This is a genomic window from Peteryoungia aggregata LMG 23059, assembly GCF_030814435.1.
Taxonomy (GTDB): domain Bacteria; phylum Pseudomonadota; class Alphaproteobacteria; order Rhizobiales; family Rhizobiaceae; genus Allorhizobium; species Allorhizobium aggregatum.
Window position 1 is genome coordinate 55,568 of record NZ_JAUSUW010000014.1, and the last position, 54,522, is coordinate 110,089.

Consider the following 54,522-nt stretch of genomic DNA (forward strand, 5'->3'; position numbering starts at 1 on the left):
CCTAGCTCAGGCTAACGAGTGAATGCGCTTTCGCGTTCTTTGTCTGAACTATTTGAAGAAGGCAGCGTGAAGACCGATCGAGATCAGGGATAGCAGACATATCCATGCACCCGTGACAGCGTCCGACGCAGATAGGGGCTGTACTTCCAGATTTCGTCACCCTCACGCTTCAGCCGAGAATTCGCCTCTCCGGGGGTCTCTCCAGAAATTTCAAAAGGGATGGTCTTGCGGCTCAGCTTCAGAAACAGCAGCAAGCCCGCAATCCAGGCGACCATAAAGCCAGATACCATAACGGCGGCAAGGAACAGGCTGAACCATCTTCCGATCTGATCCATGCGACTCCCTTAAAGGTCAAAGCAAGAGCTTCAGACCCTCACCCATTCACCCAGGCCATGTCCTCGCGCGTCAGCTCCACATCGCGCAGCTCGCGATTGACGAGGAAGTGCTCGTTTTCCTCGGTCGTGATCGCGAGTTCCACCTTTGCCTCGAAGCGCTCGCGGAAGGCGTCGATGATTTCGTCGACGATGACCTCAGGCGCCGAGGCGCCAGCGGAGATGCCGAGGGTGCCGATCACGCCGATGTCCGCCCAGTCGATCTCGGAGGCACGCTGGACGAGCAGCGAACGGGTCGCCCCTGCCCTTAGGGCGACTTCGACGAGGCGCTTGGAGTTGGAGGAATTCGGCGCGCCGACGACGATGAAGAGATCGCAGCCGGGGGCCGCCTGCTTCACCGCTTCCTGGCGGTTGGTGGTGGCATAGCAGATACTGTCCGCAGACGGCGCCGTCAGGTTGGGGAAACGCTGCATGAGCCTGGCGATGACACCGGCGGTGTCGTCGACCGAGAGCGTCGTTTGGGTGACATAGCCGAGATTGTCGGGATCGGCAGGCTGATAGGCATCGGCATCTTCGACCGTCTCGACCAGCGACACCGTGCCTTCCGGCAGTTGCCCCATTGTGCCGATCACTTCCGGGTGCCCGGCATGGCCGATCAGGATGACATGGCGACCTAGACGCTCATGGCGCATGGCCTGCTTGTGGACCTTGGAGACCAGTGGACAGGTGGCATCGAGATAGAAGAGATTGCGGCTTGCCGCATCTTCCGGCACGGACTTCGGCACGCCATGGGCGGAGAAGACGACCGGTTGCTGGCGATGCTCGGCGGGGATTTCGTCGAGTTCCTCAACGAAGATTGCGCCCTTGGCCTCCAAGCCTTCCACGACATACCTGTTGTGGACGATCTCGTGGCGCACATAAACCGGGGCCCCATAGCGCTTCAGCGCCAGCACGACGATCTGGATCGCGCGGTCGACACCGGCGCAGAAGCCGCGCGGGCCGCAAAGCCTGATTGTCAGAGGGGGACGGTTCATGGGCATGTTCATCGGGTCAACCGGCAATCAGGACAGCGATAATGGCGATGGCTGCGGGAAGCGCCTGGATGACGAAGATCTTCCGCGAGGCCGTTGCTCCCCCATATAGGCCGGCGACCAGCACACAGCCAAGGAAAAACAACTGAATTTGAGTGCCGAAAGCGACATCGGGGTGCAGCAGGCCCCAGATGAGCCCGGCAGCGAGGAAGCCATTGTAGAGGCCCTGGTTGGCGGCCATGACCTTCGTCGCTTCGGCCTGTTCCGGCTTCATCCCGAAAGCGCGGCGACCGGTTGGCGTCGTCCAGAGAAACATCTCTAGGACGAGGATGTAGATGTGCTCAAGTGCGACGAGCGCGACCAGAGTCGAAGCGACGTATGACATGCAGTTCCCCATCGCGGTCACCGATTCCGACCGCTCGTCCAGCGTGTTTAGCGGAAAAGGCGGAAGAGGACTATTCCGTTCTGCGCCTGACCAGACCCGCAATTGTGACAGCTACAAGCGCAAAGGCGAGGCCGTACCAGGTGATCGCATATTGCAGATGGTTGTTGGGCAGGTCGATCGCGGTCACGCCGCCCTTGGGCAATCCACCGGTGACCGGCGTTGCATCGGCATCGAGGAAGAAGGGCAGCACGCGGTCGGCCGGCAGCCCAACGGAGGCAGTCATCCGGGACAGGTCCTTCCAGTAGAAAATGTTGGCCTTCTCGTCATTGTCGGGCACCAGCGATGACGGCTTCTCCGTCAGTTCCGCACGGGCAAGCCCCGTTACCGTCTGCTCGCCTTCGATCAGGCCCTGCGGGCGGGTCGCCGGGTCCTTGCGGTCATATGGCACGAAGCCCCGGTTGACGAAGAGGTAGCGGCCATCGGCGAGTTCGAGCGGGGTGTAGAGGTAGAAGCCGGACTGTCCTTCGAAGGTGGCGAGGAAATGCCGCTCCCTGTGGTGCATGTAGCGCCCGACGGCGGTCGCATGGCGGTAATCCACCGATTGCCCGACCGCCAACAGACGCTCGACCTCGGCGACATCTGCGGCCGGCCCGGTGCTGCGTTCCTGGATGTCGGCCAGCAGGGCTTCCTTCCACTGCAGCCGGTTGACCTGCCAGGTGCCGAGCGAGAGCAGGATAAGCAGCGCGGCGGGCAGCAGGATCAGGGCAAGCCAGAAGCGCCAGGTGCGGCGTTTCGTTTCGCCGGCCTCAGCCATCGGCGTGTCAGCCACGGTCGATCACCCCTTGCGAGGCGTTATGCCTGTACTGGAGCGCGATCAGAAGCGCCTTGAGGAAGCGCATCAGCCAAAGGGTCAATGCCACGCCAAGCGGCGCGAAGACGAGGATGTGAAGCCAGACAGAGGGCTGATAGGTCAGTTCGACCCAGACCGCGAAACCGACGACCAGCAGGTCGGCCAGCAGGATGACAAAGATCGCCGGACCGTCCCCGGCATCGATCCAGGACAGATCGAGGCCACAGGCATTGCACCGGGTCTTCGGCTTCAGCAGGCCGTCGAACAGCTCGCCGGTTCCGCAACGCGGACAAGAGGCCGAAAGCGCGGTCTTGACCGGATCTGTGGGTGGGAATTTTGCGCTGTCATCAGTCATGGTGTGATCTCGATCGGTGTGCCATCAGGCACGGTATTCCAAATTATATCCATGTCTGCATTGGTAACGGCGATACAGCCATCCGTCCAATCGAAACGCTGCGTCAAAAACGCCAACCAGCCGAGAGCGTTCCTCTGGCCATGGATCATGATCATGCCACCATGATCTTTCCCCTCGGCTTCGGCACGAGCTATGTCGGCGGCATCAGGATAAGAGATGTGCAAGGAGAGGTGATAGCCACTCCTGTCATTGCGCCAGTCGATGACGTAGTGCCCCTCCGGGGTCCGCTGGTCACCCTCCTCGCCCTTGTGTCCCTCAGGCGCGCCACCGAGCGCAATGGCAAAGGTGGCCATCACCGCTTCTCCCTGCATCAGGTCAAGACGTCGGTCAGATTTGTCGACAACGATATGACTGGCGATCCCGGTCGTTGCGGCGGATGGCATGACGAGGCCAAGCCAGATCAAGAGAAGCGAGGCGGCAAGAAGGGACGACAGGCAGAGGATACGGGTAACGGCGCTGGCCATGGCTGCCTCTTCCGTGATGGTCGACACTGCATGGCGTGACGGGCGCTGATGGCAAAACAAAGGCGGCTGGGTTGCAGCCGCCTTTGTCGAAATCAACTTGAAACCCCGTGCATCAATGGGCGAGCGGTGCGCCCCAATCGCCCCAGATATAGATGGCGAAGAAGAGGAAGAGCCAGACGACGTCAACGAAGTGCCAGTACCAGGCAGCAGCCTCAAAACCGAAATGCTGCTGCGCGGTGAAGTGGCCGGCAAGCGCCCGGAACAGGCAGACGATCAGGAAGATCGTGCCGACCAGAACGTGGAAGCCGTGGAAGCCGGTCGCCATGAAGAAGGTCGCGCCATAGATCGAATTCTTGAAATCGAACGGCGAGACTGCGTATTCGTAGGCCTGAACAAAGGAGAACAGGACGCCGAGCAGGACGGTCAGCACGAGGCCGGAGACAAGTCCCTTGCGGTCGTTGTGCAGCAGGGCATGGTGCGCCCAGGTGACACAGGTGCCCGAGAGCAGCAGGATGACCGTGTTGTAAAGCGGCAGGTGCCAGGGATCGACGACCTCGATGCCAACAGGCGGCCACTGCCCACCGGTAAACTCGACGCGGCTTGCCTGGATCGCCTCGTTGGCGAAGAGGCTGGCATCGAAGAAGGCCCAGAACCAGGCGACGAAGAACATCACTTCGGACGCGATGAACATGATCATGCCGTAGCGCAGATGCAGCGACACGACGCGGGTATGATGACCCTCGTGGGCTTCCTTGATGGTGTCGGCCCACCAGGCAAACATCGTGAAGAGCACGATGGCAAGGCCGATATAGAAGAGCCACGGATTGGCGAAGTCGATGCCGAACAGGTTCAGCGAGCCGCCATTCAGGTAGCGCATGTAGCCGACGCCGCCGAAGGTCAGGATGAAAGCGCCGATCGAGGCCAGCAACGGCCAGGGGCTCGGATCGATGATGTGGTAGTCGTGGTTCTTCTGGTGCGCTTCGGCCATTTCAGCAATCCCCGAATGTCAATTTCATTACGAGTTCCGGCGAACCGGAGCCCTCTCACAGTTTCGGCTGTTCCTTGCCTTCTTCGACCGCCAGGGCAGCCACCGGCGCCTGATCATCGCGCGGATAGAAGGTGTAGGACAGGGTAATCGTTCCGATGCCCTTTGTCTCCTCCGCCTCGACAATGGCGGGATCGACAAAGAAGACGACGGGCATTTCGAGTGTCTCGCCCGGCTGCAACGTGGTCTTGGTGAAGCAGAAGCACTGGACCTTGTTGAAGTAGGCACCGGCCTCGCCGGGGGTGACGTTGAAGATCGCCTCCCCGGAAACCGGCTTCGACGAGTTGTTCGTGGCGGTGTAGGTGATCTGAACGGTTTCACCGATCCTCGGCGTCACCTTCTTGTCGACAGCCTTGAAGTCCCAGTTCAAGCCTGGCGAGGCGTTGGCGTCGAAGGTCACCGTGATTGTGCGATCGAGGACGACGTCGGACACCTGCTCGACACGCTGCGTGGTGCCGCCATAGCCGGTTACCTGACAGAAGAGTTGATAGAGCGGGACTGCCGCATAGGCCATGCCGACCATGGCGCCAACGAAGACGACGCAGGCAGTCGCTACGCCGAGATTGCGGCGGTCTGAAACCTTGTCATTGCCGTTCGATACAGTCACGGTCTGATGCCTCGTTAACCCACGTTGCCAATCTTGATGATGGTCACCACGTAAAAGATGATCACCAGCGCCGCGAGCACCACGCCAAGCGCAATGTTGCGGCCCCGGCGCGACTTCTTCTGCTTGTCGTTCAATTCCACGGTTTCCATCAGGCGGCGCCTCCGAGTGTCGCGAACGGCGCGACATAGAGGTCGATCATCAGAGCCGAGAAGATCGCAAAGAGATAGAAGATCGAATAGGCGAACAGCTTCTTGGCCGGCACCATCTTTTCGTCGCCGTCGGCCATGCGCCAGACGGCGATGGAACAGTGGACGAAGACCGCGCCAAGAAGGGCCGCGACAATGCCGTATCCAATCGAGGACAGACCGGTGAAGGTCGGCAGCACGCCGGTCACTGCGGTCAGAACGGCATAGATTGCAATCTGGCGCTTGGTCGAGGGGATGCCCGCGACATTGGGCATCATCGGCACGCCGACCGCACCGTAGTCCTTCATCTTGAACAGGGCGAGCGCCCAGAAATGCGCCGGCGTCCAGAGGAAGATGATCATGAAGAGAATGAAGCTGTCGAGCGACACGCCGCCGGTCACGCAGGCCCAGCCGACCATGGGCGGGAAAGCGCCGGCCGCACCGCCGATGACGATGTTCTGCGGGGTCGAGCGCTTCAGCCACATCGTATAGACGACAGCATAAAAGAAGATGGTGAAGGCGAGCAGAAAGGCCGAGAACCAGTTGACCGCAAGCCCGAGGATGACGACCGAGAAAACCGACAGGACGAGACCGAAGGCCAGCGCCTCATGCGGCGTGACGCGGCCAGCCGGAACCGGGCGGGTCGCCGTGCGCGACATGACAGCGTCGATGTCGGCATCGTACCACATGTTGAGTGCGCCCGATGCGCCTGCGCCCACGGCAATGCAGAGGATGGCGATGAAGCCGATCACCGGATTGATGGAACCGGGCGCCAGAACCAGGCCAGCCAGCGCCGTGAAGACGACGAGCGACATGACACGCGGCTTGAGGAGCGCGAAGAAATCGCGCGGGCCGGCTTCGGACAGGCGTACTTCGCCATCCATGCCGAAAACGTCGCGATTGTCGATGACCGTCATGCTCTTGCTTTCCGTCTTCCGTTTGGTCTTTCGGGCGCCGCGATCGCAATCGACCGCGGCGCCCGAGGATCAGGTGAGGATCAAGTCCTGATCACTTGATCTTCGGGAGCTGTTCCCACTGGTGATACGGCGGCGGCGAAGAGAGCTGCCATTCCAGCGTGGTCGCACCTTCACCCCAGGGATTGTCACCTGCGACGCGCTTCTTGGCGAAGGCTTCGAAGACGCCATAGAGGAAGATGAAGACTGCAAAAGCCGAGATGTAGGAACCGATCGACGAGACATAGTTCCAGCCGGCATAGGCATCCGGATAGTCGATGTAGCGGCGCGGCATGCCAGCGAGGCCGAGGAAGTGCTGCGGGAAGAACACCAGGTTGACGCCGATGAACATGATCCAGAAGTGCAGCTTGCCGACGAACTCGTTGTACATGTAGCCGGTGATCTTCGGGAACCAGTAGTACCAGCCGGCGAAGATCGCGAAGACGGCGCCGAGCGACAGAACGTAGTGGAAGTGGGCCACGACGTAGTAGGTGTCATGCAGCGAACGGTCGAGGCCGGCATTGGCGAGCTGGACGCCCGTGACGCCACCGACGGTGAACAGGAAGATGAAGCCGATTGCCCAGACCATCGGGGTCTTGAAGGTGAGCGAACCGCCCCACATCGTCGCGATCCAGGAGAAGATCTTGATGCCGGTCGGCACCGCGATGACCATGGTTGCGAAGAGGAAGTAGCGCTGCGCCTGGAGCGACAGGCCGACCGTGTACATGTGGTGCGCCCAGACGACGAAGCCGACGGCGCCGATGCCGACCATGGCATAGGCCATGCCGAGATAGCCGAAGACCGGCTTCTTGGAGAAGGTCGACACGATGTGGCTGACGATGCCGAAGCCGGGCAGGATGAGGATGTAGACTTCCGGGTGGCCGAAGAACCAGAACAGGTGCTGGTAGAGAACCGGGTCACCGCCGCCTTCAGGCGAGAAGAAGGTGGTGCCGAAGTTACGGTCGGTCAGAAGCATGGTGATGCCGCCAGCGAGAACCGGAAGCGACAGCAGCAGCAGGAAGGCAGTGACCAGAACGGCCCAAGCAAAAAGCGGCATCTTGTGCAGCGTCATGCCGGGAGCGCGCATGTTCAGGATCGTGGTGATGAAGTTGATCGCGCCGAGGATCGAGGACGCGCCGGACACGTGGAGCGCGAAGATCGCAAGGTCAACCGCCGGACCGGGCTGGCCCGAGGTCGCGAGCGGCGGATAGAGCGTCCAGCCGCCGCCGACACCGTAACCACCGGCCGGGCCTTCGACGAACATCGAGAGCACGAGCAGCAGGAAGGCCGGAACGATCAGCCAGAAGGAGATGTTGTTGAGGCGCGGGAAGGCCATATCAGGAGCGCCGATCATGATCGGGATCATCCAGTTGGCAAAGCCGCCGATGAGCGCCGGCATGACCATGAAGAAGATCATGATCAGCGCGTGCGCCGTCGTGAAGACGTTGTACATGTGCTTGCCGCCATCGATGGCGGAATCGCCTTCGAAGCCATAGACCATGGAGGCCAGACCGTGGAAGATCTGGATGCCGGGGTCCTGCAGCTCCATACGCATGGCGACCGACAAGGCGGCACCGATGATGCCCGCGATGATCGCGAAGATCAGGTAGAGGGTACCAATGTCCTTGTGGTTGGTCGACAGGAACCAGCGGGCAAAGAAGCCCGGCTTATGGTCGTGATGCGCGCCGTGGGCGTGTTCGTCGTGGGCAACAGAGCCAGCCATTGTCCTCACTCCTCTCAGTTCGTGATGTTTTCGGCGGTCTGGACGGCGGCGGGAGCGCCGTCGACAGCAGCCATCAGAGCGCGGTTGGCGCCGGACAGATCGGAGGTCGCAGCCTGCAGCCAGGTCGCATACTGCGCATCGGAGACCACACGGATCGCGATCGGCATGTAGGCGTGGTCCTTACCACAGAGCTCGGAACACTGGCCGTAGTACAGACCTTCGCGGTCGGCACGGAACCAGGTTTCGTTCAGACGACCCGGGATCGCATCGATCTTGATACCGAAAGCCGGCATGGCGAAGGCGTGGATCACGTCCGTCGGAGCCGCGGTGACCAGAAGGCGAACGGTCTTGCCAACGGGCACGACGACTTCGTTGTCGACGGCGAGCAGGCGCGGATAACGGGCGACATCTTCCTTGCCGGCAGCGGCGCGGTCGCCTTCCTTCAGCATGTAGCTGTCGAACGAGACGACCTGCTCACCTTCATACTCATAGGACCAGAGCCACTGGGTCGCCGTCGCCTTGATCGTAACGTCAGGGTTTTCCGGCATCTTCAGCTGATAGGTCAGCAGATTGAAGGACGGGATCGCAATCGCGAAGAGGATGAGGACCGGGATCACCGTCCATGCGATCTCGATGGCCGTGTTGTGGCTCGTCTTCGACGGAACCGGGTTCGCCGATTCGCGGAACTTGACGACCACGACCACCAGAAGCAGCAGCACGAAAATGGTGATCGGAACGATGAACCAGAGGGTGTATTGCTCAAACCAGCTGTTGAACTCCATGATAGAGGTGGCTGGTTCCTGCATACCCATCTGCCAGGGCTTCGGCTGATCGGCGAAGCTGACAGAAGCGAAAAGCAGACAGGCCAGAGCGGCCAGGGCTGCATAGGTTCTCTTCATCACGGTTGGTCTCCCACAAGCGCTTGATCCACATCAAACCATAGCGCAAAAATCATGCTAGTGTCGCCGTTTCAAATCACAGATTGGCCGCAATCGCAATACGCCCGCGCGAAAGCCGGTGCGGCATTTTTGCGCTTCATCAAATAGATGAGCCCTGCATTCACAGGCTTTCGTCCAACGACACCGGAAAGGGCATCCGATTGCCCATCCGCGACGAAATCGCAGTCCCAATTATGCCGCAGTCAGCCTTAAAAAAGGCTTTTGGGCTTTCCATTTCCCCACCCCGGCGACAAGAATGTCGGCACTGATTCGTTTTCCAGAGGTTTTCATGGGTCTGCCAAGACTTGCCTGGTCCAGCCTGACCGCGAGCGCCGTGCTGATGGCCGCGCTCGCCACACCTGCGCAAAGCCAGCAACCGCAACAACAGCCGGGCTCGATCCGTTCCAATCATGGTGCGTGGTCTGTCATCTGCGACAAGCCGGCCGGCGCATCCGAAGAACAATGCGCCCTGATGCAGAACGTCATTGCGGAGGATCGTCCGGAAGTCGGGCTCTCCGTCGTCGTCTTGAAGACCGCTGACCGCAAGGCGCGCATCCTGCGCATCCTCGCCCCGCTTGGCGTCCTCTTGAAGGACGGCATGGAGCTCTTCGTCGACGGCAACAATATCGGTCGCGCCTATTTCACCCGCTGCTTCTCCGAAGGCTGCTATGTGGAAGTGGAGATCGACGAGGAACTGATGAAGATCCTGCGCGCCGGCAAGGCTGCCGTCTTTGCGCTGCGCGAATCCGCCGACCAGGACCGTGTCGGCATTCCGATCGAGCTTGCCGGTTTCGGTGAAGGTTATGACAAGCTGCCCTGAGGGGCCAGTCGCCGGATCGTGATGACTTTAAAAATGAGGGGCAAGTCCGGCGGGCTTGCCCCTTTTTCGTCCCGCGCCTACATGCAGGGACAAGCGCCCCAAGGAGACCCGCATGACCCAGGACCTTCTCTCCCTCTTCGACTGCGACGAAGCCACGCTGACGCGGCGTGTCGCCGATGCACTGAAAGGTTCAGATGACGGGGAGCTCTTCGTCGAGCATGCCCAGGCGGAATCGCTGACCTTCGACAACGGACGCCTGAAGGGCGGCTCGTTCAACACGGACCAGGGCTTCGGGCTTCGCGCTGTGGCCGGCGAGGCTGTCGGCTATGCCCATGCTGGCGAGTTGTCGCTCTCCGCCCTGTCCCGCGCCGCGGATGCCGTCGGCGCCGTGACCCATGGCCATTCCGGCTCCTATGCGGCCGCACCGCAGCGGACCAATTCCAAGCTCTATGGCGACGGCAATCCGATCGGCTCGCCGACCTTTGAGGAAAAGGTGAAGCTGCTTGCGGAAATCGACGCCTATCTGCGCGACAAGGATCCGATGGTGCGGCAGGTGACGGCAACGGTCGGCGCAAGCTGGCAGGTGGTCGAGATCCTGCGCGCCGACGGCCACCGGGTGCGCGACATCAGGCCGATGACGCGCATCAATATCTCCGTCGTGACAGGCGAAGGCGACCGCCAGGAAAGCGGCTCCTTCGGGGTCGGCGGTCGCATGGGCTTCAATGAATTTCTGACCGAGGAAAGCTGGCAGCGCGGCGCCGACGAGGCACTGCGTCAGGCGCTGGTCAATCTGGAAGCGCAGGAAGCGCCTGCTGGTACGATGGACATCGTGCTTGGCAATGGCTGGCCGGGTGTCATGCTGCACGAGGCTGTCGGCCATGGGCTGGAAGGCGATTTCAACCGCAAGAAGACCTCCGCCTTTGCCGGGCTGATGGGCGAGATGGTGGCCGCACCCGGCGTGACCGTCGTCGACGACGGCACGATCACCGATCGGCGTGGCTCGATCACCATCGATGACGAGGGCACACCGTCGGCCTACAACGTGCTGATCGAGAACGGCAGGCTGGTCGGCTATATGCAGGACCGGCAGAATGCCCGCCTGATGGGCATGAAGGCGACCGGCAATGGCCGCCGTCAGGGCTATGCCCACCAGCCGATGCCGCGCATGACCAATACGTATATGCTCTCGGGCGATAAGAGCCCGGAAGAGATCATCGCCTCGGTGAAGAAGGGCATCTATGCCGTCTCCTTCGGCGGCGGCCAGGTCGACATCACCTCCGGCAAATTCGTCTTCGGCTGCACCGAGGCCTATCTGATCGAAAACGGCAAGATCGGCGCGCCGGTCAAGGGCGCCATGCTGATCGGCAACGGTCCCGATGCGATGAAGCGCATCACCATGATCGGCAATGACTCAAAGCTCGACACCGGGATTGGCAATTGCGGCAAGGCCGGCCAGTGGGTGCCCGTCGGTGTCGGCCAGCCGCATCTGCGGATGGACCAGATCACCGTGGGTGGGACGAAGGCTTGAGGACAAACGCCCTCGTTCCCGAACTGGCGGTCAGCGACTGGCGAACGAGTCGGACTTTCTACCGCGACGTCATCGGCTTTCAGGTCGCCTATGAGCGGCCCGAGGAAGGGTTCAGCTTCCTCACGCTCGGCGACGCGCAACTGATGATCGACCAGATCGGAATCGGGCGGACCTTCGGGATAAAGGACGCTCCTCTCGAACGGCCCTTCGGTCGCGGCCTGAACCTGCAGATCCTGGTGCCTGCTGTCTCGATCATTGTCGATCGCCTTGCGGCGGCGGGCGTGACGCTTTATCTGCCGCTCGAAGAGAAGTGGTACCGGCGGGACGACTATGAGGTCGGCAATCAGCAATTCGTCGTCGCCGATCCGGATGGTTATCTGCTGAGACTCTTCGAAGATCTCGGCAAACGGCGGGCGACGCGTTAACACATTCCTCTTTTCAGCAACCGAGACACTCCCCGATGATCCACCTGCCCCGCCCTCCCAAGGCCGTTGTCTTCGACATGGACGGGCTCCTGCTCGATACCGAGATCCATTACCGCGCCTCGGTGATCTCGGCGGCCAGGGAGCGCAGCCTGCCAATCGATGAACGGGTCTATGAGGGCATGATGGGCCAGCCCTGGACCGGCATCTCGGCGCTCTTCAAACGGACCTGGGGTCACGATTTCGACGCCGATGGTTTCCGCGTACTTTGGCTTGAACATTTCCATGCGCTTCTGGAAAAGGATCTGCGGCTCAAGGAGGGTGTGGTCGAACTGCTCGACCTGCTGGATGCGCTTGGCCTGCCGCGCGCGATAGCCACCTCGTCGGCGCATCACCAGGTGGAGCATCACCTGGCAGGCTTCGACCTCATCCGGCGCTTCGATGCAGTGGTGGCCCATGGCGACTATCTCAGGGGCAAGCCGGCGCCCGATCCCTATCTCGTGGCGGCCGAGCGGCTGGGCGTGGCCCCACAGGATTGCCTGGCGCTCGAGGACAGCCACAACGGCATCCGCTCAGCGCATGCCGCCGGGATGATGGCGGTCATGGTGCCAGATCTGCTCGCGCCAACCGACGAGATCGAGGCGCTGTGCGCGCATGTGGCGCGGGACCTGACCGAGTGCATGCGGTTCTTTGCGGTGGCCGAAGCGGGCTGAGCAGCCAAATCATTGGCAAGCGGCTGGCCGCATGGCAGACTGCCACCTTGCCTCGCAAACCACGGAGTGTATCCATCATGGAGCGCCGCCACCTCAACATCATCCTCGATGATGATCTCGCCACGCATCTCGATCGCAGGGTTCAAGGTGATGGCGCGTTCAGGTCAGCCGATGACTATGTCGGTGAGTTGATCCGTAGGGACATGGCGGAAGATAGCGAGGCCGCACAATTTCTAGACAACCTACTGTCGGAGGCCCTTGTGGATGGCGACCAGTCTTTTCGCTCAGTGAGTGCCGCAGACGTGCTACGCCGCAACGCGAAATCGTGACATGGGCGCCGTCCTTTTTCACCCGATCGCAGACGGTGATCAGGACGAAATCTACAGATGGACTGCTGAAAACTGGGGTGAAGGCCAGGCGGTCGCCTACTTGACGGGGCTACACGCTCATCTGCAGCTGCTCGCACAATCGCCAGGCCTCTGGCGACCGCTTTCGAGCAGGCTTACCGTTCTGATCAAGACGGATGAACCGATCTACGTCACACGCTATCGAATGCACTACGTGTTCTTCCGCAGGCTCCCCGAGGACGGGCTGGGTGTGCTCAGGCTGTTCGACGTGCGTCGCGATATGCCAAGGAAGCTCAGAAGAGAACTGATCCAGATGGCAAGGGATCCGCTGCAGTAAATCTGGTCCGGCGTGGTTTGACGTCACGAACGGATACACCTGGCAATGGATCCGCTATACGGCCAATCACCCCCGCGCCGGCATGAGCACGCAGTCGTAGCGCTGGCGCACCAGCTTGTCGCAGGCGATGCGGGCCTCTTCCTTGGTCTCGAAGCCGGTGAAGCGGGCGCGATAGAAGGTGACGCCGTTGCGGGTGACCATTTCGGTGTAGGTGTCGAGATCCTCAAGCGGGGTGCCGACCTTTTGGCGCGCCTGGGAGAGGAGATCCATGGCGGCCTGGGCCGAAGTGGCGGCGGCGATCTGGATCTGCCACTTGCGTTCGGAGGAAGCCTGCGGCGTGCTCGCGGTGTGTTGCTGGTCAACCGGCGCGAAACGTGTGGCGGGGTTGGCGACCAGCTCTTTTGAGTCCGTTTCCGATGGGGCATAGGCGGCGGCAGTTCCCGGGGCCGAGGTGCCGGTAGCACCGGCCATGCCCTGCACGGCTGCGACCGCCGACTGGCGCGAGGCGGGAACCGGAATTTCGTCACCCAGGCGGGCAAGATCCATCTGCACACCCGTTGATCGGCTGACCAGCAGCTGACTTCCCGATGAGGCCTTCCTGATGTTCGCGTCGAGCAGCTTTTCCATGATCCGATCACGGCTGGCGGCCGTGCGGCCACCCATGACGACGCCGATCACGCGGCGACCGTCATGCTCTACGGCGCTGACGAGGTTGAAGCCGGAGGCATTGGTGTAGCCGGTCTTGATGCCGTCCATGCCCTTGTAGCGATACATCAGGTTGTTGTGGCCGTTGATGGTCTTGCCGCGGAACTTGAAGCTCCTCGTGGCGAAGAGTTCGTATTCCTTCGGGAAGTCGCGCATCAGGGCAACACCCAGGGTCGACATGTCGCGGGCGGTGGTGAACTGCTGCGCATGCGGAAGGCCCGAGGCGTTGAAGAAGGTGGTGTTCATCATGCCGAGCGCGCGGGCCTTGCGGGTCATCAAGGCGGCAAAGCCTTCCTCGCTGCCGCCGAGCTTTTCGCCGATCGCGGCAGATGCATCATTGGCCGACTTGACGATCATCGCCAGCACGGCTTCGCGCACGGTGATGCTGTCACCTGCCTTGACGAAGAGCTTGGTCGGCGGGCGGGAGGCGGCATGTTTCGAAATGGGGACGGGGCTTTCCCAGCTGATCTTGCCGGCGCGGATGGCGTCGAAGACCATGTAGACCGACATCATCTTGGTCAGCGAGGCCGGATGGTTCAGTTCATCGGGGTTTTCGGAGGCGAGCACCTCGCCGGTGCGGGCATCGAGGAGAAGCTGGGCACTGCCGGCTTGGGCTGCAGTCGAGAAAGACAGGATCGCTACGCAAAACGACAACGCGATCAGCAACTTGCTCATGAAAACTCCAATGCCGTCCGGATTTCGATGATGACAGCGGCTGGTTCGATTCGAACGATCCGCCATTTCGAAAGCAGCCCCTATGGCAAGAATGGGGCGACAATCAGCCGATCGGAATCAGATGCAACCATCTGTCCACAGAAGGTCGCCCGGCCATGGTTAGCGAAGGGTTAATCCACAGGGCGAATGCTCGCAGTGACGGACACGAAGCCGTCAGCGGGCAAGCGATACTGCGCCTGTGCCTTCGTCTGCGAGACTGTCCGCGGGATTGACGAGCTGGCAGCGCTGAAGAGACAGGCAGCCGCATCCGATGCAGCCGTCAAGATCGGTGCGCAAGCGCTGGAGGACACGGATGCGGGCATCGAGCCTTTCGGCCCACCCTGTCGCGATGCGGCGCCAGTCTTCGGGCGTCGGCGTCCGCCCTGCCGGAAGGGCCGACAAGGCGTCGGCGACCTCCGACAGCGGCAACCCCACCTCCTGAGCAGCGCGGATCAAGGCCAGACGACGCAGGACATCACGGCCATAGCGGCGCTGGTTTCCACCGGTTCGGTCGGCAGAGATCAGGCCCTTGCGCTCGTAGAAATGGATGGCCGAGACCGCCAGTCCGCTGCGGCGGGCGACGTCTCCGACGGTCAAATGCATTTTTTGCTGCGCCATGGCTTTACCTCAACTTGGGTTGAGGTTGTAGCATGGTCGGAAATCGCATTCTACCGCATCCCGCAGAGAGAGTTCCTTCATGACCGATACGACCGAGAGCCTCGACGGTACGCCCGCAACAGCCGTAGAGGGCACCGGGACAGCCCAATCGGCGACCTTTGACGAAGGAGGCTGGCTCGATCTGCTGCAGCCCGCCCATCTCGCCACGACCCTGATGCTGAGCATGGGTGTGGCGCTCTTTGCATTCAACGGCTTCTTCGTCTCGACCGTCTTGCCGAGCGCGATCGCGGAGATCGGCGGCGGGCACCTCATCGCCTGGTCGGTCTCGCTTTATTTGATCGGCTCGATCGTCGCCGGGGTGACGGCTGCCCAGCTCAAGCAGCGCTTCGGCGCGCGCCGGGTGCTGATCGTGGCCACCCTCCTCTTCATCGCCGGCACGGTGGTTGCCGCCATGGCGACCTCCATGGAGCAGGTGCTTGTCGGCCGGGTCGGACAGGGGCTGGGCGAAGGCGTCGTGGCAGCGATCTGCTATGCGTTGATCCCGGCGCTCTTTCCTGCCCGGCTGGTGCCCAAGGTCTTCGGGGTCGAAGCCCTGGTCTGGACCTGCGCCTCCTTCGGCGGCCCGTTTGCGGCCGGCTGGATGGCCGAGAGCTTCTCCTGGCGCATGGCCTTTCTCATCAATGTCCCCTTCGGTCTCACCTTCATCGTGCTTGCCGCTTTTACGGCGACGAGACGCGAAAAGGGTCGCGAGACTTCGGGGCTGCCACTCTCCCCGCTGGTGCTCCTGTCGCTCGGCCTGCTGATGGTCCTTTACTCCGGCATCGTCGGGCATGCCTTGATGTCGGCGACGCTGGTCTTTGCGGGTCTCGTCCTGCTCGGCCTCAGCGTCATCAGGGACCGCCTCTCCCCATCCAGCCTGATGCCGCACAGCGCCTTCGGTCTCAGTTCCACCGTCGGCACAGGTCTCTGGCTGATCCTCCTGATGCCGGTCGCCCAGGCCACGAGCAGCGTCTACTTCGTCTTCGGCCTGCAGCGCGACTTCGGCTTCGGTCCGATGGCGGCGGGCGGTCTCGGTGCAGTCATGGCGATGAGCTGGAGCCTCGTCGCGGTCTTGATCGCCCATATCGGAGCAGGATCGGCCCGGCGGCGAGCCATCGAGGCGGGCCCCGTCCTCCAATGCTGCGGAATGATCCTCGTGGCGCTCGGCTTTCATCAGGGGTCTCTGGCCCTCCTGATTGCCGGGCAGATCGTCGTGGGTGCGGCCTTCGGAGCGAGCTGGGCATTCCTCAGCCAGATGCTGATGGAGGCAAGTGCCGCAGGAGAGCGTGACAAGACCTCGGGCCTGATCCCGACGCTGCAATCGGCCGGTTTCGCGATCGGAGCTGCCTTTGCGGGGCTTGCCGGCAACGGCCTTGGTCTTGCCGAGGCTTCGACCAACGAGACGACGAACATGGCATTTGCTGTCACCTTCCTGATCCCCGTCCTGTGGACAGTCCCGGCCGTACTGCTCGCCAGACGCTCCACCCGGCTTGCCGAGGGCGTTTTGCGGCCTTCAGCATAAATTGAGGCGACCTGTTGAACCTAGTTTAAAGACTTGGAGGCTAGCCTCCCGGCAATTGTGACCAAGGCTATTTCAGGCAGGGCGATGGCGGGACGGATCGGACAGCGGTTGAAACAGGCGGTGATTACCGCCGGGCTGGAGGCGTCCTTTCTGATGTCGCGGCTCGGCGTTGCCCGTAGCCTTAGAGGGCACGGGGTGATCTTCACGCTGCATCATGTCCGGCCGGACGAGGCGGGCGCCTTCCAGCCGAACCGGCATCTGTCGATCACACCGGAGTTTCTCGATTCCGCCATCCGGGCGCTTGCTGCGCGCGGCTATCGGTTCTTGCGGTTACAGGACGTGCCGGCAGCCCTTGCCGAACCTGAAGGCGCCCTACCCTTTGCCGTTTTCACTCTCGATGACGGTTTTCGCGACAACCGCGATCATGCGCTGCCCGTCTTCGAGCGCCACGGCGTTCCCTTTACCATCTTTGTCTGCAAGGGGCTTTCAGAGCGCAGTCACACGATGTGGTGGGATACGGCGGAGGCGCTGATTGCGGCGAAGTCTCGGGTGGCGCTCTGCCTGCCCGCCGGACGGATCGACCTTGATTGCGGTACGGCGCGCGCAAAGTCAGCCGCTTTCGATGCCATCGTGCGTGCGCTGATGGCGGGCGATGAGGCAAAGGGCGTGGCGCAGCTTGATGCGGCAGCCAATGCTGCGGGGATCAATCCGCATGCCCTCGTCGCAGAAGCTGTGATGGACGGGCAGGAGCTCGCGGCGCTGGCCGGCCATCCGCTCGTCTCCTACGGCGCCCATACCGTGAGCCACCGGGGCCTTGCCCAACTCACCGATACCGAGCTTCTGTCCGAATTCAACGAAAGCGCCGAATATGTCAGGGCAATCACCGGGCAGCGACCTGTGACCTTCGCCTATCCCTATGGCGATGCCCGCAGCGCGACGGTTCGAACCGCCGGCTATGCCGACTGGGCGGGCTTCAAGCTCTCGGTGACAACACGGCCGGGCACGCTGACGCCGGCCTCGATGGCGAGCCCGCAGCTCCTGCCGCGGATTTCGCTCAACGGGCTCTACCAGAAGGGTCGGTATGTCGAGGCTCTGGCATCGGGGCTGCCGTCGAAACTCGCCGGCGGCTGAGACCCTCCCCTCTCCTCAAGGATACATGCGGACCTTCGACCAGCCGTCCCCATCACGCCGAAACTCGATGCGGTCGTGCAGACGGAACTTGCGGTCGTGCCAGAACTCGATCGAGCTTGGCATGATGCGGAAGCCCGACCAGTGGGGTGGGCGCGGCACACTTCCGAGCGCGTATTTCGCGGTGTATTCGGCGACCGCCTTTTCCAGCGCGAAGCGGCCTTCAAGCGGGCGGGACTGTTTCGAGGCCCAGGCGCCGATGCGACTGCCGAGCGGGCGGGACTGGTAATATTCGTCGGCTTCCTCGTCGGAAACGACCTCGACATCCCCCCTCAGACGGATCTGACGGCGCAGCGATTTCCAATGAAAACACATGGCCGCCTTTTTCTGGCCGAGAATTTCCTGTCCCTTCTGGCTCTCGAAATTGGTGTAGAACACAAACCCTCTGACATCGAAGCCCTTGAGAAGCACCATACGCACATTCGGCAGACCATCCGCATCCACGGTGGCCAAGGCTACCGCATTGGGATCATTGATCTCCGAGGCTTCGGCATCCTTGAGCCAGGTGGCGAAGAGGGCAAAGGGTTCGCTCTCTTCGGTGAAGTCACCAGTTGTTAACCCGATATCTGACATATTGTGTAAAATGCTCCCGATATGCATATTGGCCGCCGATGACGACGCACTGGATCGCAGGCCCCTTGGCAGACATATCAAAATCGGTCGAGCGTACAAAGGGTTGGTGCATGCGTAGAAGCTCTATCTTGCTCGTCATCGCTGCGACACTTCCGCTCAGCGGTTGCTTTGGCAGCAGCATGGACCTGTTCGGTTCCGAGACTGTCGACAATTCGATCTCCACCTCCACGGTCGCCAAGAACGGCAACACGACCAGCCGTTCCGACGAACTCACGGTGCAGAGCGCCGTTTCCTCCGCCGACCTTTCCAAGAGCGAGGGCAAACCGTTGCCCTGGGCAAATGCGACCACCGGCAGCGCCGGCGTGGTGACGGCGATCCAGGAAGAGAAAGGCGACGGTGTGATCTGCCGCAACTTCTCGACCACGCGCCATTCCTACGAAGGCATCGCCTACTTCTCCGGCAAGACCTGCACGGCAGGCTCCGGCAGCTGGCAGCTGATGAACTTCGATCGCCAATCGTAAACGGCTGGGGCGATTTCTGTCGCATTCGAAAGATTTGCTTAAGCAAACCCGAAGAAATAGGCCACCCTGCCCTGACGCAACGTAACCTTCAATTAGCAACTCGCGTGCAACGCTGTGCGCCAGTCTAACGTCCGCCCCCGCATGAACTCAGCGGGACGGTAATTGAGTGTTTCGGATGGGGCGTCATGACAGGGCCTTTCCGTATGAGGTTTGTTGGTGTCCTCAATGCGTGATTTCTATTCGATCCTGGGCGTGAAGCGCGATGCCGGCGCGGACGAGATCAAGACGGCATGGCGCTCGAAAGCGAAATCCGTGCATCCGGACCAGAACCGCGACGATCCACAGGCGCACAACCGCTTCGCCGAGATCGGGCGCGCCTATGAAGTGCTGAAGGATCCGGCCAAGCGCAGCCGGTATGATCAACAACGCATGAAGGTCGAAGCCTTGGAACGCGAACAGACGATCATGCAGCAGCGCCAGTCGGCGCGCGAGGCGGCCGAAAAGGCCAAGCAGGCCAAGGCGAATGCCGAGAGGGTCCTGGAAGAACTCGCTCGTGCGGAAGCCGAAAAGGCCAAGGCGGACGCGGCCCAGGCTGCCAAGGTGAAGGCCGCGAAGGAACAGGCCGCCGAGGCGAAGGCCAAGGCTCAGGCAGAGGCCCAGGCGACGACGAAGGATGAGGCCTCGAAGGCCGGACCAGCGGCTTCGTCCGGCGCCGAGAAGACAAATTCAGCCGGGTCAACAGCGGGAACGGCAAGCGGTGCCGGCGCCTCCGTTGGCGGCACGACCTCCGGCCCGGAAGAAGCCGCATCCCGCATCTTCGGCGACAGCCCGGAAGCCGCCGCAGCGGCCGAGACCCTGCGCCGCGAACAGGAGGCGGCAGAGCTTTCCGAGGGCATGCCGCTCAAGCCAGCGACCTCCCCCCTGCTCGCGCCCATCGAGCTTTTCAGTTCACTTGTCCGGCGCCTGCGCGGCGCGCCTCCTCCCCTGCCGGAAAAGGCACCCGACATCTTCGCCGAAGCCGTGGTCGCAATCGCCGACCTGCTGGAACAGAAATCCGTACCGATCACACTCAACGACGGGCGTGAGGTGCGCGTGCCGCTTGACGGCGTGACCGAGGGCCATGTGGTGCGCCTGAAGAACCAGGGGCTGAAGTTCCAGGGTTTGCAGCGCGGCGACGTCGCGGTCACCATCCGGGTTCTGCGCGCCGAACGCTTCCTCGTCGATCTATTCGACATCCGTACCGTTTTGCCGATCACGCTGGAAAACGCCGTGCTCGGTTGGGACACCCAGGTCGAGGGGCCGGATGGCACGATGGTACCGGTCAACGTGCCGGCATGGTCGAATTCCGACCAGGTCATCCGGATCGACGATCTCGGCTTGCCGAATGGCGAGGGCGGACGCGGTGCGCTCGTCGTCGAATTGCGGGTGATGCTCTGGGAAAAGCCGGATGAGAAGGTCACCGATCTCATGCGCCTGATGCGCGAGGGGCTCTACATCTGAGCCAGATGGCGGCCTGACTGCTGGCTTTTCAGGGCTCGCCGTCCACGGGCGAGGCCACCGCTCGGCGGCGGCATGTGCCACATGCTTTCAGCGTCGATCATGGAGACGCGCGGCAGCTTTTACCTGATATATGAAGGATTTCTGACGGGCGCACCGAATGTCGGGGCACTGTTCGACCGATCTGGGGCTGCAATCTTGAACGATGGAACGGCCTATGCCATAGGCAACTCCACCGAAAGTCTCAAAGGGTCCCGATATGGTTCAAGGTTCCGGCCTCATGGCAGGCAAGCGCGGCGTCATCATGGGTGTCGCCAACAATCGCTCCATCGCCTGGGGGATCGCGAAGGCCTGTCGCGACCAGGGCGCCGAGATCGCGCTGACCTGGCAAGGCGATGCGCTGAAGAAGCGGGTTGAGCCGCTGGCCGTGGAACTGGACGCTTTCCTCGCCGGCGATTGCGACGTGACGAACCTCGAAAGCATCGATGCCGTCTTCACCAATATCGAGGCACATTGGGGCAAGATCGACTTCGTCGTGCATGCGATCGCCTTCTCCGACAAGGACGAGCTGACCGGCCGCTATATCGAGACGAGCCGTGACAACTTCGCCCGGACGATGGACATCTCCGTCTACTCGTTCACCGCCGTTGCTGCCCGCGCCGAAAAGATCATGAACGATGGCGGCTCGCTGCTGACGCTCACCTATTACGGCGCCGAGAAGGTCATGCCGCATTACAACGTCATGGGTGTGGCGAAGGCCGCACTCGAAGCGTCCGTACGCTATCTCGCCGTCGACATGGGCGGCCGCGGTATCCGCGTCAACGCGATCTCGGCCGGCCCGATCAAGACGCTCGCAGCCTCCGGCATCGGCGACTTCCGCTATATCCTCAAGTGGAACGAGTATCACTCGCCGCTGAAGCGCAACGTCACCACCGACGAGGTGGGCAAGTCGGGCATGTATCTCCTGTCCGACCTTTCGACCGGGGTTTCCGGCGAAGTGCACCACGTTGACTGCGGCTATCACACGGTTGGCATGAAGTCGGTCGACGCGCCCGACATCGTGCTCGGCAAGGACTGACATCGGAGACGGCGCCGTGCTCATCTACATGATCCGCCACGGCCAGACCGACTGGAATGCCGAAGGCCGCATGCAGGGGCAGAAGGATATCGGCCTCAACGATATCGGCCGCCAGCAGGCATCCGAAAACGGGCGCAAGCTCGCGCAAATCCTCGGCAGCCATGCTGGGGATTTTGATTTTGTCAGCTCTCCGCTCGGGCGCACCCGCGACACCATGGAACGGCTGCGGACCGCCATGGGCCTGCCGCCGCAGGACTATCGTCTCGACGAGCGGCTCAAGGAACTGTCCTTCGGAGACTGGGAAGGCTCGACGCTGCCGGAACTGGCGCAGGTCTCGCCGCAACGGGTCGCCGAGCGCTCACGGCAGAAGTGGGGGTTCATTCCCCCCGGCGACGACGCCGAGAGCTATGAAATTCTTTCCTGGCGAATCGGTGCCTGGATGCAGTCTGTCGAGAGGCAGACCGTCTGCGTCAGCCATGGCGGCGTCATTCGCAGCTGCTTCAGGCTGGTCGGCGGGATCGGTGAAGACGAAGCCTGCGAGATGAATATTCCGCAGGATCGAATCCTGAAGATCGACCGCGACGCAAGACAGATCGGCTGGATCTGACCGCCGCTCAGGGCCGCCGCCGGGCAGCGGCCCTCTTTTCCCTCTATTGCAGCACTTCCAGATCGTCGACGACGCGTTTGCCGTCCACTTCCGTGTAAAACACGATGACCTTCTGGCCTGGCTCGAGACCTTCGAAATTGAACTCCGAAGGCACGGCATAGGTCTTTCCGTCATCGAGGACGAGAGACATCCCATCGACATTGACATCACGGATGGTGGCCTCGACATCGGCGCTGCCGGCGAGAACCGTGATGGGCGAAAGGAAGCTTGCCGTGGCAAGAAGAAGAGAGATCACGACACGCATGCAAACCACCCTGGACAAAATCGATGCTGAAAACGACTGCAAACTAGCCTCCCGAATGTGGCGGAATTCGCCCGTGATGATGACATTTCAATGGGATTGTGGACGCGAATGCAAGGGTGGATCGCGCAATCCTCAAGGATTGTTCCTCGGGCAATAGCGGTTGCCGGTTCGGCGCGCGGCGGCGGATGCGGACGTGCTCGGCACCGATCGTGCGAAGCGGGACGACCGCAAAATGCAAACTCCACGAGAAATCCTAAATTAACCGGCCTGTCATACACTTAGCGGACATCGGGATCAGGGGCATCTGCATTGCGTAAAATGACGAGGGATCTGCAGTTCGGAAGCAGATGGGGCACTGGCATGCCCTGGCTGATCGGCGGTGCCTTCCTCAGTGTGCTAATCGTCTCGATAGGGCTGATGATCGACCGACAGACCGCGCTCACCGAGCGCGGGCGGGTGGAACATGCGGTGCTCGACCGACTGCAGCATGCCGCGACCGAAATCCGGACGCAGATGCGCGACGATGTCGATCTCGCGCTCGCGCTCGCCGACGACATCGCCGATGACGCGCTGATCTCGCCGACCGAGCTCAACAGGACGCTCGATCGGGTGCTTGCCGACAACAAGCATTTCCGTTCCGCCTACTTCACGGCCCTGGACGACCCGAACCGCATGGCGTTCACCCCTGTGATCCGCAGCGACGCGCGCAACTTCATCATCGATATTCCGGTTCCGCCGCTGCCCTGGCAGACCGATCCGGCATGGGTTTCGCTTGTCGTCGAAATCGACGCCGATCGCTTTTTCGCCGATCACGCCCTGCTGGCCGAACACACGCTTCCCAACCACGAGCTTCCCGACCACGAGGAGCACGACCACACCCGGATCGCCGCTGTTCTGCCGTCGTCAACCAACGCAGATCAGGCCTTTGGCGACCAGACGATCTTCTCACAACAACCGGTCACCCTGACCATCGACGACATCGGTCTGCCTTTCACGCTGTACGGCACGCCGGTCGAGGGCTGGGACGCGGCAATGAACCGTCTATTGCCCAGCCGTCTGCTGGTGCTTGCCGGCGTCCTTGCCATGATGATCTCGGTCTTGCTTGCGGTCTTCCTGCTGCGCGAGCGCAACATCAACATTTCGCGTCTGCGGGCACGCGAACAGCGACTGCTCGAACTGTCGCAGCGATTCCAGCTGGCGCTGGAAACATCCAATATCGGCATCTGGGAAATCGATGCGGTCACACACGCGCTGATTTGGGACCGCCGGAGCGCAGGGCTGCACGGCTTGCCCGAGAGCCTCTCCGACGACGAAGACAGGATGGCCGACTGGTTCGCATCCCTGCATGCCGACGATGTCGACAAGGCCGAGCAGTTCTATTTCAACTGCGTTATCGCCGCCACCGCCGACAAATGGGATATCAGCTACCGCCTGCCGCTGTCAGACGACAGCTTCCGCTACCTCCGGTCCGTGGGTGCCCGGACCCTTGACGGCAGCATCACCGGTATCGTCTGCGACGTGACGACCGATACGCTGGTTACCCAGTCGCTGAGCATGGCCAAGGAAAACAGCGACATCAAGAATGCCGAACTGGAACTGGCGCTGGAAGAGCTTTCCAGCCGTGAGCACCAGCTGGCCGAAGCCTCGCATCGGCTGGATCTCGCGCTCGGTTCCTATAATTGTGGCACCTGGGAAGGCGACCCGGTCACCCGGACAGCCATATGGGACGAGCGCATGCATCAGCTCTATGGCATCCCGTTCAGCGACAAGCCGGTACAGGAACATGTCTGGCTGTCTCGACTGCATCCCGAAGAGCGCGGAGAAATCCAGCTCGCCACGAAGCGCGCCGTCACCCTCGACCAGGTGCTCAACACCACCCAGAAGGTGCTGCTGCCCAACAACGAGATCCGTTACATCCGCTCGGTCGGCCAGCCGCATATCGGCCGCGACGGGAAGAAGAAGCTGATCGGCATCGCCTTCGACGTCACGGCCGACGCCCTGCTGGCCGAGCAGCTGCGTTCCGCCAAGGCGGAAACCGACATGCGCAACATCGAGCTGGAACTGGCCAAGAACCGCATCGAATTCAATGCCCTGCATGATCCGCTGACCTCGCTCGCCAACCGCCGCAAGCTTGACCTGGAACTCGACACGCTCGGGCGCGGCGGCAAGCAGGCGAGCAAATTCGCCATCCTGCATCTCGACCTCGACCGCTTCAAGGAAATCAACGACACGCTGGGTCATGCCGCCGGCGACGCTATGCTCGTGCATGCCTCACGCATTCTGATGAAACACGTGCCGCGCGGCGACCTCGTGGCGCGCATCGGCGGGGATGAGTTCGTCGTGCTGGCACGCCGTCAGACCTCGGCTGACGAACTGGCGACACTCGCCAACCGCATTATCGAGGAGATGCGCCAGCCGCTCGACTTCGAAGGCTTCGACTGTCGCTGCGGCGTGTCGATCGGCATCGCGCAGGCCCATGGCGCCTCCCCCGATCCGCGCAAGGTTCTGATCAACGCCGACATCGCGCTCTACCAGGCCAAGGAAAAGGGCCGCAACTGCTACGAGTTCTTCACGCCCGACCTGCAGGCCAACATCATCGCCAAGAAGCGCATGGCCGACGACATGCTGGCGGGTCTCGACCGCGACGAATTCATTGTCTGGTATCAGCCGCAGTTCGAGGCTGACAGCATGCAGCTCTGCGGCGCCGAGGCACTGATCCGCTGGCGCCATCCCGATCGCGGCATTCTTGCCTCGGGCAACTTCCTGAAGGTCGCGGAAGACCTGAACGTCATGGCCCGCATCGACGAACTGGTGCTGCAGACGGCTCTCAAGGATCAGATGCGCTGGACGGCGCTTGGCATGGCCGTGCCGCGCATTTCGGTGAACGTGTCCTCGAAGCGCCTGCATGACGACAATCTGATCGATCAACTGAAAGGTCTTGCGATCACCCCCGGCTCGATCTGCTTTGAATTGGTGGAATCGATCTTCCTCGACGAAAGTGACACGCTCGCCTCCGACAATATCGAACGCATCAAGGCGCTCGGCATCGACATCGAGATCGACGATTTCGGCACCGGCCACACCTCGATCGTCAGTCTCCTGAAGCTGAAGCCCAAGCGGCTGAAGATCGATCGTCAGCTGGTCATGCCCGTGACCGTGCAGCCGCAGGAACGCAGCCTCGTGCGCAACATCGTCGAGATCGCCCGTTCGCTCGGCATCGAGACGGTGGCGGAAGGGGTGGAGACACAGGAACATGCCGGCATCCTGCGCCAGCTCGGCTGCGACTACCTGCAGGGCTATGCCTTTGCCAAGCCTCTTTCGTTTGAGGATTTCACCCGTTTCGTCGACCGCCTGCCCCAGCGCAAGGCTTCGTAAGCCTGTACTGCGGTGGATCATGCCGCCTGCGGTGACAGTGTGTTGTCGCAAAACAGCGGAAGCGGGCGCAAAAGCGCTTCACAGAAATTATGGATTTGCTCTATGAGTGACGCCATCCAAGGCAGGGCCCGCCGGAAGACGTTCCGGGAGGCGAGAATGGAACGGTAGCTCACGCATGTCGCACAATACCTTCGGTCACCTCTTCCGCGTCACCACCTGGGGCGAAAGCCACGGGCCGGCGCTTGGCGCGGTCGTCGACGGCTGCCCTCCGGGCGTTCGTTTCCGACAGGAGGACCTGCAGGTCTTCATGGACAAGCGTAAGCCGGGCCAGTCGCGCTTCGTCACTCAGCGACGCGAGGACGACATCGTCAAGGTGCTCTCCGGCGTGATGCCGCAGGAAGACGGGACTATGATCACGACCGGCACGCCGGTCTCGCTGTTCATCGAAAACACCGACCAGCGCTCCAAGGACTACGGCGAGATCGCCAAGCGCTATCGCCCTGGACATGCCGACTATACCTATGATCTGAAATACGGCATCCGCGACTATCGCGGCGGCGGTCGCTCGTCGGCCCGCGAGACGGCAGCCCGCGTGGCGGCCGGTGCGCTGGCGCGCCTCGCCATGCCCGGCGTCACCATTCGTGCGGCGCTGGTGCAGATGGGCACACACAAGATCAACCGCGGCAACTGGGATTGGGCGCAGGTCGACCAGAACCCCTTCTTCTGCCCTGACGCTGACATGGTCCCGGTCTTCGAGGACTATCTAGACGGAATCCGCAAGGCGGGCTCCTCCGTCGGCGCGGTGATTGAGGTGGTGGCCGAAGGCGTGCCTGCCGGGATCGGCGCGCCTGTTTATGGCAAGCTCGATCAGGAGATCGCTGCGGGGCTGATGTCAATCAATGCGGTGAAGGGCGTCGAGATCGGCAACGGCTTCCAGTCGGCCGAAATCACCGGCGAAGAGAATGCCGACGAGATGCGGATCGGCGCTGACGGCAAGCCGGTCTTCCTGTCCAACCATGCCGGCGGCGTGCTGGGCGGGATCTCGACGGGCGAGCCGATCGTCGCGCGCTTCGCCATCAAGCCGACATCGTCGATCCTGACCGAGAAGCGCTCGATCGACTCGGATGGTCAGGAGGTCGATGTGCGCACCAAGGGCCGTCACGATCCCTGTGTCGGCATTCGTGCCGTGCCCGTCGGCGAGGCGATGGTTGCCTGCATCCTTCTCGACCATATCCTGAGAGACCGCGGCCAGAACGGCCGCACCAGATAAGGACCTGTTCCATGAGCTATGATCAGAAGCGCGTCGTTGAGGCACTCCGGGCCTTCGAAGCCGGCGAAATCGTCGTGGTCATGGATGACGACGACCGCGAGAACGAAGGCGACCTGATCGTCGCCGCCGTCCATTGCACGGCCGAGAAGATGGCCTTCATAGTCCGCCACACCTCGGGGATCGTCTGCGCCCCGATGCCGAAGGAGGAGGCCAAGCGGCTGAACCTGTCGGCCATGGTGGCGGAAAACGACAGTGCCCATACCACCGCCTTTACCGTTTCGGTCGACTTCAAGCACGGCACGACAACGGGCATTTCCGCCGACGACCGGACGCTGACAGTCCGCAATCTTGCCAATCCGAATGTCGGGGCGAGTGACTTCCTGCGCCCCGGTCACATCTTCCCGCTGGTCTCCCGCGAGGGTGGCGTGCTGATGCGGTCGGGCCACACGGAAGCGGCCGTTGATCTCTGCAACATGGCGGGCCTGCCGCCGATCGGCGTGATCTCGGAGCTCGTCAATGACGACGGCACCGTCATGCGCGGCCCGCAGGTTTCCGATTTCGCCGTGAAGCACGGCCTGAAGCAGGTGTCCGTCGCCGATCTCATCGCCTATCGCCAGCGCAAGGAAACGCTGATCCAGCTGGTTTCCAAGTTCGACCTGCAGACCCCTTATGGCCCCGCCAAGGCCTATGCCTATTCGCTGCCCTGGGATCCGATGCAGCATCTGGCCGTCGTCTTCGGCGACATCAGGGATGGAGAAGACATTCCGGTGCGGCTGCATCTGGAGGATGTCGGCCGCGACGTGTTCGGCACCGACCGGCAGATCGACGGGATCATGAAGCGCATTTCCGAGAAGGGCCGCGGCGTGATCGTCTATTTGCGCGAAGGCTCCGTTGGCGTCGGTGTCTCGACCACGGCACGCAGCGGCAAACACGACCGTGAGGGGCACCAGGAAGCGCAGGCGCGCGAGAGCGAATGGCTGGAGATCGGGCTTGGCGCACAGATCCTGAAGGATCTCGGCGTCACCTCGATCCGCCTCTATTCGTCGCGTGAGCGGCATTATGTCGGGCTTGAGGGCTTCGGCATCCAGATCTCGGCGACAGAGATCGTTTGAGGGTTAGCGGCCTCTTCTTGATCAATTGATGCCAGTGTGGCGGCTTAGTGCCGCCTGATCACCCCACCCCGGACCTTCGGTCCGACCCTCCCCCTCAAGGGGAGGGTGTCTTGCGGCTGTTGGCTCGCACCTGCACAACGACAGGCGGCAGCCACCCACCTCCCCCTTGAGGGGGGAGGTCGACGCGAAGCGGCGGGTGGGGGTGATCCGAACGAGGCCACCAAACTCAAGCCCCGATCGGCCCCTCGACCATCGGCTCCGGCCTGCCCTTCCAGCTCAACCGCCAGACATCACCCTGGCGGACAGACTGCACCGCAGCCGGGCGCAGAATGGCGAAGCAAGTTCCGCCTTCGTGGCGCACAGAGGGGTAGACGATGCCGTTCAGTCCCGCCCGTCTTGCTTCTAGCGCCAGGTGGTTTCCTTGCGGATAGCCGACCGCCTTGTCCGGCGACAGGGCAACGTGGGCCGGCGCTGGCCTCAAATCGAGGAACTCTCCCGAGACGCTGCAGAACATTTCAGCATACTCCGCCACGGCCTCGTAGACACCCGTGCGGGCGACGAAGTCCGTCATGTGAAAGGTGATCTCAGCAAGGCAGGTCTCGACGGCAAGCGCCGCATACCAGGCACCGCGCGTCTCGCCGTTGAAGCGGTTCGGCTCGCGCGGCCTGGCATAGGCAAAGCTCGCATTGATGAAGTGGGCATGCGGCACGTCATAAACGAGTTCGCGAGCCTCAAGACCAGAGATTCCGGTTTTCTGCGCCTGCATGCGGCTAGACGTGGCCGCTTCGATCTCGGCGAGTTCGGCGAATTCTCGCGCAGTGTCTGCGAGCGGGGCCAGAACCGGTGCCCGCAGCCGGGCGGTCGAGACAAGGCGCACCGTCCTCGGATAGGCAAGCGTCGAGACCTGGAGGCCGGCGATATGCACTCAGAGGCCCCCGCGCACCGCATCGAGATAGCGGCGGACCTCCAGCATATGGGGAATGCCGCCCTCTATCATGGCGGCGACCGGGCAGCGGCGATCGAAGAGCGGGCCGGTATTTTCCAGCATCGGCCAGCGGTCGGCCATGGCATCGACGAAGAGGAGATGCAGCGCCTTGTAGATGCCGACCAGCGCCGAGATGCGCGTCATCTGGTCCTGCGTCAGCGTTTTCTTGACGCGATCGGGCTTCAGACGCTCCCAGGTGCTGACGGACACGCCGAGCAGGGACGCCGCCTGCTGGCTGGTCAGATCCCATTGGCTGACCAGGCGGCGATAGGCCTTGAGCGCGGTTGACGACAGCCGTGTCCGCTCTCCTTCATCGGAAAAACCCTGAGGACGAGCGATCGGGGCACCCAGTACGCGCTGATGGTCCAACATGGTCGGCCTCCGTCAAATGATGCATAATATATACGTCATTTGACGGAATCTTCAAGTTGCGGCAACGGATGGCCTCAGCTCGGCCTCAACACGCGCGCCATGCCGACCGAACGCGGCGCCGTTTCGTCAAAACCGTATTGGGCGTAAAGCTTGTTGGCGGGCACATCGGCGATCAGGCTGACATAGGCCGACTGCGGCAGAGTGGCGATGAAATCGGACAGCGCCGCCATGATCCACTTGGCAAGCCCCCTGCCCTGATGGTCCGGCAGGATGGCGATGTCGGTGACCTGGAAGAAGCAGCCGCCATCGCCGATGATGCGGCCCATGCCGACGGTTTCCTCGCCATGCATCAGGCTGACGCCGTAGATCGAGTTGGGCAGGCCCTTTTCCGCAGCCTCGCGGGAGAAAGGGCTGAGGCCGGATTCGAGGCGTAGGCGCAGATAGTCGTCAATGACTGGCACGCGGGGTTCGATGCGGTAGGCGGCGTTGTCGATCACGTCAGATCTTTCTCTTTGGTTCGTTGGTCACCCCAGCCAGCCCGGCTGGAGGCGGACAGTTTCCATGCCGGCGAACCGGGCGACGCGCTGCAGTTCGGCCTCCAGCCTTTCCAATCGGCCGGCGCTCGGCTTCACGCCCGGTTCCAGCCAGAGGCGGCGCACGTCAAGCAGGCCTTCCTTGCGCTCTGCCTTCATGTCGATCCGGCCGATCAGACGATCGCCTTCAAGCAGCGGGAAGACATAATAGCCGTATTGCCGCTTCGGCTCGGGCACGAAGACCTCGATCCGATAGAAGAAGCCGAAGAGGCGTTCGGTGCGGTTGCGGTCGCGGATCAGTGGGTCGAAGGGCGAGAGCACGCGGATGCGGGCGGGTGGTTCCGGGGCGCCCATGAGCGTGCCCACCTGATCGGCGAAAGCAAAGGAGCTGCGCGGCTTGCCGTCGACCGTCTCAATCGCAAGCTCCTGCAGTTCCTCGCGGTTATCGGTGAGCCAGGTCTTGGCTTCCTCCGGGGTGACGATCTTGAAGAAGGCGGCAATCTCGCCCGAAGTGGCAAAGCCGAGACGAGACAGAGCTGCGCGGCAGGCCCAATCGACAAAGGCCTCGTGCTCGACTTCGGCCGCGTGATGCTCGGTCGGGATCACCCGTTCGGCGAGGTCATAGACCTTCTGGAAACCTTCGCGCCTGGCGATGGCCAGCTTGCCGGTATGCCAGAGGAATTCGAGCGCCGTCTTCGAAGGATGCCAGTTCCACCAGCCGCCGGACTTGTGATCCTCGGCCTTGACGTCACGGGCCATGACGGGACCGGTGTCGCGGATGCGGGCATAGGTTTCGTCAAAAGCCTGATCGAAACCCTCGCCCCGCCATTTTGCCCAGTTTTCGCGGATCTTCGCCTCGCGGCGGACGAAGCGGTGTTTCCAATAGGGAAAGAAGGCGGAGGGTATGACTGAGGCATCATGGGTCCAGTGCTCGAAAAGCGAGCGGTCCTTTTCGAGGAGGTGCTGGAGATCTTTGGGGCGGTAGGTCTGGTTGCGGGAAAACAGGATCTGGTGATGGGCCCGCTCGACCCACTGGATGCTGTCGACCTGGACGAAGCCGAGGTCGTGGATCATGTCGTAGAGACCCTGACGGCCAAGCACCTTCGTCGGCGGGCGGGACAGGCCCTGCCGTTCGAGGAAAATTTTTCGCGCAAGCGTGTTCGGAACGGGAATCGACATGGGATGAGGCTAGGACATGTTCGCGGTTTGTTCAATGGACCCAGTTGCACTCATTTGATCGAAGTGACAACCTGGGCGCTAATTTTTCTGGCAACACCAATATCGGAGCGGAGTGTGCGCACTCAAGTCGACAGCCAGCACCTGATTTTCTTTATGGATGATTTCGGCACGCGGACGATGTGTAACCCGGCAGAAGAAATGCCAATGGCACCACATGAATTCAGCTTCGGCCTGGGCGGCATACTTGTTCCTTCCGAGGCGGTCGCTGAAATTTCGCAAGCGGTCATACGCTTTTGCGAAAAGTGGCGCGTTCCAGAACTTCATGGCAACAAGATTCGATCCGGCAAGGGTAAGTTTGCTTTCCTAAAAGAGGGAGGTCAAAGGCGAGAACGTTTCTTCGCGGAACTCGAAGACCTTCTTATCGACGAGCGGATGTTAGCCCATGCATGTGTTATCTGCAGGCCGGGCTATAGGGATCGTTATTTCGAGAGGTATCCGGTGGCGTCCAGGTGGCACATGAGCCGGACCGCTTTCGATATAGCCGTGGAGCGCGCTGCGAAATTTGCCATCATGCTGAAGAGACGCCTTTCGATTGTATATGAGCGATCAGGCCAAAAGGAGGATCGTCTGATTGAAAGCTATTTCCACGGACTGAAGACAATCGGCACCGAATTTGACGTTCAAAACGCCGGCAAACATAGTCCGCTGCCTCGCGAAGAGCTGTCTCGCACATTGCTGACGATCTGGCCTGACGGCAAGGCTAACCCGATGCTGCAACTTGCAGACCTCGTGATACATCCCCTTTGTCATAGGCCAACCGGTCTTCCCAATCGAGCCTATTCACGCCTTGAAGAAGCGCGTCAGATTCTCGACTTCCGATGCAACGGCGATGCAACCATAGCGGTGAAATACTCCTGCTATGACGGCACCTATCAAAAGCCTGAAGGACACACAAACACATAAGGGACCCGAAGGTCCCTTAAGGCGGTCGGCGTATAGCCTGACCCCGTGGCAATGCCATGTCTGGAAGGTACCGCAACAACCTTTGGATGACAAGTCCCGCAGGCCATTCCGTGAACTCTGTGTTTGGACGCACCACCTCCCCAGAAAAGACCTAGGCTTTCCAGCTCCGGCAAAGTCAGTCTATAGCATCAGCACCTGCCCCCGGAGATCCCGCATCTTGCACATCCGTTTCGACCAGGCCGAGCTGCGCTTCGGCGACCGTGTGGCCCTCAAGGCTCTTTCGCTGTCGTTGACCGAACAACGCGTCGGGGTGATCGGGCTCAACGGTTCCGGCAAGACAAGCTTCGCGCGGCTGATCGCGGGGCTCGCCAAGCCGACATCCGGAAGGGTGACGCTTGACGATCTCAATACCGTCACCGACGAGAAGGCGGCGCGGGCGAAGACCGGCTTCATCTTCCAGAACCCGGGGCACCAGATCATTCTGCCTGTCATCCGCGAGGATATCGCACTCGGGCCGAAGTCACAGGGGCTGACTGCGCCCGAAATCGACCGGCTGGTGGACGAAGCGCTCGCCCGTTTCGGCATCCGCGATCTCGCGGCAAGGCGGCCGCATGAACTGTCAGGCGGCGAATTGCAGCTGGCGGCGCTTGCCGCCGTCTGCGTCAACCGCCCTGATGTCGTCATCTTCGACGAGCCGACCAACCAGCTTGATCTCAAGAACCGCGCCCGGGTGAAGGCGGCGATCGACGGGCTTGCCGAACAGGCCGTGGTCATCAGCCACGACCTCGACCTCGTTTCGGATTTCGGCCGCGTGCTGGTGTTCCATGACGGCGTGCTCGCGTTCGATGGCGCAGGCCAGGACGCGATTGCCCGCTACCGGGAGATCGCCGGATGCTGACGAGCCTGCATATCGACGGCACAAGCCTGCTGCACAGGATCCCGGTCAAGCCGAAGCTCCTCGGCCTGATGGTCTTCGGGCTGGCGCTCTACGGGATTGAGCAACCGCTGGTGCTCGGGGCTGCCCTTGTGCTGACCGGTCTCGTCTATCGCTCCACGGGCATCGGGCTTTCCGAAGGTTTGAGGCGGCTCAGGCCCGTGCTCTTCACCATCGCCTTTCTCGCCGCCGTCAATCTGCTGCTGCTGACGCCACTCGAAGCGCTGATCACAACGCTGCGGCTGGTCGCGATCCTGTTTCTCGCCGCTGCCGTGACGGCCTCCACGACGATTGCGGACTTCATGGCAGCCGTCACCGATCTTGCCCGGCCGCTGGAGCGTCTGGGTCTGATGAAGGCCGCCGATCTAGGGCTGGCGCTCGGTCTCGTCCTGCGTTTCGTGCCCGACATCGCCCAGCGCTATGAGGCGCTGAAGGAGGCGCATGCGGCGCGCGGCATTCCGGTCAAGCTGTCGCGCATGCTCGGTCCGCTGATCATTTCGACGTTGAAGGATGCCGATCGCATTGCCGAAGCGATTGACGCGCGGGGCATTCGGGGCCAGTAACGGATCAGATTTCTCAAGGAACGCGTTTCATGACCACCAGAGACCTCGTGCTCGCCGCACTCTTCACCGCCATCATCATCGTGCTCGGCTTCATCCCGCCGGTGCCGATCCCGCTGCTGCCGGTTCCGATCACCGCCCAGTCGATGGGCGTGATGCTGGCCGGCTGCATCATTGGCGCCAAGCGCGGCGCGCTGGCTTACGCCCTGCTCGTCGTGCTCGTGGCCGTCGGTCTGCCCGTTCTCTCGGGTGGTCGCGGCGGCCTCAACGTGCTGATGGGTCCGACCGGCGGTTACATCTTCGGCTGGATCATCGGCAGCTTCGTCACCGGTTTCCTCGCCGAAAAGCTGGTCCGCGAGGGACAGTCGGCGGCCAAGCAGATGACCGGCTTCTTCATCGCCAGCGTCGTCGGCGGTATCGGCGTCGTCTATCTCTGCGGCATGCCGTGGCTGTCGGTCGTTGCCGGCACGCCCTTCGACAAGGTGGTTCTCGGCTCGCTGGCCTTCATTCCGGGCGATCTGGTCAAGGCCGCAATCGCCACCCTTGCAGCGCGCGCCGTGCTCCTCGGTTATCCGCTGCTGCCGGCGCGCGCATAACACCCAGAAACCGTCGTTCAAAAATCAAGATGCCACCGCTAAGGTGGCATTTTTCGTTCCGGCCATTGGGATGGATTTCGGGGGATTTTGAACCGTGACGACGTCGAAAACTGCCACACTGCTTCTTGCCTGCGCTTTGCAGGTCCTGGCCGCCACATCCGTGCTGGCCAATGATTCCATGGCAACGCTGGGGGCCGGTGGGCTGATCTTCACGCGCAGCGAAGAGATCACCATGGCGAAGGAAGATCTCTACATCTCGCCGGAAAAGGTGGAGGTGAAATATCTCTACCGCAACACCACGGACAAGCCGGTAAAGACGATCGTCGCCTTCCCCATGCCGAAGATCGGCGGCCCGGTCGAGGTCATGTCGGCGGTGCCCGACGAGCAGAGCGACAACTTCATGGATTTCTCGGTTGTCCAGGACGGCGAGGAAATCGAGCCGAACCTGCAGCAGCGGGTCCTGGTGCGCGGCATCGACTTCACCGCAGAAGTGGAAGAGCAGGAGATCCCGCTGCAGCCGCTCTTGAAGGAGACGACGGAAGCATTGAAGACGCTGGAGCCCGAAGTCATCAAGGACTGGCTGGCCAAGGGGCTGATCGTCGACCTGAACTATTTCTCGACCGACACATCGCCACCAGAATATGTGCCTGTCTGGGAGCTCGAATCGACCTTCTGGTGGGAAACCACCTTCCCGGCCGGCGCGGAGGTCGAGGTCGAGCATCGCTACAAGCCGAGCGTCGGCGGCAGCGCCGGTCTCGTCTTCGCGTTTGACGGCAAACCGTCGGATGCCTATGCCGATTATCAGAAGCGTTATTGCGTGGACGAGACCTTCCTGAACGCGACAGCAAAGCTTGAGAAGAAGCAGAACCCCGATGCCGGGATCTATTATTTCGAGCAGTGGCTCTCCTACATCCTGACCACCGGCAACAACTGGTACGGGCCAATCGGCGACTTCCACCTCACCGTCGACAAGCTCAATCCGGAATCGATCGTCAGCTTCTGTGGGGAAGGTGTCAAGAAAACCGGACCGACCACCTTCGAGATGCGGGCCAAGGACTATTACCCGTCAAACGATCTGCACATCCTGCTCGTCGTCACGAACAAGGTCGCCACCCAGGCTCCCTAAGGTTTCTCGCGCCATGGGTTTCCCCCCAGAATGGGGTAGTCTGAAATCCGCCATGTGTTGGTAACGGCTTGTAAAATCGTTTCCGACAGGATCGGCGCGATCGGTCGATTCCGGTGTCCCCCTGAGCGAGCCATGACGGCGATGCAAACACTGGAACGGATCATGTCACCGCTGCAATCGCGACACCGGTCGAATGCCGGATGTCCCGCATCTTTTCGCGCGCTCCGAAAGTCACGGCCATGTTCCTCAAAAACCTTTCTCTCAGCAAGAAGCTGATCCTCACCTTTTGCACCATCATGGCCGGATGTTTCCTGGCCTCTGTTGTCGTCTTCGTTCAGGCCTACACGGCCAAGAATGCCCTCGTCGACCAGGACCGCGCCCAGCGCGTGGTCAACCTGGTCGAAAGGGCTGCGACGGCCATGGCCGAACAGGCCGCGAACGAGCGCGGATATCTGCTGTTCGGAACCGAGACCACGCTGGCTGCGGTCACGACCGAACGCCAGGCACTCGAGGCCGCGCTAAGCGAGGCCAAAACACTGGCCGCTGGCGACAGCGCACTGATTGGACGGCTCGACGCGATGCGGGCAGCCGCAGAGGTCTATGCAAAACAGGTGGCCGACCCACAGATCGCCGCCCGCAAGGCAGGCCAGACGTCCATCGAAGAGATCTCTGCGTCCGGTGCGGCGGGCGCTCTGGACAGCTTCCGGGCAGCCGCTGCGGATATCAAGACGGTGCTTGATGCCGAGATGACGGCGACCCGTGCGCGTCTCGAAGCCGCTCATTTTGCGCTCGAACTGGCGCTCGTGCTGGGGGCCGCAGTCGCCGGTGTCTTCGCCGTCGGTCTGATCTGGCTTCTCGCGCGCTCCATCGTCACGCCGATCACCGGCATGACCAATGCCATGGCACGCCTTGCCTCCGGCGATCACGCCGTGGAAGTGCCGGCTGTCGACCGTGGCGACGAAGTCGGTCGGATGGCCAAGGCAGTGCTGGTATTCAAGGATGCCGCGATCGAGAGCGCGCGCATGTCCGATGAGCGCCGCGCCCTGCGCGAACAGGCTGAAGCCGACCGTCAGAAGGCGGAGGCCGAGAAGGCCCGCGAGGCCGAGGAAGTGCGCTTTGCGATGACCGAGCTGGCGGAAGGCCTGAGCGCCCTGTCGAATGGTGATGTGGTGTTCCGCCTCGAAAAGCCCTTCGCCCCGCATCTCGACAGTCTGCGCGGCAACTTCAACGAATCACTCGAGAAGCTGCATGCGGCGCTGCGCACCGTCGGCAGCAATGCCCATGCCATTCATGCCGGTGCAGCGGAAATCCGCTCCTCTGCCGACGATCTGGCAAGGCGCACCGAACAGCAGGCGGCATCCGTCGAGGAAACGGCAGCCGCCGTGGAACAGGTCACCAAGACGGTCCGCGACACCGCCAAGCGGGCCGAAGACGTCGGCCAGCTCGTCGACAGCACGCGTGCGGGCGCCGAACGCTCCGGTGAGGTGGTGCGCAACGCGGTTGCAGCCATGACAGAGATCGAGCAATCGTCGCAGTCGATCTCCAGCATTATCGGCGTCATCGAGGACATTGCCTTCCAGACCAACCTTCTGGCGCTCAACGCCGGTGTCGAGGCGGCTCGCGCCGGTGAGGCCGGCAAGGGTTTTGCGGTCGTTGCCCAGGAAGTGCGCGAGCTTGCCCAGCGCTCTGCCAATGCGGCAAAGGAAATCAAGGCGCTGATCTCGAAATCGACGTCCCAGGTCGGAAACGGCGTAGCGCTTGTCGGCGAGACGGGCACGGAACTCGACAAGATCGTGTCCGCCGTTCAGGAGATCAGTCACCATGTCCGGGCGATCGTCATTGCGGCGCGCGAACAGTCGACCGGGTTGCAGGAGATCAATCTCGCCGTCACCGCCATGGACCAGGGCACGCAGCAGAATGCGGCCATGGTCGAGCAGCAGACGGCGGCGTCCCATACGCTGGCGGCGGAAGCGGATTCGCTCAACACGCTTCTCGCCCAGTTCCGCCTGGGTCAGGGCAGTGCCATGGCTCAGCCTGTCAGACCCCAGCAACAACGTCCCGTGGCGGCCTCGCATTCCGCCTCTGCGACCCGCCCCGCTCCGCGTCAACCGTCCGCAGCGTCTGCCAGCCATGCGCCGGCCCCCTCGCCCGCCCGGGCACTGGCCGGCAAGCTCGGCCGTGCCTTCGGCATGGGCACGGCTGCGCCCGCCGAACCGGTCAAGCAGGACTGGACGGAGTTCTGACGGCAATTTCGGCTTTTCGAATCAAGAAAGCCCGTGGCGCGCGCCACGGGCTTTCCGTTTGCCTGAACTCTGAGCGATCAGGCTACCGGTCGTCCTCGACATCATCGACAACGACCGTCATGGGGCGGTCCGCACCGTCCGCATGTTCATGGATCCACTCCCCTTCTGCGTCCTGCCAGCTGATTTCAGCGTCACCATCGGCGAGTTGCTGGGCGCCGGCTGCCCGTCGGGCGGCGACGAGCGCCTCCTCGTGGGTCGCATAGGGCTCGGAATAGACATTGCCCAGGCGGTAGGCATACCCCTCGTCATGCTCGACGACGTGATAGGTCACCTTGACCATCGGTCGCCTCAGTTCCAGCGCCAGCGGCTGTCGCGCGCCGGCGGGGTGGAGCTGGCGAGCATGTAGCCAACAAGGCCGCCGACGATGCCGAGGGTGATGAGGCCAGCGGAGGTCGCGGCAGCCGGATGGCGGCGTACGACGCCAGCCACGGTATCGGCGCCATCGCGGGCGTAGTCGGCAACCAGATGCGCGGTATGGGTTGCGCCGTTGACCACATCCGAAGCGCGGTTGCGGACATCGTCGCGGTCGTAGCCGGTGACCGAGGCTGCCGTGCGGCTCGCCTCGTCCAGCACCTCAGACGCCCGATGGCGGATGTTGCGACTGCTGCGGCCCGCTTCGCGGCTGATGATATCCTTGAGATCATTCATCTGTTCGCGCAGTTCACGAAGTTCTGCCTGGAGGTTGGAAGACGCCATGGTGATACCCTTTCCGTTGTTCGTGTTGTTGCCGAAGAAACGTTGCGAATGCCGGATGGTTCCATTTGCAGAATGTTAGAGCGCGTCTGGAACGAAAAACGCCCGGTGCGAGGCACCGGGCGTCGGAAAGCGTCTAATGCTGGACGATCACTTCGTCGCGGCTTCGTACATTTCCAGAACGTAGTCCCAGTTGATCAGGCTGTCGACGAAGGCTTCGAGGTACTTCGGACGGGCGTTGCGGTAGTCGATGTAGTAGGAGTGTTCCCAGACATCGACGCCGAGGATCGGGGACGCACCGTGGATCAGCGGGCTTTCGCCGTTCGGGGTCTTGGAGATTTCGAGCTTGCCGTCCTTGACGGAGAGCCAGGCCCAGCCGGAGCCGAACTGGGTGGTGCCGGCTGCAACGAAATCGGCCTTGAACTTGTCATAGCCGCCGAGATCGCTATCGACTGCAGCCTGCAGCTTGCCCGGCAGCTTGTTGCCGCCGCCATCCTTCTTCATCCAGTTCCAGAAGTGGATGTGGTTGTAGTGCTGGCCTGCATTGTTGAAGAGGCCGGCATGCTTGCCGTAGGACTGCTTGACGATCTCTTCCAGCGACAGGCCTTCCAGGCCCGAATCCTTCAAGAGGTTGTTGCCGTTGGTCACATAGGCCTGGTGGTGCTTGTCGTGGTGAAACTCCAGCGTTTCAGCCGACATGAACGGGGCGAGCGAGTCGTAGGCATACGGGAGGGCGGGCAATTCGAAGGCCATGGTGAGATCTCCTTTTGGCAAATGGATTGCGGTTTGGCAGGTGACGGGAACATAGGTGCGGAACAACGCTCAGGCAACCTTTGCCCTTCCAAATTCCGGCCTCCAAGGGAAAGAAATGTCTTCCGTTTTTGGACTTGCACGGTGTGGCGTTCCGGCCGAGGTTCACAGCCTCATAGTACCCAACTGAGGTCCCCCATGTTTCGTTCCAACAGGCGTCTCACGGCCATCGCGTTCGTCTTCATTCCCCTCGCCTCATCGGCGCTCGCATCTTCAGGCGATGCCTGGGAGGAATTTGCCAAGGATGTCGCAGCCAAATGCACTGTCCTGGCCGAGGGCCGCATCGAGCAGCCGAAAGTGGTCGTCGATCCCTTCGGAACCGAGAGCTACGGCGTGGCGATCCTGACCGGCAAGGCTGTCGGGGCGGATGCGATCGTCAGCTCGGTCTGCGTCTATGACAAGAAGAGCCAGACGGCGGAAATCGGCGGGGAACTGCCGGCCGACCAGGTGACTATCAGTGTCCCCTGAAGAGGTCAGGCCTCGTAGACATCAGGCTCCGGCAGGCCTTCGACCGGGAAACCGAACTCGGCACGGGCGATCTTGCATTCCTCGTCGCCGGGCATGCAGGTGCGACAGACATGCGGGCGCACGAGATAGACAGCGCAACCGACATGCTTGCCGACTTCGCCGGTGAGTGCCGCACAGCGTCCATTCTCGAACTTCATGCCGCTTTCGTCCTTGGCGATCATCGCTTCAGGGATGGCGGCGATTTCCTCATCGCTTTCCATCGAAAAGCGCGGCCAGTCGGCGGAATAGGCGCAGCAGGCACCGCAGGTCTGGCAATCGAAGATGTCGGGCGGGGAGGTCTCCAGCATGGATCAGCGCCTCGCCGCGCGGACGCGCATCAGGTTCAGGGCGAAGAAACCGGTGAAACCCAGCATCAAGAGGCCGACGAAGACAGGCCCGGCATCGACCGAGATCAAATCCATGGTGAGGCCCGTGCTGCCGGAACCGGCGGCACTGCCGATGGCGTAAGCCAGCGCGAAGACCGCGCTGCCGGAGACCAGAAGGCCACCACGGAAGCGTTCGCCGAGCAGGGTGAGCGCTGCGGTGTAGAGCGAGAAGCTGGCTGCACCGAGGATAGAGATGGTGATCAGCAGGGCGGCCTGGGAGGTCATGAAGGGCAGAGCCAGGAAGGCGACAGCGGCGATCAACGAGCCGGAGACGGCGATCACCGGGCGCGAGAGCCGGTCGAGCAACCAGCCGACAAAGGGCTGGGCAAGCGCTGTCGGCAGGGCCACCATGGTGACCACGAAGGCCGCGAAATTCTGGCTGTAGCCGCGCTCAACGAAATAGAGCGGGATCATCGAGATCGCCGCGATATCCGAGAAGCCGAAGGCGACGACCATCAGCGTGAGCACCGGCGCCATCCTGACGAAGGTCAGGAGACCACCGGCTTCCGAGGCTTCCGGCTTGGTCTTGGCATAACGGCCCAGCATGACCGAGGCAAAGGCGACGAGCGCGACATAGGCCGCAGTCAGCGCGAAGGCGAAGCCGTCCTCAATGCCGACGAGCGGAATGGCAAGCGGCCCGGCGGCAAAGCCCGCACACATGCCGGCGCTATAGGCACCGGAGACACGTCCGCGCAGGCGGTCTGGACAGGCGATGTTCAGCCAGGCTTCGGAGACCGTGTAGATGATGCTGGTGCAGAAGCCGAGCAGGAAGCGGGCGACGAACCAGATCCAGAGCTGGTCGAAAAGCGAGAAGGTCGCAAGACAGATGGAGACGCCGAGCAGCGAGGCGACGATCAGCCTGTCGCCGCGCACCACCTGCGTCAGTCTGCCGATCAAAAGGGTCGAGGAGGCAAGGCCCAGCGCAAAGACCGAGGCGTTCAGGCCCGCCATGCTGGAGGAGACACCCCGGCTTTCGAGGATCAGCGCGATCAGCGGATAGGTGAGCCCCTGCCCCACCGCAAAGGCCGTGACGCCCAGGATGACGACCGCGATCGCCGCCCAGTCAGGCGCGAAGTCGGGTGCGATATCCGTGGTACCTGCGGTGTGCATGGGGCCTCCGAGGCGCGTCAGCGCCCGTCGATTGACGGTCCGGTCTAGCGGGCAGACTGGGGGAAGTCCAGAGCGTGCCGTAGGTGTCAGGAGGTCGCCAGCGTCTTGCGTATGGCTGCAACTGGAATGAACAACCTCAGCGGATTCGACGGCAGCGGCTCAAAGCCGTACCGCAGGTAAAGGGCCTTTCGGCGCTGCACGAGATCCGGATTGCCGTCATCCAGCACGTCCAGAATAACCACCGCAATGCCGATCCGCTCGGCTGCCTGCACGATCCGCAGCAGTGCGTCGGCGAGCAGATCGCCGCCATAGCCTTGTCCGGCATATCGCTGGTCCACACCGATCATGGAAATGAAGGCGGCAGGGATCGCACCATGGGATGGGCGGCTCCGGGCGTAGCAAGACGGCAGTTCCGTGAAATCGACAGAATGGGCATTGAGGGCATAGAAGCCGATCACATCGCCTTTCTCAGAGGTCATCACGTAGACGCGGGCATTGCCGGCCTTGGCGAGCTTGTTCGCCGTCTTGCGGAAGTAGTTGTCGACGGTCTCGACACCACAGGAGAAGTTGTCCCGATCATGGCGCTCGGGATCGAGCAACTCGATGATGACCGAGTGCCCCTCATCATTCATCTGCTGATGACGCGCGACTTGTGGCTGGCAAAGGCATCTCGCAAGGCGTCGGTCGGGGAAAGCGGGTTGTCGAGCGCATCGAAGAAAGCTTCGTGATCGATCGGTTGCAGAAGTGTCCGTTCATGCGCTTCGATGGTCGCGAGCGCCGAGGCGTAGGCCGCATTCATCGCAAAAGCCGTTTCATCGACCCCGCTGATCGCAGCAGCGCGCTGGATCGCCTGTTTGACATGCGGCTTGGTGCGAAAGTGCATCCGCTCCGTCGCACGGTCTTCTTTCGTCTGGCTGATATCCTTGGCTGTGCTCATGGTGGCGGTCCTCACGTCTCGCCACAAGTGTACGCCGTTTTGGCGTACACTTCAATCTCGCCGCTGAAGGTGGCTCATCCTGCCGCAATCACACCGGGCACGTCCTGGCCCAGCGCCGCAAATACCGTCTTCAGAATGCCGGCGGAATCCAGTCCGGCCTTGGCATACATGGTTTCGGGCTTGGCCTGGTCCATCCAGACATCCGGCAGCACGAGGGAGCGGACTTTAAGGCCGTTGTCGAGCAGGCCCTCATTGACGAGGAAATGCATGACATGGCTGCCGAAGCCGCCGACGGCGCCTTCTTCGACTGTCACCACCACCTGATGGTGGCGGGCGAGCTGGCGGATCAGATCGTGATCCAGCGGCTTGGCGAAACGGGCGTCGGCGACGGTGGTTGATAGGCCTGCAGCGTCGAGGTCTTCGGCGGCCAGCAGACAGTCGGCCAGGCGCGTGCCGAAAGAGAGGAGTGCCACCTTCGAGCCCTGCTTGACGATGCGGCCCTTGCCGATTTCGAGGATCTCGCCGCGTTCGGGCATCGGAACACCCACACCCTCGCCGCGCGGATAGCGGAAGGAGATCGGGCCTTCGTCGTAAGCTGCGGCGGTACGAACCATGTGCTTCAGCTCCGCCTCGTCGGCCGCGGCCATGACCACGAAGCCGGGCAAAGCGGCGAGGAAACCGGTGTCGAAGGAGCCGGCATGGGTCGGGCCGTCGGCACCGACGAAGCCGGCGCGGTCGATGGGGAAGCGGACCGGCAGCCCCTGAATGCCGACATCATGGACGACCTGGTCGTAGCCGCGCTGCAGGAAGGTGGAATAGAGCGCGCAGAAGGGCTTGAAGCCTTCGGCAGCCAGACCGGCTGCAAAGGTCACGGCATGCTGTTCGGCGATGCCGACATCGAAGGTGCGCTCGGGGAACAGCGACTTAAGCTTGTCGAGGCCCGTGCCCGAGGGCATGGCTGCGGTGATGCCGACGATCTTCTCGTCGTGGCGGGCTTCCTCGACCAGGGCATCGGCGAAGACGGCGGTATAGGCCGGCGCATTCGGCTTGGCCTTGGCCTGGGTGCCGGTGATCACGTCGAACTTGTTGACGCCATGATACTTGTCGGCAGCGGCTTCGGCGGGTGCGTAGCCCTTGCCCTTCTGGGTGACGACATGGATCAGCACGGGGCCCTTGGCATTGTCGCGGACATTGCGCAGCACGGGCAGAAGGTGATCGAAGGAATGACCGTCGATCGGGCCGATATGGTAGAAACCGAGCTCCTCGAACATCGTGCCACCGGTGACATAACCACGGGCATGCTCGACGGCGCGGGTGATGGCGCGGTCGACGGTCTTGCCGAGATAGGCGGTCAGTTTCTTGCCGAACTCGCGGAAGCCCATGTAGCTGCGGCCGGAGGCGAGGCGCGCGAGATAGGCGCTCATCGCGCCCGTCGGCGGGGCAATCGACATGTCGTTGTCGTTGAGGATGACGATCAGGCGAGCGTCAAGCGCACCTGCATTGTTGAGCGCCTCATAGGCCATGCCGGCGGACATGGCGCCATCGCCGATGACGGCGATTACCTTGCGGTCGGTCTTCGACAGGTCGGCGGCCACCGCCATGCCGAGGCCGGCAGAAATCGAGGTGGAGGAATGGGCAGCACCAAAGGGATCGTATTCGCTCTCGGCGCGCTTGGTGAAGCCGGAGAGGCCGTCTTCCTGGCGCAACGTGCGGATGCGGTCGCGGCGGCCGGTCAGGATCTTGTGCGGATAGCACTGATGGCCGACATCGAAGATCAGCCGGTCGCTCGGCGTATCGAAGACCTTGTGGATGGCGATCGTCAGCTCGACCACACCGAGGCCCGCGCCCAGATGACCACCCGTCTTCGACACGGCATCGATCATCTCGTCGCGCACTTCGCGCGCCAACTGCGGCAGATCGCGGTCCTCGATGGCCTTCAGATCTCTCGGGAACTCGACCTTGTCCAGCAGCGGGGTATCGGGCATGGATGTCACGGGCTCTTGCCTCTTCAACTCGTTTGGGTGCGCGATAGCATCCCAAGACGAACTGGGCAAATATCCGACACCACGCTGTTATATAGACGTCAACGGCCCTCCGGCAAAGGCACGAACTCTTCTTCGTCCCCCGGAACGATGTCGAATCGGCCAGTTCTCCACTCTTCCTTGGCCTGTTCGATGCGCTCCTTGGACGAGGAAACGAAGTTCCACCAGATATGTTTCTGCGTGCCGAGTGCGGCACCGCCGAACAACATCACGTGACATCCGGTCGCGCCGCCGATGAGCGTGATCTCGTCGCCGGGGCGGAAGACGAGCAGCTGGTCGGGCGCAAAGCGGTCGCCGGCAATCTCGATTTCGCCGGAGAGGATGTAAAGCGCGCGCTCTTCCTGGGTCGCATCGAAGGGGAAGCGGGCACCAGGCTCCAGCGTCAGATCGACGTAGAGTGTCTCGGAAAAGGTCTTGACCGGAGAGCGCAAGCCGCCCATCGCACCGATCACAACGCGACCCGAGGCGCCACGATCCTCGAACACAGGCAGTTCCCCCTTTGCCGTATGGGCAAAGGCGGGATCGATCTCCTCCAGCTGGTCCGGGAGCGCAATCCAGGTCTGGAGCCCCGACATCGAGAGCGGATGGCCACGCAGGTTTTCCGGCGTGCGTTCGGAATGCACGATGCCACGACCTGATGTCATCAGGTTGATGTCTCCAGGCGCAATCACAAGCTCGGTGCCGAGGCTGTCGCGGTGTTTGATCTCGCCATCGAAGAGATAGGTGACGGTGGAGAGACCGATATGCGGATGGGGGCGGACATCCATGGCTTCGCCTGCCTTCAAGACGGCCGGCCCCATGCGGTCGAAGAAGATGAAGGGGCCGACAAGGCGGCGACGGCTAGAGGGGAGCGCGCGGCGGACGGCAAAACCGCCGATATCGCTGGAGCGGGGAATGATCAGATGTTCGATGGCATCACAGGCAAAGGCGTCACCCGGGACGGGATCGTTTCCAGGGAAAAAGGACATGGGAAACCTCTTCGTTCGATCGGGCCAAGGTTATCAGGTCTCGACGCGGATCATAGAACGGATCGACTGCAGGCGCGGTGACGCATCGTTCAGTCTTTGGCTGGTCGACGGCATCTGGGCAGGCACTGCGAACGCATCACCATCGGCCTTACGGCTCCGTGCTGGCGGGAATAGGCCCTTGCGGCACACAGAATTCGGCCAGACACATCCGGCGCAGCGGACATCCGTTAATGCTTAATAAGCCACATCTAATTATTCTCGTCGCAAGCGGGACTGCCGGTGGGGTATGGCTCGCGCCCAGCACGAAGAAAACGAGGCAATCGTGGTCAAGACAATTCTGGCGGTCGATGATTCCAAGACAATCCTGTCCATGGTGACCCAGACGCTCGAAAGGGCCGGTTATACAACACTGCAGGCCGAAGATGGCATCCATGGGCTGGAAGTGCTGGAGGGCGGGGCTCCCGACCTTGTTATCACCGACATCAACATGCCAAGGCTCGACGGTTTCGGCTTCATCGAGCGGATCCGCCGCAGCGAACGATACAGGGCCATTCCCATCCTGGTGCTGACCACGGAAAACGATCCTCAGAAGCGGGAGCGCGCCCGCAAGGCCGGTGCAACCGGCTGGATCGTCAAACCCTTCGACGCTGCCAAACTCGTCGACGCCGTCGGGCGGCTGAGCAGCTGAGCCGTGACTTGCGCTTAGGGGTCGCGGAGCCGGTTGCGGATGCTCACCCCCTACGGGTCATTCCCGGACAGGAATGTGCAATCCAACCTTCACGTCGCGCAACACCACATTGGTATGCATGCGGCGGATCTGCGGGTTCTCGGCCATCAGCTGGGCGCTGATGTCATCATAGTGCTCGACATCGCGGGCGGTGATGATGGCGACGAGATCGACCTGACCCGTCACGTAGTAGACCTGCTGGACGTGTTCCTGCTTGTCGGCCCAGGCGCGGAAGCGGGTAAGCGCATCGTAATTGTCGCGCTCGATCTCCATGCCGGTGATGAAGGTCATCGGGAAATTCGTCGCCTTGCGATCCACCACCGCGATCTCGGCGGTGATGATGCCCTCATCGCGCAGCCGACGCAGCCGGCGTTGCACCGCAGAGGGTGAAAGCCCCACCTTGTCGGCAATCGCCTCAGCCTTCAGCTGGCAATCCCGCTGCACCACTTCGAGGATGCTGCGGTCGAATTGGTCTAGCTTGTCCGGCATGCGTTCTCCCTCCTCGCGCACCGCTTTTTTCGCTGCATAGCCGATTGCGGCGGATTGCGCCATCTTTCCGCAGCGCTCAGCTCGTTCGTGCAGGATTTTCCCGCAACCTTCGACAAATGCGCTCGAAATCCGCAGCTTCGGCCTCCTATGGTCTCGCAATTGTCAAACTACCTGGGATCAAGATGACAGGGACCACCCCGGCCGCGCTCGACGTGCAGGACATCCACAAGAGTTTCGCCGGCATAGAGGTTCTGAAAGGCATCTCGGCCACGGCCCGTCGGGGCGACGTCATTTCGATCATCGGCTCGTCCGGTTCCGGCAAGAGCACCTTTCTGCGCTGCATCAACCTCTTGGAAGCGCCCGACCGCGGCCGCATCATCGTGGGCGGTGAGGAGCTGAAGCTGCGCCCCTCCCGCAAGGGCAGCCTTGAGGCCGCCGACCGCAAGCAGCTGGAGCGGCTGCGTACCGGGCTTGGCATGGTGTTCCAGAGCTTCAATCTCTGGGCGCATCGCACGGTGCTCGAAAACGTCATCGAGGCGCCCGTCCATGTTCTGAAAATGCCGCGCCGCGAGGCAGTGGAGAAGGCCGAAGCGCTGCTGGCCAAGGTCGGGCTCTACGACAAGCGCGATGCCTATCCCGCCTTTCTCTCCGGCGGCCAGCAGCAGCGGGCGGCGATTGCCCGCGCGCTTTGCGTCGATCCGGCCGTCATGCTGTTCGACGAGCCGACCTCGGCGCTCGATCCGGAACTCGTCGGCGAAGTGCTGAAGGTCATCCGGGATCTGGCCGAAGAGGGCCGCACCATGCTGCTCGTCACGCATGAGATGAGCTTTGCCCGCGATGTCTCAAGCCATGTGATGTTCCTCGACAAAGGGCGTGTCGAGGAAGAGGGACCGCCGGACCAGGTGTTCGGCGACCCGAAAAGCGCTCGTTGCCGAGACTTCACCCGCAGCCTTGGTGGGCGCGGGACCGTTTGAACACTGATCCAGAACCATCCAACCAATCGGGGAAAACGACGATGAAAATGATCTCCCTTCTTCTCGCCGGTGCCGCCTTTGCCGCAACCGCCGTCACCGCCCAGGCCGAAGTGCGCTTCGGCATCATGAACGAGGCCTATCCGCCCTTCTTCGCCAAGGATGCCTCCGGCACCTGGAAGGGCTGGGAAATCGACCTGATGAACGCCGTCTGCGCGGAAATGAAGGAAACCTGCTCGGTCGTCGACGTTTCCTGGGACGGACTGATCCCGGCGCTGCAGACGAAGAAATTCGACGTGATCTGGTCGTCGATGTCGATCACCGAGGAGCGGTTGAAGACCATCGACTTCACCGACAAATACTACAACACGCCGAGCAAGCTGATCGGCCCGAAGGATGGCACGCCAGGTGCGACGCCCGAAGCCGTTGAAGGCAAGACCATCGGCATCCAGGTCTCGACCGTGCAGTCGGCCTATTATGCGAAGCACTTCGCCGACAAGGCCGAGGAGCAGACCTACGCCACCCTGGACGAAGCCTTCCAGGATCTTTCCGCCGGCCGCATCGACTATGTCTTCGGCGACGCGATCCCGCTTGCCGACTTCCTCAAGACCGATTTCGGCAAGGATTGCTGCGCCGACATGGGCGACGTGGCGGCTGATCCGTCCGTTCTCGGCACCGGCATCGGCGGCGGTTTGCGCAAGGAAGATACCGAACTCAAGGCCAAGCTGAATGCGGCGATCGCGGCCGTGCGAGCCTCCGGCAAGTATGACGAGATCACGAAGGCCTACTTCACCTTCGACGTCTACGGCGAGTAATCGGCAGGGAACGCAAGCGAGATGGCGACGGGATCAATGACGGCCTGGCAATTGCTGGCGCTTGAGCCTCCGGGCTGGGGCGGCGCGCTGTTGACCGGTGCTGCGACGACCGTCGCCATCTCGGCCTGCGCATTCTCCATCGGGCTGATCATCGGTCTCTTCGGCGCGATCGGCAAGCTTTCCGACAACCGCCCGGTGGGACTGATCCTCAAGGCCTATACCTCTGTCATCAGGGCGGTGCCGGAACTGATCCTGATCGTCGGGCTCTATTATGCCGGGACCGACGGCCTCAACCGGCTGTTGATGGCCTTCGGGTTGCCGCCGGTGGAGGTCAATGGTTTCGTGGCGGCCGTCGCCGTGCTCGGCTTCGTGCAGGGCGCCTATATGACCGAGGTGCTGCGCGGCGCGATCCTGGCGATCCCAACAGGGCAGATGGAGGCGGCGCGGGCCTTCGGCATGTCGCCATTGCTTCGCTTTCGTCGCGTGACGCTGCCGGCGCTGCTTCCCAACGCTCTGCCCGGCATGGCCAATCTCTGGATGTCGGTCACCAAGGACAGCGCGCTGGTCGCCGTCGTCGGCTATCAGGAGCTGGCGCTGACCACGCGTCTCGCCGGCGCCAATACCAAGGAATATTTCCTCTTCTTCCTGGCGGCGGCGGTTCTCTATCTGGTCATCACCCTTCTCTCCAACCTCGTCTTCCATGGCATCGAGCGCCGCGTGCGCCGGGGCCAGCGGCCGGCGCATTGAGAGAGGGACGCGCGTGAATTTCGAATGGATTGCGAAATACTGGCCGCTGCTGATCGACGGCGCCTTCCAGACGGTTGCATTGCTGGTCATTTCGGTCGGCTTCGGCTTTGTGCTGGCCGTCGGCCTCGCCTTTGCCCGGGTGAGCGGCGGGCCTGTCATCCGCAATCTCGCGCTCGGTTATTCCACCGTGTTTCGCGGCACGCCGCTGCTCATCCAGCTCTGGCTCCTTTACTATGGCGTGGGCTCGCTGCTGCCGATGGTGCCGGGCTTGAGGCAGAGCTTTCTCTGGCCGATCCTGCGCGAGGGCTTCTTCTTCGCCGCCCTCTCCTTCACGCTCAACTTTGCCGCCTATCAGTCGGAAGTGCTGCGCGGTGCGCTCTTGTCCGTGCCGAAGGGCGAGCTGGAAGCCGGTCGCTCGCTCGGCATGAGCCCCTTCATGCTCATCAGACGCATCTGGCTGCCACGGGCCATCCGCACGGCGCTGCCGACGATTGCCGGCGAGATCGTGCTGCAGCTGAAAGCCACGCCGCTCGCCTTCACCGTCACCGTGATGGATCTCTATGCGGTCGCCTTCAAGGTCCGTCAGGACACGCTTCTCGTCTACGAGCCGCTGCTTGTGGTCACCCTCTTTTATGTCGCGCTGACTGCGCTCATCACCCGTGCCTTTGGCGTGGTTGAGGCGCAGGTGCCGATCCGCCGCTGATGCGGTCCGAAAGTGAAATTCCATGACGAATGTCTTCGCGACCCATCCCCTGCCCGCGTCTGCCGGTCCCGAAACCCGGGCGCTCGATGCCGGCCTGGTGATCGATCCCACGACCGGGGCGATTGCGCCCAATGTCTCGATGTCGGTGAACAATGCGCTGATGCCGGGCGACGGGGCCTTTTCCGCCGATGGCGTCGCCGATCTCGCCGATCTGCCCTATCTTTATGCCCGCTGGACGAACCCCACTGTGCGGCAGCTGGAGCAGCGGCTGGCGGCTCTCGAAGGCGCCGAGGATGCGCTGGCGACGGCGACGGGCATGGCGGCGATTGCCGGTACTCTCTTCACCTTCCTCAAGGCCGGCGATCATCTCGTCGTCTCGGATGTCTGCTATGCGGGCGCTGTCGAACTCACCCAGCGCGTGTTGCCGGATTTCGGCATCGAGGTGACACCGGTCAACATGGCACGGCTCGATCTGGTTGAAGCCGCCATGCGACCGAACACGCGGCTCGTGCATTGTGAGAGCCCCGTCAATCCGATCCTGCGTATCGTCGATCTCGAAGCGCTGGCGGCCATTGCCCATAGACACGGGGCGCTGATCTCGGTCGATTCCACCTTTGCCACGCCGGTTGCGACACAGCCGCTCACGCTCGGCGTCGATCTCGTCATCCATTCGCTGACCAAGTTCATCAATGGCCATGGCGACGTGCTGGGCGGGGCCGTGATCGGACGGAAGCAACTGATCGCCCGTATCAGGGGTCGCGCCGGCGTCTATCTCGGGGCGTCCCTCTCGGCCCAGTCGGCCTGGCTTATCATGCGTGGCATCGACACGCTTTATCCGCGCATGCGCATGGCGTCAGACAGCGCCCTTGCGGTCGCCACCTTCCTGGAAGGGCATCCGGAGGTCGAGCGGGTCATCTATCCGGGTCTCGCCTCCCACCCGCAGCATGATCTCGCCAAACGCCAGATGGACGTGTTCGGTGGCATGATCGGCTTTCGCACGCGGGGTCCCAGGGCCGCCGCCGATCGGCTGGCCGAGCGACTGCGTGTCATTCACTACGCCTTTTCCCTCGGGCACCAGCGCAGCCTCGTGGTGCTGCTCGACACCGAGGAGATGATGACCTCGACCTTCCGCCTCACGGGCGAGGCCCTTTCCGATTATCGCGCCTATGCCGGCGACGGGCTCTTCCGCCTGTCGATCGGCCTCGAGACTACAGGCGACATAATCGCCGATCTCGACCAGGCACTTACCCCCTGACCGCATCCGACGGAGACTTTCCCATGGCAGATACCATCATCCTCGACGGCGGCATGAGCCGCGAACTTCTCCGGCTCGGGGCGGAGCTGAAGCAGCCGGAATGGTCGGCGCTGGCGCTGATCAACAGCCCCGAGATCGTCCGCCAGGTGCATGCGGAATTCATTGCAGCCGGTGCCGATGTCGTCACCACCAATTCCTATGCGCTGGTGCCCTTCCATATCGGCGAAGAGCGGTTCCGCAAGGACGGTCCGGCTCTTATCGCGCTTTCCGGCAGACTGGCACGCGAGGCTGCGGATGCAGCAGGTCGCAAGGTGGTCGTCGCGGGGTCGCTTCCGCCGATCTTCGGCTCTTACGAGCCGGAGAATTTCGACCCGTCGACCGTGCAGGATTATCTGAAGGTGCTGGTTGCAAACCTGGCCCCCCATGTCGATGTCTGGCTCGGCGAGACGCTCAGCCTGATTGCCGAGGGCGAGGCCGTGCGCAAGGCGATCCAGGCTCAGCCGAAGCCGTTCTGGATCTCCTTTACGCTGGCCGACGATGCAGCCCAGGTGGCCGGTGGCGAGCCGAAGCTGCGCTCGGGCGAGACCGTGCGGGCGGCAGCGGAATGGGCGGCGGGCTCTGGGGCTCAGGCACTGCTCTTCAACTGTGCCAAGCCCGAAGTGATGAAAGAGGCCGTGGAGACGGCAGCGGCCGTCTTTGCCGAAAAGGGTGTGAAGCTGAAGATCGGCGTCTATGCCAATGCCTTCGAGAGCGACACCGACGACAAGGCCGCCAATGAAGGGCTGCATGATACTCGCGGTGACCTGACGGGCGATGTCTATTCGCGCTTTGCCTGCGACTGGGCCGAGGTGGGCGCGACCATGATCGGTGGCTGCTGCGGGATCGGGGCTGAGCATATCCACCGGGTAGCGGGCGCGCTTCGGGCCCGGGCCTAGGCCGTCGCATTTACCTCGATGACGTTGACGAACCGATGGCCTGCGAGGACAGTGACTGGATTGTCACTGGCCTAGATCAGTTACCGCGTGGAACGACTGCGAGGAGAAACGATATGACGAGAGAACTGGACGTACATGTCGGCGGCGGTTTTGATGCCTTGCAGGCGCGGGTCGGTGACGCCTTGCGTCGGCAGCGGGAAGGCGAGCCTGTCCATGAGGATCATCTGACCTTCGTCGACTGGGACGCATTTGCCCGGACTATGACGGCAAAGCGGCTGGAGTTGCTGCGCTATCTGCACCGCAATCCGCAGGAAAGCGTTGCAGCGCTTGCCCGCAACTTGCAGCGCGACTACCGGCGTGTTCACGAGGATGTGGAGCTTTTGACGGCAGCCGGGTTGATCGCACGAGACGGTCTGGCACTTTCCACCGGTTATGATGAAATTCGCACTGTGATCGCGCTCTAAGCCGACACTCGGGCAGATGACGAATTATGTCATTCCTGTGTTTTTTTCTCGGCGGCGCTCTTGAACTCCGGATGACAGGCCCCATTTGAGCATCTGCGGACCGGGCCCCTCTGACGACGGTTTACCCTCGTGATGTCGGACCGCATCGAGCACGCTCGATGCCATGCCCGGACCGGACCTCTCTTCAGCGAGACCGTGCGCGCGTTGCATCGAGCCCGGTCAATGCAACAGAGGTCACACAATTGGAACTCCTGCTCATTCTGTTTCTCGGCAAACCACTCTGGATGTGGTTGCTGTTCATTCTCCTCGTCGTGGCACTTCTTGCCTTCGACCTTGGCGTCCTCAACAAGAAGGACCATGAAATCGGCATCGCCGAAAGTTTGAAGCTTTCGGCCATGTACATCACGCTGGGCGTTCTCTTCTCCGGCTTCATCTACTGGCAGATGGATACGACCGCGACCGCGCAGTATCTAACCGCCTTCGTGGTCGAGAAGACGCTGGCGATGGACAATATCTTCGTCATCGCGCTGATCTTCAGCTTCTTCGCCATCCCGCGCGAATACCAGCACCGCGTGCTGTTCTGGGGCATTCTCGGGGTCATCGTGCTGCGCGGCATCATGATCGGCCTCGGCGCGACGATCGTCGACCAGTATCACTGGGTTCTCTACTTCTTCGCCGGCTTCCTGATCCTGACGGGCGTCAAGATGCTGTTTGTCGCCGACAAGGAGCACAAGATCGAGGACAATGCCCTGATCCGCTTCCTCAAGCGCCGGATGAACGTGACGGAGGAGATCCACGGCCACGCCTTCATCGTCAAGAAGCCGGATCCGGTGACGGGCAAGATCAAGCGTTTTGCCACGCCGCTCCTGCTGGCGCTCGTCATGATCGAGATCGCGGACCTGGTGTTCGCCGTCGACTCAGTGCCGGCCGTCTTCACGATCACGACCGACCCGTACATTGTCTACACGTCGAACATCTTCGCGATCCTGGGTCTGCGCGCCCTTTATTTCGCGCTGGATGCCATTCTGCACCGCTTCGCCTATCTCAAATATGCGCTTTCGGTGCTACTGATGTTCATCGGCTCGAAGATCTTCATAGCCTGGGGCATGGGCTGGGAGAAGTTCCCACCGGAGTGGTCGCTCGGCATCACCTTCCTGATCCTCGGCGTCGGCGTTGGTTACTCGCTGTGGAAGACCGGCCCATCCAAGGCCGTGGAAGCCAGGAACCCGGCCGAGTAAGGCTGAGGTTTCCAGACACCGAACGACGAATGGCCCCGCAAGGGGCCATTCTCATTTCCGGGGGATCGTTTGTCTTCAGAGGCTAGCGGCCATGCAAAAGGCGGCGGATGAAACCATCCGCCGCCTTTTTTCTGCAAATCGATCTATCGCCCGGGGCCGTCTCCCGGTGATTGCTTACGCGCCGTCGAGCGGCTCCACGCCTGCAGGCTTGCCGGCGCGATCGAGGCGGATCTTTTCGATGCGGTTTTCGGCAGCCGACAGCAGCTGCTCGCAATGCTTTTTCAGAAGCTCGCCGCGCTCATAAATGGCGATGGAGTCTTCCAGCGCCACGTCGCCGCGTTCCAGCCGCGCCACGATGCTTTCGAGCTCGGCCACGGCCTTTTCGAAGGAAGTGCCGGTGAGATCGGCGGGAACGGTGGCGTCGGACATACTCAACCCTTCATCAGTCTCAAGATGTGCAGGCCTGCCGATTCGGCGAGGCCTTCGAGATCATAGCCGCCTTCGAGCAAGCTGACGACCCGGTTCTGGGCGAAACGGTCGGCGACTTCCAAGAGCCTTCCCGTCGCCCAGTCGAAATCCTCGCCGACCAGATTGATCTGGGCGAGCGGATCGCGGTGATGGGCGTCGAAGCCGGCGGAGATCAGAATGAAGTCGGGCGAAAAATCATGGAGGGCGGGGAGCACGCGGCTCTTGAAGGCCTCGCGGAAATGGTCCGAGCCGACATTGGGGGAGAGCGGCGCATTGACAATGTTGCGATGCTTGCCCGTCTCGTCCTTGGCGCCCGTGCCGGGATAAAGCGGCATCTGATGGGTCGAGCAGAAGAGCACCGACGGATCGTCCCAGAAGATGTCCTGGGTGCCGTTGCCATGATGCACGTCCCAGTCGACGATCGCGACACGCTCGACGCCATAGGTCTTCTGCACATGGCGGGCGGCGATCGCCACCGTGTTGAACAG

The 54,522-nt window shown here is 62.2% G+C and carries 63 protein-coding genes (1 of these 63 running past the window's edge); 31 read left to right on the forward strand and 32 right to left on the reverse strand.

What is annotated here, in order from left to right; all coding sequences use genetic code 11:
- Positions 1–83: 83 nt before the first annotated feature.
- From J2045_RS19595 to coxB, 12 genes are all read right to left on the reverse strand, one after another.
- Complete coding sequence (locus tag J2045_RS19595) at positions 84–335, reverse strand: hypothetical protein (RefSeq protein ID WP_307376088.1); 252 nt, start codon at positions 333–335, stop codon at positions 84–86.
- Between the two features lie 38 nt (positions 336–373).
- The gene (gene ispH / locus J2045_RS19600) at positions 374–1,372 is read right to left on the reverse strand and encodes a 4-hydroxy-3-methylbut-2-enyl diphosphate reductase (RefSeq protein ID WP_370873178.1); all 999 of its coding nucleotides are present in this window, start codon (positions 1,370–1,372) and stop codon (positions 374–376) included.
- A gap of 10 nt (positions 1,373–1,382) precedes the next feature.
- Complete coding sequence (locus J2045_RS19605; RefSeq protein ID WP_307376093.1) at positions 1,383–1,748, reverse strand: DUF1304 domain-containing protein; 366 nt, start codon at positions 1,746–1,748, stop codon at positions 1,383–1,385.
- A 70-nt stretch (positions 1,749–1,818) separates the two neighbouring features.
- A complete protein-coding gene (locus J2045_RS19610) occupies positions 1,819–2,562 on the reverse strand; it encodes an SURF1 family protein (RefSeq protein ID WP_307376254.1) in 744 nt (247 codons plus the stop codon).
- A gap of 7 nt (positions 2,563–2,569) precedes the next feature.
- Positions 2,570–2,953: a DUF983 domain-containing protein gene (locus J2045_RS19615; RefSeq protein WP_307376095.1), complete on the reverse strand. Its 384-nt coding sequence runs from the start codon at positions 2,951–2,953 to the stop codon at positions 2,570–2,572.
- Positions 2,950–3,477 (reverse strand): L,D-transpeptidase family protein, encoded by a 528-nt coding sequence (locus tag J2045_RS19620; protein ID WP_307376097.1) that lies wholly within the window; start codon positions 3,475–3,477, stop codon positions 2,950–2,952. The genes J2045_RS19615 and J2045_RS19620 overlap by 4 nt, the downstream gene beginning before the upstream one ends.
- 112 nt (positions 3,478–3,589) lie before the next feature.
- The gene (locus J2045_RS19625; protein ID WP_307376100.1) at positions 3,590–4,465 is read right to left on the reverse strand and encodes a cytochrome c oxidase subunit 3; all 876 of its coding nucleotides are present in this window, start codon (positions 4,463–4,465) and stop codon (positions 3,590–3,592) included.
- Between the two features lie 55 nt (positions 4,466–4,520).
- Positions 4,521–5,129, reverse strand: coding sequence for a cytochrome c oxidase assembly protein (locus tag J2045_RS19630; RefSeq protein WP_307376103.1), 609 nt, complete (start codon positions 5,127–5,129; stop codon positions 4,521–4,523).
- A 14-nt stretch (positions 5,130–5,143) separates the two neighbouring features.
- Positions 5,144–5,278: a cytochrome c oxidase system small membrane protein gene (locus J2045_RS19635; protein ID WP_281409138.1), complete on the reverse strand. Its 135-nt coding sequence runs from the start codon at positions 5,276–5,278 to the stop codon at positions 5,144–5,146.
- Positions 5,278–6,231 carry a heme o synthase gene (locus J2045_RS19640; RefSeq protein WP_307376106.1) on the reverse strand — a complete coding sequence of 318 codons (954 nt, stop codon included), beginning with the start codon at positions 6,229–6,231 and terminating at the stop codon, positions 5,278–5,280. Before J2045_RS19640 ends, J2045_RS19635 begins: the two co-directional genes overlap by 1 nt.
- A 91-nt stretch (positions 6,232–6,322) precedes the next feature.
- Positions 6,323–7,990: a cytochrome c oxidase subunit I gene (gene ctaD, locus J2045_RS19645; protein ID WP_307376109.1), complete on the reverse strand. Its 1,668-nt coding sequence runs from the start codon at positions 7,988–7,990 to the stop codon at positions 6,323–6,325.
- Positions 7,991–8,004: 14 nt separating this feature from the next.
- Positions 8,005–8,889 (reverse strand): cytochrome c oxidase subunit II, encoded by an 885-nt coding sequence (gene coxB / locus J2045_RS19650; protein ID WP_307376255.1) that lies wholly within the window; start codon positions 8,887–8,889, stop codon positions 8,005–8,007.
- A gap of 328 nt (positions 8,890–9,217) precedes the next feature.
- Here coxB and J2045_RS19655 point away from each other — a divergent pair, with 328 nt between their 5' ends.
- The 6 genes from J2045_RS19655 (at position 9,218) to J2045_RS19680 (ending at position 13,095) form a co-directional block, all read left to right on the forward strand.
- Positions 9,218–9,748: an invasion associated locus B family protein gene (locus J2045_RS19655; RefSeq protein WP_166601157.1), complete on the forward strand. Its 531-nt coding sequence runs from the start codon at positions 9,218–9,220 to the stop codon at positions 9,746–9,748.
- Between the two features lie 112 nt (positions 9,749–9,860).
- Entirely contained in the window at positions 9,861–11,276 is a 1,416-nt protein-coding gene (gene tldD / locus J2045_RS19660) for a metalloprotease TldD (RefSeq protein WP_307376112.1), read from the forward strand.
- Positions 11,273–11,701, forward strand: a complete 429-nt coding sequence (locus tag J2045_RS19665; RefSeq protein ID WP_307376114.1) for a bleomycin resistance protein — start codon at positions 11,273–11,275, stop codon at positions 11,699–11,701. Before tldD ends, J2045_RS19665 begins: the two co-directional genes overlap by 4 nt.
- Before the next feature lie 35 nt (positions 11,702–11,736).
- Positions 11,737–12,411, forward strand: coding sequence for an HAD family hydrolase (locus J2045_RS19670; RefSeq protein ID WP_307376116.1), 675 nt, complete (start codon positions 11,737–11,739; stop codon positions 12,409–12,411).
- 77 nt (positions 12,412–12,488) lie between these two features.
- Positions 12,489–12,740, forward strand: coding sequence for a hypothetical protein (locus J2045_RS19675; RefSeq protein WP_307376119.1), 252 nt, complete (start codon positions 12,489–12,491; stop codon positions 12,738–12,740).
- A 1-nt stretch (position 12,741) separates the two neighbouring features.
- On the forward strand, positions 12,742–13,095 hold the full coding sequence (locus J2045_RS19680; protein WP_307376122.1) for a type II toxin-antitoxin system RelE/ParE family toxin: 354 nt from the start codon (positions 12,742–12,744) through the stop codon (positions 13,093–13,095).
- 66 nt (positions 13,096–13,161) lie between these two features.
- Here the strand turns inward: J2045_RS19680 and J2045_RS19685 are convergent, their stop codons facing one another.
- Positions 13,162–14,475 (reverse strand): D-alanyl-D-alanine carboxypeptidase, encoded by a 1,314-nt coding sequence (locus J2045_RS19685; protein ID WP_307376125.1) that lies wholly within the window; start codon positions 14,473–14,475, stop codon positions 13,162–13,164.
- Between the two features lie 213 nt (positions 14,476–14,688).
- Entirely contained in the window at positions 14,689–15,132 is a 444-nt protein-coding gene (soxR, locus tag J2045_RS19690) for a redox-sensitive transcriptional activator SoxR (RefSeq protein ID WP_307376131.1), read from the reverse strand.
- Positions 15,133–15,211: 79 nt separating this feature from the next.
- On the opposite strand from soxR, the gene J2045_RS19695 reads away from it, so the two are divergent.
- Complete coding sequence (locus tag J2045_RS19695) at positions 15,212–16,693, forward strand: MFS transporter (protein WP_307376134.1); 1,482 nt, start codon at positions 15,212–15,214, stop codon at positions 16,691–16,693.
- Between the two features lie 84 nt (positions 16,694–16,777).
- Complete coding sequence (locus J2045_RS19700) at positions 16,778–17,824, forward strand: polysaccharide deacetylase family protein (protein ID WP_307376137.1); 1,047 nt, start codon at positions 16,778–16,780, stop codon at positions 17,822–17,824.
- 15 nt (positions 17,825–17,839) lie between these two features.
- On the opposite strand, the gene pdxH is transcribed toward J2045_RS19700, so the two are convergent.
- Entirely contained in the window at positions 17,840–18,454 is a 615-nt protein-coding gene (gene pdxH / locus J2045_RS19705) for a pyridoxamine 5'-phosphate oxidase (protein ID WP_307376140.1), read from the reverse strand.
- Positions 18,455–18,519: 65 nt separating this feature from the next.
- Here pdxH and J2045_RS19710 point away from each other — a divergent pair, with 65 nt between their 5' ends.
- The 4 genes from J2045_RS19710 (at position 18,520) to J2045_RS19725 (ending at position 22,157) form a co-directional block, all read left to right on the forward strand.
- Positions 18,520–18,975, forward strand: coding sequence for an RT0821/Lpp0805 family surface protein (locus J2045_RS19710; RefSeq protein ID WP_307376143.1), 456 nt, complete (start codon positions 18,520–18,522; stop codon positions 18,973–18,975).
- A gap of 225 nt (positions 18,976–19,200) precedes the next feature.
- Complete coding sequence (locus J2045_RS19715) at positions 19,201–20,475, forward strand: J domain-containing protein (RefSeq protein ID WP_307376145.1); 1,275 nt, start codon at positions 19,201–19,203, stop codon at positions 20,473–20,475.
- Positions 20,476–20,731: 256 nt separating this feature from the next.
- Complete coding sequence (fabI, locus tag J2045_RS19720) at positions 20,732–21,550, forward strand: enoyl-ACP reductase FabI (RefSeq protein ID WP_307376148.1); 819 nt, start codon at positions 20,732–20,734, stop codon at positions 21,548–21,550.
- Positions 21,551–21,566: 16 nt separating this feature from the next.
- Positions 21,567–22,157, forward strand: coding sequence for a histidine phosphatase family protein (locus J2045_RS19725; RefSeq protein WP_307376151.1), 591 nt, complete (start codon positions 21,567–21,569; stop codon positions 22,155–22,157).
- A 43-nt stretch (positions 22,158–22,200) separates the two neighbouring features.
- On the opposite strand, the gene J2045_RS19730 is transcribed toward J2045_RS19725, so the two are convergent.
- Entirely contained in the window at positions 22,201–22,461 is a 261-nt protein-coding gene (locus J2045_RS19730) for a DUF1344 domain-containing protein (RefSeq protein WP_166601111.1), read from the reverse strand.
- A gap of 360 nt (positions 22,462–22,821) precedes the next feature.
- On the opposite strand from J2045_RS19730, the gene J2045_RS19735 reads away from it, so the two are divergent.
- The 3 genes from J2045_RS19735 (at position 22,822) to ribB (ending at position 28,218) form a co-directional block, all read left to right on the forward strand.
- Entirely contained in the window at positions 22,822–25,836 is a 3,015-nt protein-coding gene (locus J2045_RS19735) for a bifunctional diguanylate cyclase/phosphodiesterase (protein WP_307376154.1), read from the forward strand.
- A gap of 175 nt (positions 25,837–26,011) precedes the next feature.
- A complete protein-coding gene (gene aroC / locus J2045_RS19740) occupies positions 26,012–27,106 on the forward strand; it encodes a chorismate synthase (protein WP_307376157.1) in 1,095 nt (364 codons plus the stop codon).
- An 11-nt stretch (positions 27,107–27,117) separates the two neighbouring features.
- On the forward strand, positions 27,118–28,218 hold the full coding sequence (gene ribB, locus J2045_RS19745; RefSeq protein WP_307376160.1) for a 3,4-dihydroxy-2-butanone-4-phosphate synthase: 1,101 nt from the start codon (positions 27,118–27,120) through the stop codon (positions 28,216–28,218).
- A 226-nt stretch (positions 28,219–28,444) separates the two neighbouring features.
- On the opposite strand, the gene J2045_RS19750 is transcribed toward ribB, so the two are convergent.
- The 4 genes from J2045_RS19750 to J2045_RS19765 form a co-directional block, all read right to left on the reverse strand.
- Positions 28,445–29,143: an RES family NAD+ phosphorylase gene (locus J2045_RS19750; RefSeq protein WP_307376163.1), complete on the reverse strand. Its 699-nt coding sequence runs from the start codon at positions 29,141–29,143 to the stop codon at positions 28,445–28,447.
- A complete protein-coding gene (locus tag J2045_RS19755) occupies positions 29,144–29,575 on the reverse strand; it encodes an antitoxin Xre-like helix-turn-helix domain-containing protein (RefSeq protein ID WP_307376166.1) in 432 nt (143 codons plus the stop codon). It lies immediately after the preceding gene.
- A 74-nt stretch (positions 29,576–29,649) separates the two neighbouring features.
- Positions 29,650–30,072 carry a GNAT family N-acetyltransferase gene (locus tag J2045_RS19760; protein ID WP_307376168.1) on the reverse strand — a complete coding sequence of 141 codons (423 nt, stop codon included), beginning with the start codon at positions 30,070–30,072 and terminating at the stop codon, positions 29,650–29,652.
- Positions 30,073–30,099: 27 nt separating this feature from the next.
- Complete coding sequence (locus J2045_RS19765) at positions 30,100–31,287, reverse strand: winged helix-turn-helix domain-containing protein (protein ID WP_307376172.1); 1,188 nt, start codon at positions 31,285–31,287, stop codon at positions 30,100–30,102.
- Positions 31,288–31,401: 114 nt separating this feature from the next.
- Between J2045_RS19765 and J2045_RS19770 the strand changes: the two genes are divergently transcribed.
- From J2045_RS19770 to J2045_RS19795, 6 genes are all read left to right on the forward strand, one after another.
- Entirely contained in the window at positions 31,402–32,250 is an 849-nt protein-coding gene (locus J2045_RS19770) for a DUF3800 domain-containing protein (protein ID WP_307376175.1), read from the forward strand.
- A 217-nt stretch (positions 32,251–32,467) separates the two neighbouring features.
- Complete coding sequence (locus J2045_RS19775) at positions 32,468–33,148, forward strand: energy-coupling factor ABC transporter ATP-binding protein (RefSeq protein WP_307376178.1); 681 nt, start codon at positions 32,468–32,470, stop codon at positions 33,146–33,148.
- Positions 33,142–33,747, forward strand: a complete 606-nt coding sequence (locus J2045_RS19780) for an energy-coupling factor transporter transmembrane component T family protein (RefSeq protein ID WP_307376182.1) — start codon at positions 33,142–33,144, stop codon at positions 33,745–33,747. The genes J2045_RS19775 and J2045_RS19780 overlap by 7 nt, the downstream gene beginning before the upstream one ends.
- A 29-nt stretch (positions 33,748–33,776) precedes the next feature.
- Positions 33,777–34,340 (forward strand): biotin transporter BioY, encoded by a 564-nt coding sequence (locus J2045_RS19785; protein WP_307376185.1) that lies wholly within the window; start codon positions 33,777–33,779, stop codon positions 34,338–34,340.
- A gap of 94 nt (positions 34,341–34,434) precedes the next feature.
- Positions 34,435–35,466, forward strand: coding sequence for a DUF4424 domain-containing protein (locus J2045_RS19790; protein WP_307376188.1), 1,032 nt, complete (start codon positions 34,435–34,437; stop codon positions 35,464–35,466).
- 239 nt (positions 35,467–35,705) lie between these two features.
- Positions 35,706–37,709, forward strand: a complete 2,004-nt coding sequence (locus J2045_RS19795; protein ID WP_307376191.1) for a methyl-accepting chemotaxis protein — start codon at positions 35,706–35,708, stop codon at positions 37,707–37,709.
- A gap of 82 nt (positions 37,710–37,791) precedes the next feature.
- Here the strand turns inward: J2045_RS19795 and J2045_RS19800 are convergent, their stop codons facing one another.
- From J2045_RS19800 to J2045_RS19810, 3 genes are all read right to left on the reverse strand, one after another.
- Entirely contained in the window at positions 37,792–38,049 is a 258-nt protein-coding gene (locus J2045_RS19800; protein ID WP_307376194.1) for a DUF2188 domain-containing protein, read from the reverse strand.
- An 8-nt stretch (positions 38,050–38,057) separates the two neighbouring features.
- A complete protein-coding gene (locus J2045_RS19805; protein WP_166601123.1) occupies positions 38,058–38,465 on the reverse strand; it encodes a hypothetical protein in 408 nt (135 codons plus the stop codon).
- 147 nt (positions 38,466–38,612) lie between these two features.
- The gene (locus J2045_RS19810; protein ID WP_307376197.1) at positions 38,613–39,215 is read right to left on the reverse strand and encodes a superoxide dismutase; all 603 of its coding nucleotides are present in this window, start codon (positions 39,213–39,215) and stop codon (positions 38,613–38,615) included.
- 195 nt (positions 39,216–39,410) lie between these two features.
- Here J2045_RS19810 and J2045_RS19815 point away from each other — a divergent pair, with 195 nt between their 5' ends.
- A complete protein-coding gene (locus J2045_RS19815) occupies positions 39,411–39,740 on the forward strand; it encodes a hypothetical protein (RefSeq protein WP_307376200.1) in 330 nt (109 codons plus the stop codon).
- 5 nt (positions 39,741–39,745) lie between these two features.
- On the opposite strand, the gene J2045_RS19820 is transcribed toward J2045_RS19815, so the two are convergent.
- The 6 genes from J2045_RS19820 to J2045_RS19845 all read right to left on the reverse strand — a co-directional run bounded on the left by J2045_RS19820 (position 39,746) and on the right by J2045_RS19845 (position 45,222).
- The gene (locus J2045_RS19820; RefSeq protein ID WP_307376203.1) at positions 39,746–40,087 is read right to left on the reverse strand and encodes a YkgJ family cysteine cluster protein; all 342 of its coding nucleotides are present in this window, start codon (positions 40,085–40,087) and stop codon (positions 39,746–39,748) included.
- A gap of 3 nt (positions 40,088–40,090) precedes the next feature.
- On the reverse strand, positions 40,091–41,275 hold the full coding sequence (locus J2045_RS19825; RefSeq protein WP_307376205.1) for an MFS transporter: 1,185 nt from the start codon (positions 41,273–41,275) through the stop codon (positions 40,091–40,093).
- An 86-nt stretch (positions 41,276–41,361) separates the two neighbouring features.
- Positions 41,362–41,907 carry a GNAT family N-acetyltransferase gene (locus tag J2045_RS19830; RefSeq protein WP_307376208.1) on the reverse strand — a complete coding sequence of 182 codons (546 nt, stop codon included), beginning with the start codon at positions 41,905–41,907 and terminating at the stop codon, positions 41,362–41,364.
- The gene (locus J2045_RS19835; protein WP_307376210.1) at positions 41,904–42,212 is read right to left on the reverse strand and encodes a type II toxin-antitoxin system TacA family antitoxin; all 309 of its coding nucleotides are present in this window, start codon (positions 42,210–42,212) and stop codon (positions 41,904–41,906) included. The genes J2045_RS19830 and J2045_RS19835 overlap by 4 nt, the downstream gene beginning before the upstream one ends.
- A 74-nt stretch (positions 42,213–42,286) precedes the next feature.
- Complete coding sequence (dxs, locus tag J2045_RS19840) at positions 42,287–44,206, reverse strand: 1-deoxy-D-xylulose-5-phosphate synthase (RefSeq protein WP_307376213.1); 1,920 nt, start codon at positions 44,204–44,206, stop codon at positions 42,287–42,289.
- Between the two features lie 89 nt (positions 44,207–44,295).
- The gene (locus tag J2045_RS19845) at positions 44,296–45,222 is read right to left on the reverse strand and encodes a pirin family protein (protein WP_307376215.1); all 927 of its coding nucleotides are present in this window, start codon (positions 45,220–45,222) and stop codon (positions 44,296–44,298) included.
- Positions 45,223–45,544: 322 nt separating this feature from the next.
- On the opposite strand from J2045_RS19845, the gene J2045_RS19850 reads away from it, so the two are divergent.
- Positions 45,545–45,910 carry a response regulator gene (locus J2045_RS19850; protein ID WP_298464306.1) on the forward strand — a complete coding sequence of 122 codons (366 nt, stop codon included), beginning with the start codon at positions 45,545–45,547 and terminating at the stop codon, positions 45,908–45,910.
- Between the two features lie 57 nt (positions 45,911–45,967).
- On the opposite strand, the gene J2045_RS19855 is transcribed toward J2045_RS19850, so the two are convergent.
- Positions 45,968–46,438, reverse strand: coding sequence for an Lrp/AsnC family transcriptional regulator (locus J2045_RS19855; protein ID WP_307376217.1), 471 nt, complete (start codon positions 46,436–46,438; stop codon positions 45,968–45,970).
- A 182-nt stretch (positions 46,439–46,620) separates the two neighbouring features.
- On the opposite strand from J2045_RS19855, the gene J2045_RS19860 reads away from it, so the two are divergent.
- From J2045_RS19860 to J2045_RS19895, 8 genes are all read left to right on the forward strand, one after another.
- Positions 46,621–47,412, forward strand: a complete 792-nt coding sequence (locus J2045_RS19860; RefSeq protein WP_307376219.1) for an ABC transporter ATP-binding protein — start codon at positions 46,621–46,623, stop codon at positions 47,410–47,412.
- Between the two features lie 41 nt (positions 47,413–47,453).
- Positions 47,454–48,224: a transporter substrate-binding domain-containing protein gene (locus J2045_RS19865; protein ID WP_307376220.1), complete on the forward strand. Its 771-nt coding sequence runs from the start codon at positions 47,454–47,456 to the stop codon at positions 48,222–48,224.
- Positions 48,225–48,245: 21 nt separating this feature from the next.
- Positions 48,246–48,971 carry an ABC transporter permease gene (locus J2045_RS19870; protein ID WP_307376222.1) on the forward strand — a complete coding sequence of 242 codons (726 nt, stop codon included), beginning with the start codon at positions 48,246–48,248 and terminating at the stop codon, positions 48,969–48,971.
- Positions 48,972–48,984: 13 nt separating this feature from the next.
- Positions 48,985–49,674 (forward strand): ABC transporter permease, encoded by a 690-nt coding sequence (locus J2045_RS19875; RefSeq protein WP_307376223.1) that lies wholly within the window; start codon positions 48,985–48,987, stop codon positions 49,672–49,674.
- Positions 49,675–49,696: 22 nt separating this feature from the next.
- On the forward strand, positions 49,697–50,929 hold the full coding sequence (locus J2045_RS19880; RefSeq protein WP_307376226.1) for a trans-sulfuration enzyme family protein: 1,233 nt from the start codon (positions 49,697–49,699) through the stop codon (positions 50,927–50,929).
- 23 nt (positions 50,930–50,952) lie between these two features.
- Positions 50,953–51,864: a homocysteine S-methyltransferase family protein gene (locus J2045_RS19885; protein ID WP_307376228.1), complete on the forward strand. Its 912-nt coding sequence runs from the start codon at positions 50,953–50,955 to the stop codon at positions 51,862–51,864.
- A gap of 113 nt (positions 51,865–51,977) precedes the next feature.
- Positions 51,978–52,328: an HVO_A0114 family putative DNA-binding protein gene (locus J2045_RS19890; RefSeq protein ID WP_307376232.1), complete on the forward strand. Its 351-nt coding sequence runs from the start codon at positions 51,978–51,980 to the stop codon at positions 52,326–52,328.
- Between the two features lie 284 nt (positions 52,329–52,612).
- A complete protein-coding gene (locus J2045_RS19895; RefSeq protein WP_370873179.1) occupies positions 52,613–53,566 on the forward strand; it encodes a TerC family protein in 954 nt (317 codons plus the stop codon).
- A gap of 174 nt (positions 53,567–53,740) precedes the next feature.
- Here the strand turns inward: J2045_RS19895 and J2045_RS19900 are convergent, their stop codons facing one another.
- A complete protein-coding gene (locus tag J2045_RS19900; RefSeq protein WP_166601140.1) occupies positions 53,741–53,995 on the reverse strand; it encodes an exodeoxyribonuclease VII small subunit in 255 nt (84 codons plus the stop codon).
- Between the two features lie 2 nt (positions 53,996–53,997).
- Positions 53,998–54,522, reverse strand: the 3' portion of a protein-coding gene (locus tag J2045_RS19905) for a histone deacetylase family protein (RefSeq protein ID WP_307376236.1). 411 nt of this gene lie beyond the right edge of the window; 525 of the gene's 936 nt are visible here — the last part of the coding sequence; its start codon lies beyond the right edge, outside the window; its stop codon occupies positions 53,998–54,000.

Excerpts from the sequence above, each read along its gene's own strand:
- J2045_RS19595 (WP_307376088.1), bottom strand. The coding sequence starts at position 335 with ATGGATCAGATCGGAAGATGGTTCAGCCTGTTCCTTGCCGCCGTTATG.
- ispH (WP_370873178.1), bottom strand. The coding sequence starts at position 1,372 with ATGCCCATGAACCGTCCCCCTCTGACAATCAGGCTTTGCGGCCCGCGC.
- J2045_RS19605 (WP_307376093.1), bottom strand. The coding sequence starts at position 1,748 with ATGTCATACGTCGCTTCGACTCTGGTCGCGCTCGTCGCACTTGAGCAC.
- J2045_RS19610 (WP_307376254.1), bottom strand. The coding sequence starts at position 2,562 with ATGGCTGAGGCCGGCGAAACGAAACGCCGCACCTGGCGCTTCTGGCTT.
- J2045_RS19615 (WP_307376095.1), bottom strand. The coding sequence starts at position 2,953 with ATGACTGATGACAGCGCAAAATTCCCACCCACAGATCCGGTCAAGACC.
- J2045_RS19620 (WP_307376097.1), bottom strand. The coding sequence starts at position 3,477 with ATGGCCAGCGCCGTTACCCGTATCCTCTGCCTGTCGTCCCTTCTTGCC.
- J2045_RS19625 (WP_307376100.1), bottom strand. The coding sequence starts at position 4,465 with ATGGCCGAAGCGCACCAGAAGAACCACGACTACCACATCATCGATCCG.
- J2045_RS19635 (WP_281409138.1), bottom strand. The coding sequence starts at position 5,278 with ATGGAAACCGTGGAATTGAACGACAAGCAGAAGAAGTCGCGCCGGGGC.
- J2045_RS19640 (WP_307376106.1), bottom strand. The coding sequence starts at position 6,231 with ATGACGGTCATCGACAATCGCGACGTTTTCGGCATGGATGGCGAAGTA.
- ctaD (WP_307376109.1), bottom strand. The coding sequence starts at position 7,990 with ATGGCTGGCTCTGTTGCCCACGACGAACACGCCCACGGCGCGCATCAC.
- coxB (WP_307376255.1), bottom strand. The coding sequence starts at position 8,889 with ATGAAGAGAACCTATGCAGCCCTGGCCGCTCTGGCCTGTCTGCTTTTC.
- J2045_RS19655 (WP_166601157.1), top strand. The coding sequence starts at position 9,218 with ATGGGTCTGCCAAGACTTGCCTGGTCCAGCCTGACCGCGAGCGCCGTG.
- tldD (WP_307376112.1), top strand. The coding sequence starts at position 9,861 with ATGACCCAGGACCTTCTCTCCCTCTTCGACTGCGACGAAGCCACGCTG.
- J2045_RS19670 (WP_307376116.1), top strand. The coding sequence starts at position 11,737 with ATGATCCACCTGCCCCGCCCTCCCAAGGCCGTTGTCTTCGACATGGAC.
- J2045_RS19675 (WP_307376119.1), top strand. The coding sequence starts at position 12,489 with ATGGAGCGCCGCCACCTCAACATCATCCTCGATGATGATCTCGCCACG.
- J2045_RS19680 (WP_307376122.1), top strand. The coding sequence starts at position 12,742 with ATGGGCGCCGTCCTTTTTCACCCGATCGCAGACGGTGATCAGGACGAA.
- J2045_RS19685 (WP_307376125.1), bottom strand. The coding sequence starts at position 14,475 with ATGAGCAAGTTGCTGATCGCGTTGTCGTTTTGCGTAGCGATCCTGTCT.
- soxR (WP_307376131.1), bottom strand. The coding sequence starts at position 15,132 with ATGGCGCAGCAAAAAATGCATTTGACCGTCGGAGACGTCGCCCGCCGC.
- J2045_RS19695 (WP_307376134.1), top strand. The coding sequence starts at position 15,212 with ATGACCGATACGACCGAGAGCCTCGACGGTACGCCCGCAACAGCCGTA.
- J2045_RS19700 (WP_307376137.1), top strand. The coding sequence starts at position 16,778 with ATGGCGGGACGGATCGGACAGCGGTTGAAACAGGCGGTGATTACCGCC.
- pdxH (WP_307376140.1), bottom strand. The coding sequence starts at position 18,454 with ATGTCAGATATCGGGTTAACAACTGGTGACTTCACCGAAGAGAGCGAA.
- J2045_RS19715 (WP_307376145.1), top strand. The coding sequence starts at position 19,201 with ATGCGTGATTTCTATTCGATCCTGGGCGTGAAGCGCGATGCCGGCGCG.
- fabI (WP_307376148.1), top strand. The coding sequence starts at position 20,732 with ATGGTTCAAGGTTCCGGCCTCATGGCAGGCAAGCGCGGCGTCATCATG.
- J2045_RS19730 (WP_166601111.1), bottom strand. The coding sequence starts at position 22,461 with ATGCGTGTCGTGATCTCTCTTCTTCTTGCCACGGCAAGCTTCCTTTCG.
- J2045_RS19735 (WP_307376154.1), top strand. The coding sequence starts at position 22,822 with ATGCCCTGGCTGATCGGCGGTGCCTTCCTCAGTGTGCTAATCGTCTCG.
- aroC (WP_307376157.1), top strand. The coding sequence starts at position 26,012 with ATGTCGCACAATACCTTCGGTCACCTCTTCCGCGTCACCACCTGGGGC.
- ribB (WP_307376160.1), top strand. The coding sequence starts at position 27,118 with ATGAGCTATGATCAGAAGCGCGTCGTTGAGGCACTCCGGGCCTTCGAA.
- J2045_RS19755 (WP_307376166.1), bottom strand. The coding sequence starts at position 29,575 with ATGTTGGACCATCAGCGCGTACTGGGTGCCCCGATCGCTCGTCCTCAG.
- J2045_RS19765 (WP_307376172.1), bottom strand. The coding sequence starts at position 31,287 with ATGTCGATTCCCGTTCCGAACACGCTTGCGCGAAAAATTTTCCTCGAA.
- J2045_RS19780 (WP_307376182.1), top strand. The coding sequence starts at position 33,142 with ATGCTGACGAGCCTGCATATCGACGGCACAAGCCTGCTGCACAGGATC.
- J2045_RS19785 (WP_307376185.1), top strand. The coding sequence starts at position 33,777 with ATGACCACCAGAGACCTCGTGCTCGCCGCACTCTTCACCGCCATCATC.
- J2045_RS19795 (WP_307376191.1), top strand. The coding sequence starts at position 35,706 with ATGTTCCTCAAAAACCTTTCTCTCAGCAAGAAGCTGATCCTCACCTTT.
- J2045_RS19800 (WP_307376194.1), bottom strand. The coding sequence starts at position 38,049 with ATGGTCAAGGTGACCTATCACGTCGTCGAGCATGACGAGGGGTATGCC.
- J2045_RS19805 (WP_166601123.1), bottom strand. The coding sequence starts at position 38,465 with ATGGCGTCTTCCAACCTCCAGGCAGAACTTCGTGAACTGCGCGAACAG.
- J2045_RS19810 (WP_307376197.1), bottom strand. The coding sequence starts at position 39,215 with ATGGCCTTCGAATTGCCCGCCCTCCCGTATGCCTACGACTCGCTCGCC.
- J2045_RS19815 (WP_307376200.1), top strand. The coding sequence starts at position 39,411 with ATGTTTCGTTCCAACAGGCGTCTCACGGCCATCGCGTTCGTCTTCATT.
- J2045_RS19820 (WP_307376203.1), bottom strand. The coding sequence starts at position 40,087 with ATGCTGGAGACCTCCCCGCCCGACATCTTCGATTGCCAGACCTGCGGT.
- J2045_RS19825 (WP_307376205.1), bottom strand. The coding sequence starts at position 41,275 with ATGCACACCGCAGGTACCACGGATATCGCACCCGACTTCGCGCCTGAC.
- J2045_RS19830 (WP_307376208.1), bottom strand. The coding sequence starts at position 41,907 with ATGAATGATGAGGGGCACTCGGTCATCATCGAGTTGCTCGATCCCGAG.
- J2045_RS19835 (WP_307376210.1), bottom strand. The coding sequence starts at position 42,212 with ATGAGCACAGCCAAGGATATCAGCCAGACGAAAGAAGACCGTGCGACG.
- J2045_RS19845 (WP_307376215.1), bottom strand. The coding sequence starts at position 45,222 with ATGTCCTTTTTCCCTGGAAACGATCCCGTCCCGGGTGACGCCTTTGCC.
- J2045_RS19855 (WP_307376217.1), bottom strand. The coding sequence starts at position 46,438 with ATGCCGGACAAGCTAGACCAATTCGACCGCAGCATCCTCGAAGTGGTG.
- J2045_RS19860 (WP_307376219.1), top strand. The coding sequence starts at position 46,621 with ATGACAGGGACCACCCCGGCCGCGCTCGACGTGCAGGACATCCACAAG.
- J2045_RS19865 (WP_307376220.1), top strand. The coding sequence starts at position 47,454 with ATGAAAATGATCTCCCTTCTTCTCGCCGGTGCCGCCTTTGCCGCAACC.
- J2045_RS19870 (WP_307376222.1), top strand. The coding sequence starts at position 48,246 with ATGGCGACGGGATCAATGACGGCCTGGCAATTGCTGGCGCTTGAGCCT.
- J2045_RS19880 (WP_307376226.1), top strand. The coding sequence starts at position 49,697 with ATGACGAATGTCTTCGCGACCCATCCCCTGCCCGCGTCTGCCGGTCCC.
- J2045_RS19885 (WP_307376228.1), top strand. The coding sequence starts at position 50,953 with ATGGCAGATACCATCATCCTCGACGGCGGCATGAGCCGCGAACTTCTC.
- J2045_RS19890 (WP_307376232.1), top strand. The coding sequence starts at position 51,978 with ATGACGAGAGAACTGGACGTACATGTCGGCGGCGGTTTTGATGCCTTG.
- J2045_RS19895 (WP_370873179.1), top strand. The coding sequence starts at position 52,613 with ATGTGGTTGCTGTTCATTCTCCTCGTCGTGGCACTTCTTGCCTTCGAC.
- J2045_RS19900 (WP_166601140.1), bottom strand. The coding sequence starts at position 53,995 with ATGTCCGACGCCACCGTTCCCGCCGATCTCACCGGCACTTCCTTCGAA.